Annotated in this window: 56 protein-coding genes (1 of these 56 cut by a window edge); 33 read left to right on the plus strand and 23 right to left on the minus strand. The window is 72.6% G+C overall.

All coding sequences use genetic code 11. The features are described 5' to 3' along the window. Positions 1 to 108: 108 nt before the first annotated feature. Entirely contained in the window at positions 109 to 1,206 is a 1,098-nt protein-coding gene (locus AB0O29_RS13935) for an alpha/beta hydrolase (RefSeq protein WP_365151042.1), read from the minus strand. Positions 1,207 to 1,405: 199 nt separating this feature from the next. Between AB0O29_RS13935 and AB0O29_RS13940 the strand changes: the two genes are divergently transcribed. Both AB0O29_RS13940 and AB0O29_RS13945 read left to right on the plus strand, forming a co-directional pair. Then, a complete protein-coding gene (locus AB0O29_RS13940) occupies positions 1,406 to 2,275 on the plus strand; it encodes a trypsin-like peptidase domain-containing protein (RefSeq protein ID WP_365151045.1) in 870 nt (289 codons plus the stop codon). A 36-nt stretch (positions 2,276 to 2,311) separates the two neighbouring features. Beyond that, positions 2,312 to 2,893: a DUF6434 domain-containing protein gene (locus tag AB0O29_RS13945; RefSeq protein WP_365151048.1), complete on the plus strand. Its 582-nt coding sequence runs from the start codon at positions 2,312 to 2,314 to the stop codon at positions 2,891 to 2,893. A gap of 30 nt (positions 2,894 to 2,923) precedes the next feature. Here AB0O29_RS13945 and AB0O29_RS13950 read toward each other — a convergent pair whose 3' ends face one another. Further along, positions 2,924 to 3,364: an NUDIX domain-containing protein gene (locus AB0O29_RS13950; RefSeq protein ID WP_365151051.1), complete on the minus strand. Its 441-nt coding sequence runs from the start codon at positions 3,362 to 3,364 to the stop codon at positions 2,924 to 2,926. Between the two features lie 390 nt (positions 3,365 to 3,754). Here AB0O29_RS13950 and AB0O29_RS13955 point away from each other — a divergent pair, with 390 nt between their 5' ends. Then, on the plus strand, positions 3,755 to 4,639 hold the full coding sequence (locus AB0O29_RS13955; RefSeq protein WP_365151054.1) for a L,D-transpeptidase family protein: 885 nt from the start codon (positions 3,755 to 3,757) through the stop codon (positions 4,637 to 4,639). A 9-nt stretch (positions 4,640 to 4,648) separates the two neighbouring features. Here the strand turns inward: AB0O29_RS13955 and AB0O29_RS13960 are convergent, their stop codons facing one another. Together AB0O29_RS13960 and AB0O29_RS13965 are read right to left on the minus strand one after the other, a co-directional pair. Continuing rightward, on the minus strand, positions 4,649 to 5,062 hold the full coding sequence (locus AB0O29_RS13960) for a DNA-binding protein (RefSeq protein WP_365151057.1): 414 nt from the start codon (positions 5,060 to 5,062) through the stop codon (positions 4,649 to 4,651). Between the two features lie 23 nt (positions 5,063 to 5,085). Further along, on the minus strand, positions 5,086 to 5,313 hold the full coding sequence (locus AB0O29_RS13965) for a hypothetical protein (RefSeq protein ID WP_365151060.1): 228 nt from the start codon (positions 5,311 to 5,313) through the stop codon (positions 5,086 to 5,088). A gap of 183 nt (positions 5,314 to 5,496) precedes the next feature. On the opposite strand from AB0O29_RS13965, the gene AB0O29_RS13970 reads away from it, so the two are divergent. The 6 genes from AB0O29_RS13970 to AB0O29_RS13995 all read left to right on the plus strand — a co-directional run bounded on the left by AB0O29_RS13970 (position 5,497) and on the right by AB0O29_RS13995 (position 13,651). Further along, positions 5,497 to 6,450, plus strand: coding sequence for an LLM class F420-dependent oxidoreductase (locus tag AB0O29_RS13970; protein ID WP_365151063.1), 954 nt, complete (start codon positions 5,497 to 5,499; stop codon positions 6,448 to 6,450). A 20-nt stretch (positions 6,451 to 6,470) separates the two neighbouring features. Continuing rightward, positions 6,471 to 7,268, plus strand: coding sequence for an SDR family NAD(P)-dependent oxidoreductase (locus AB0O29_RS13975; RefSeq protein ID WP_365151066.1), 798 nt, complete (start codon positions 6,471 to 6,473; stop codon positions 7,266 to 7,268). Positions 7,269 to 7,409: 141 nt separating this feature from the next. Further along, positions 7,410 to 8,531, plus strand: coding sequence for an LLM class flavin-dependent oxidoreductase (locus tag AB0O29_RS13980; RefSeq protein WP_365151193.1), 1,122 nt, complete (start codon positions 7,410 to 7,412; stop codon positions 8,529 to 8,531). Positions 8,532 to 8,622: 91 nt separating this feature from the next. Further along, positions 8,623 to 10,365: a D-aminoacylase gene (locus tag AB0O29_RS13985; protein WP_365151069.1), complete on the plus strand. Its 1,743-nt coding sequence runs from the start codon at positions 8,623 to 8,625 to the stop codon at positions 10,363 to 10,365. Continuing rightward, complete coding sequence (locus AB0O29_RS13990) at positions 10,362 to 11,846, plus strand: aldehyde dehydrogenase family protein (RefSeq protein WP_365151072.1); 1,485 nt, start codon at positions 10,362 to 10,364, stop codon at positions 11,844 to 11,846. Before AB0O29_RS13985 ends, AB0O29_RS13990 begins: the two co-directional genes overlap by 4 nt. A gap of 233 nt (positions 11,847 to 12,079) precedes the next feature. Further along, positions 12,080 to 13,651 carry an APC family permease gene (locus AB0O29_RS13995; protein ID WP_365151075.1) on the plus strand — a complete coding sequence of 524 codons (1,572 nt, stop codon included), beginning with the start codon at positions 12,080 to 12,082 and terminating at the stop codon, positions 13,649 to 13,651. 33 nt (positions 13,652 to 13,684) lie between these two features. Here AB0O29_RS13995 and AB0O29_RS14000 read toward each other — a convergent pair whose 3' ends face one another. Together AB0O29_RS14000 and AB0O29_RS14005 are read right to left on the minus strand one after the other, a co-directional pair. Then, positions 13,685 to 14,044, minus strand: coding sequence for an XRE family transcriptional regulator (locus AB0O29_RS14000; protein ID WP_365151078.1), 360 nt, complete (start codon positions 14,042 to 14,044; stop codon positions 13,685 to 13,687). Next, the gene (locus AB0O29_RS14005) at positions 14,041 to 14,412 is read right to left on the minus strand and encodes a type II toxin-antitoxin system RelE/ParE family toxin (RefSeq protein ID WP_365151081.1); all 372 of its coding nucleotides are present in this window, start codon (positions 14,410 to 14,412) and stop codon (positions 14,041 to 14,043) included. The genes AB0O29_RS14000 and AB0O29_RS14005 overlap by 4 nt, the downstream gene beginning before the upstream one ends. A 135-nt stretch (positions 14,413 to 14,547) precedes the next feature. Between AB0O29_RS14005 and AB0O29_RS14010 the strand changes: the two genes are divergently transcribed. Next, positions 14,548 to 14,838, plus strand: coding sequence for a hypothetical protein (locus AB0O29_RS14010; protein ID WP_365151084.1), 291 nt, complete (start codon positions 14,548 to 14,550; stop codon positions 14,836 to 14,838). Positions 14,839 to 14,881: 43 nt separating this feature from the next. On the opposite strand, the gene AB0O29_RS14015 is transcribed toward AB0O29_RS14010, so the two are convergent. After that, positions 14,882 to 15,280, minus strand: coding sequence for a VOC family protein (locus AB0O29_RS14015; RefSeq protein WP_365151087.1), 399 nt, complete (start codon positions 15,278 to 15,280; stop codon positions 14,882 to 14,884). Positions 15,281 to 15,561: 281 nt separating this feature from the next. Continuing rightward, on the minus strand, positions 15,562 to 15,933 hold the full coding sequence (locus AB0O29_RS14020; RefSeq protein ID WP_365151089.1) for a VOC family protein: 372 nt from the start codon (positions 15,931 to 15,933) through the stop codon (positions 15,562 to 15,564). Between the two features lie 243 nt (positions 15,934 to 16,176). Here AB0O29_RS14020 and AB0O29_RS14025 point away from each other — a divergent pair, with 243 nt between their 5' ends. Beyond that, positions 16,177 to 16,848 (plus strand): DUF4097 family beta strand repeat-containing protein, encoded by a 672-nt coding sequence (locus AB0O29_RS14025; RefSeq protein WP_365151092.1) that lies wholly within the window; start codon positions 16,177 to 16,179, stop codon positions 16,846 to 16,848. Positions 16,849 to 16,909: 61 nt separating this feature from the next. After that, the gene (locus tag AB0O29_RS14030) at positions 16,910 to 17,248 is read left to right on the plus strand and encodes a hypothetical protein (protein ID WP_365151095.1); all 339 of its coding nucleotides are present in this window, start codon (positions 16,910 to 16,912) and stop codon (positions 17,246 to 17,248) included. Here the strand turns inward: AB0O29_RS14030 and AB0O29_RS14035 are convergent. Together AB0O29_RS14035 and AB0O29_RS14040 are read right to left on the minus strand one after the other, a co-directional pair. Next, positions 17,245 to 17,427 (minus strand): DUF397 domain-containing protein, encoded by a 183-nt coding sequence (locus AB0O29_RS14035; protein ID WP_365151098.1) that lies wholly within the window; start codon positions 17,425 to 17,427, stop codon positions 17,245 to 17,247. The two genes, AB0O29_RS14030 and AB0O29_RS14035, sit on opposite strands and share 4 nt — an antisense overlap. Continuing rightward, entirely contained in the window at positions 17,424 to 18,287 is an 864-nt protein-coding gene (locus AB0O29_RS14040; RefSeq protein ID WP_365151196.1) for a helix-turn-helix transcriptional regulator, read from the minus strand. The genes AB0O29_RS14035 and AB0O29_RS14040 overlap by 4 nt, the downstream gene beginning before the upstream one ends. 105 nt (positions 18,288 to 18,392) lie before the next feature. Here AB0O29_RS14040 and AB0O29_RS14045 point away from each other — a divergent pair, with 105 nt between their 5' ends. After that, positions 18,393 to 18,848 (plus strand): ATP-binding protein, encoded by a 456-nt coding sequence (locus tag AB0O29_RS14045; protein ID WP_365151101.1) that lies wholly within the window; start codon positions 18,393 to 18,395, stop codon positions 18,846 to 18,848. Here the strand turns inward: AB0O29_RS14045 and AB0O29_RS14050 are convergent. After that, positions 18,823 to 19,065: a hypothetical protein gene (locus tag AB0O29_RS14050; protein WP_365151104.1), complete on the minus strand. Its 243-nt coding sequence runs from the start codon at positions 19,063 to 19,065 to the stop codon at positions 18,823 to 18,825. The genes AB0O29_RS14045 and AB0O29_RS14050 overlap by 26 nt on opposite strands. Positions 19,066 to 19,156: 91 nt before the next feature. On the opposite strand from AB0O29_RS14050, the gene AB0O29_RS14055 reads away from it, so the two are divergent. Continuing rightward, positions 19,157 to 20,728, plus strand: a complete 1,572-nt coding sequence (locus tag AB0O29_RS14055) for a helix-turn-helix domain-containing protein (protein WP_365151107.1) — start codon at positions 19,157 to 19,159, stop codon at positions 20,726 to 20,728. Between the two features lie 173 nt (positions 20,729 to 20,901). Here AB0O29_RS14055 and AB0O29_RS14060 read toward each other — a convergent pair whose 3' ends face one another. The 3 genes from AB0O29_RS14060 to AB0O29_RS14070 form a co-directional block, all read right to left on the minus strand. Then, positions 20,902 to 21,390, minus strand: coding sequence for a hypothetical protein (locus AB0O29_RS14060; RefSeq protein ID WP_365151110.1), 489 nt, complete (start codon positions 21,388 to 21,390; stop codon positions 20,902 to 20,904). Between the two features lie 157 nt (positions 21,391 to 21,547). Next, a complete protein-coding gene (locus AB0O29_RS14065; RefSeq protein WP_365151113.1) occupies positions 21,548 to 22,408 on the minus strand; it encodes a TIGR03619 family F420-dependent LLM class oxidoreductase in 861 nt (286 codons plus the stop codon). Between the two features lie 103 nt (positions 22,409 to 22,511). After that, the gene (locus tag AB0O29_RS14070; protein ID WP_365151199.1) at positions 22,512 to 23,597 is read right to left on the minus strand and encodes an ADP-ribosylglycohydrolase family protein; all 1,086 of its coding nucleotides are present in this window, start codon (positions 23,595 to 23,597) and stop codon (positions 22,512 to 22,514) included. A gap of 379 nt (positions 23,598 to 23,976) precedes the next feature. Here AB0O29_RS14070 and AB0O29_RS14075 point away from each other — a divergent pair, with 379 nt between their 5' ends. After that, positions 23,977 to 25,056 carry a tyrosine-protein phosphatase gene (locus AB0O29_RS14075; protein WP_365151116.1) on the plus strand — a complete coding sequence of 360 codons (1,080 nt, stop codon included), beginning with the start codon at positions 23,977 to 23,979 and terminating at the stop codon, positions 25,054 to 25,056. 24 nt (positions 25,057 to 25,080) lie between these two features. Here the strand turns inward: AB0O29_RS14075 and AB0O29_RS14080 are convergent, their stop codons facing one another. The 4 genes from AB0O29_RS14080 to AB0O29_RS14095 all read right to left on the minus strand — a co-directional run bounded on the left by AB0O29_RS14080 (position 25,081) and on the right by AB0O29_RS14095 (position 30,240). Beyond that, positions 25,081 to 27,672, minus strand: coding sequence for a bifunctional FO biosynthesis protein CofGH (locus AB0O29_RS14080; protein WP_365151119.1), 2,592 nt, complete (start codon positions 27,670 to 27,672; stop codon positions 25,081 to 25,083). A gap of 40 nt (positions 27,673 to 27,712) precedes the next feature. Continuing rightward, positions 27,713 to 28,498, minus strand: a complete 786-nt coding sequence (locus AB0O29_RS14085) for an SDR family oxidoreductase (RefSeq protein WP_365151122.1) — start codon at positions 28,496 to 28,498, stop codon at positions 27,713 to 27,715. 112 nt (positions 28,499 to 28,610) lie between these two features. Then, positions 28,611 to 29,279 (minus strand): hypothetical protein, encoded by a 669-nt coding sequence (locus AB0O29_RS14090; protein ID WP_365151125.1) that lies wholly within the window; start codon positions 29,277 to 29,279, stop codon positions 28,611 to 28,613. 154 nt (positions 29,280 to 29,433) lie between these two features. After that, complete coding sequence (locus tag AB0O29_RS14095) at positions 29,434 to 30,240, minus strand: thioredoxin domain-containing protein (protein WP_365151128.1); 807 nt, start codon at positions 30,238 to 30,240, stop codon at positions 29,434 to 29,436. A 269-nt stretch (positions 30,241 to 30,509) separates the two neighbouring features. Between AB0O29_RS14095 and AB0O29_RS14100 the strand changes: the two genes are divergently transcribed. Beyond that, on the plus strand, positions 30,510 to 32,207 hold the full coding sequence (locus AB0O29_RS14100) for a lytic transglycosylase domain-containing protein (protein WP_365151130.1): 1,698 nt from the start codon (positions 30,510 to 30,512) through the stop codon (positions 32,205 to 32,207). A 219-nt stretch (positions 32,208 to 32,426) separates the two neighbouring features. On the opposite strand, the gene AB0O29_RS14105 is transcribed toward AB0O29_RS14100, so the two are convergent. Further along, positions 32,427 to 32,630: a cold-shock protein gene (locus AB0O29_RS14105; RefSeq protein WP_007265804.1), complete on the minus strand. Its 204-nt coding sequence runs from the start codon at positions 32,628 to 32,630 to the stop codon at positions 32,427 to 32,429. Positions 32,631 to 32,866: 236 nt separating this feature from the next. Here AB0O29_RS14105 and AB0O29_RS14110 point away from each other — a divergent pair, with 236 nt between their 5' ends. The 5 genes from AB0O29_RS14110 to AB0O29_RS14130 all read left to right on the plus strand — a co-directional run bounded on the left by AB0O29_RS14110 (position 32,867) and on the right by AB0O29_RS14130 (position 38,606). Continuing rightward, positions 32,867 to 33,730 carry a menaquinone biosynthesis protein gene (locus tag AB0O29_RS14110; protein WP_365151133.1) on the plus strand — a complete coding sequence of 288 codons (864 nt, stop codon included), beginning with the start codon at positions 32,867 to 32,869 and terminating at the stop codon, positions 33,728 to 33,730. A 259-nt stretch (positions 33,731 to 33,989) separates the two neighbouring features. After that, complete coding sequence (locus tag AB0O29_RS14115; protein WP_365151136.1) at positions 33,990 to 34,607, plus strand: hypothetical protein; 618 nt, start codon at positions 33,990 to 33,992, stop codon at positions 34,605 to 34,607. A 91-nt stretch (positions 34,608 to 34,698) separates the two neighbouring features. Next, complete coding sequence (locus AB0O29_RS14120) at positions 34,699 to 36,651, plus strand: serine/threonine-protein kinase (protein ID WP_365151139.1); 1,953 nt, start codon at positions 34,699 to 34,701, stop codon at positions 36,649 to 36,651. Positions 36,652 to 36,745: 94 nt separating this feature from the next. After that, positions 36,746 to 37,945, plus strand: a complete 1,200-nt coding sequence (gene mqnC / locus AB0O29_RS14125) for a cyclic dehypoxanthinyl futalosine synthase (protein ID WP_365151142.1) — start codon at positions 36,746 to 36,748, stop codon at positions 37,943 to 37,945. A gap of 16 nt (positions 37,946 to 37,961) precedes the next feature. Continuing rightward, on the plus strand, positions 37,962 to 38,606 hold the full coding sequence (locus AB0O29_RS14130; protein WP_365151145.1) for a hypothetical protein: 645 nt from the start codon (positions 37,962 to 37,964) through the stop codon (positions 38,604 to 38,606). Positions 38,607 to 38,616: 10 nt separating this feature from the next. Here AB0O29_RS14130 and AB0O29_RS14135 read toward each other — a convergent pair whose 3' ends face one another. Further along, positions 38,617 to 39,444 (minus strand): DUF3152 domain-containing protein, encoded by an 828-nt coding sequence (locus tag AB0O29_RS14135; protein ID WP_365151148.1) that lies wholly within the window; start codon positions 39,442 to 39,444, stop codon positions 38,617 to 38,619. A gap of 177 nt (positions 39,445 to 39,621) precedes the next feature. On the opposite strand from AB0O29_RS14135, the gene AB0O29_RS14140 reads away from it, so the two are divergent. Both AB0O29_RS14140 and AB0O29_RS14145 read left to right on the plus strand, forming a co-directional pair. Then, a complete protein-coding gene (locus AB0O29_RS14140) occupies positions 39,622 to 40,317 on the plus strand; it encodes a demethylmenaquinone methyltransferase (protein WP_365151151.1) in 696 nt (231 codons plus the stop codon). 24 nt (positions 40,318 to 40,341) lie between these two features. Beyond that, positions 40,342 to 41,253: a glutaminase gene (locus tag AB0O29_RS14145; protein ID WP_365151202.1), complete on the plus strand. Its 912-nt coding sequence runs from the start codon at positions 40,342 to 40,344 to the stop codon at positions 41,251 to 41,253. Positions 41,254 to 41,283: 30 nt separating this feature from the next. On the opposite strand, the gene AB0O29_RS14150 is transcribed toward AB0O29_RS14145, so the two are convergent. Further along, positions 41,284 to 41,808 (minus strand): GNAT family N-acetyltransferase, encoded by a 525-nt coding sequence (locus AB0O29_RS14150; RefSeq protein ID WP_365151154.1) that lies wholly within the window; start codon positions 41,806 to 41,808, stop codon positions 41,284 to 41,286. Between the two features lie 98 nt (positions 41,809 to 41,906). Between AB0O29_RS14150 and AB0O29_RS14155 the strand changes: the two genes are divergently transcribed. After that, on the plus strand, positions 41,907 to 43,199 hold the full coding sequence (locus tag AB0O29_RS14155) for a geranylgeranyl reductase family protein (protein WP_365151157.1): 1,293 nt from the start codon (positions 41,907 to 41,909) through the stop codon (positions 43,197 to 43,199). 59 nt (positions 43,200 to 43,258) lie between these two features. On the opposite strand, the gene AB0O29_RS14160 is transcribed toward AB0O29_RS14155, so the two are convergent. After that, positions 43,259 to 43,516, minus strand: coding sequence for a hypothetical protein (locus AB0O29_RS14160; RefSeq protein WP_365151160.1), 258 nt, complete (start codon positions 43,514 to 43,516; stop codon positions 43,259 to 43,261). Between the two features lie 168 nt (positions 43,517 to 43,684). Continuing rightward, a complete protein-coding gene (locus AB0O29_RS14165; protein ID WP_365151163.1) occupies positions 43,685 to 44,545 on the minus strand; it encodes an NlpC/P60 family protein in 861 nt (286 codons plus the stop codon). A gap of 707 nt (positions 44,546 to 45,252) precedes the next feature. Between AB0O29_RS14165 and AB0O29_RS14170 the strand changes: the two genes are divergently transcribed. The 9 genes in view from AB0O29_RS14170 to nuoI are tightly spaced (at most 15 nt apart) and all read left to right on the plus strand, a layout consistent with a single transcriptional unit that may run on beyond the window. Continuing rightward, the gene (locus AB0O29_RS14170) at positions 45,253 to 45,612 is read left to right on the plus strand and encodes an NADH-quinone oxidoreductase subunit A (RefSeq protein WP_045946775.1); all 360 of its coding nucleotides are present in this window, start codon (positions 45,253 to 45,255) and stop codon (positions 45,610 to 45,612) included. Between the two features lie 15 nt (positions 45,613 to 45,627). Then, a complete protein-coding gene (locus AB0O29_RS14175; protein ID WP_365151166.1) occupies positions 45,628 to 46,182 on the plus strand; it encodes an NADH-quinone oxidoreductase subunit B family protein in 555 nt (184 codons plus the stop codon). Further along, positions 46,179 to 46,910: an NADH-quinone oxidoreductase subunit C gene (locus AB0O29_RS14180; RefSeq protein ID WP_365151169.1), complete on the plus strand. Its 732-nt coding sequence runs from the start codon at positions 46,179 to 46,181 to the stop codon at positions 46,908 to 46,910. The genes AB0O29_RS14175 and AB0O29_RS14180 overlap by 4 nt, the downstream gene beginning before the upstream one ends. Then, positions 46,910 to 48,247 (plus strand): NADH-quinone oxidoreductase subunit D, encoded by a 1,338-nt coding sequence (locus AB0O29_RS14185; protein WP_365151172.1) that lies wholly within the window; start codon positions 46,910 to 46,912, stop codon positions 48,245 to 48,247. The genes AB0O29_RS14180 and AB0O29_RS14185 overlap by 1 nt, the downstream gene beginning before the upstream one ends. After that, positions 48,244 to 48,999 carry an NADH-quinone oxidoreductase subunit NuoE gene (gene nuoE, locus AB0O29_RS14190; RefSeq protein WP_365151175.1) on the plus strand — a complete coding sequence of 252 codons (756 nt, stop codon included), beginning with the start codon at positions 48,244 to 48,246 and terminating at the stop codon, positions 48,997 to 48,999. Before AB0O29_RS14185 ends, nuoE begins: the two co-directional genes overlap by 4 nt. Further along, positions 48,999 to 50,363: an NADH-quinone oxidoreductase subunit NuoF gene (nuoF, locus tag AB0O29_RS14195; RefSeq protein ID WP_365151178.1), complete on the plus strand. Its 1,365-nt coding sequence runs from the start codon at positions 48,999 to 49,001 to the stop codon at positions 50,361 to 50,363. The genes nuoE and nuoF overlap by 1 nt, the downstream gene beginning before the upstream one ends. After that, positions 50,360 to 52,864 carry an NADH-quinone oxidoreductase subunit G gene (locus tag AB0O29_RS14200; RefSeq protein WP_365151181.1) on the plus strand — a complete coding sequence of 835 codons (2,505 nt, stop codon included), beginning with the start codon at positions 50,360 to 50,362 and terminating at the stop codon, positions 52,862 to 52,864. Before nuoF ends, AB0O29_RS14200 begins: the two co-directional genes overlap by 4 nt. Next, positions 52,861 to 54,246, plus strand: a complete 1,386-nt coding sequence (gene nuoH / locus AB0O29_RS14205) for an NADH-quinone oxidoreductase subunit NuoH (RefSeq protein WP_365151184.1) — start codon at positions 52,861 to 52,863, stop codon at positions 54,244 to 54,246. The genes AB0O29_RS14200 and nuoH overlap by 4 nt, the downstream gene beginning before the upstream one ends. Positions 54,247 to 54,249: 3 nt before the next feature. Continuing rightward, positions 54,250 to 54,358, plus strand: partial view of an NADH-quinone oxidoreductase subunit NuoI gene (nuoI, locus tag AB0O29_RS14210; protein WP_365151187.1) — the start only. It continues 512 nt past the right edge of the window; only the first 109 of its 621 coding nucleotides appear in the window; the start codon lies at positions 54,250 to 54,252; the stop codon falls past the right edge of the window.

Below are 54,358 nucleotides of genomic sequence, written 5' to 3' on the forward strand. Positions count from 1 at the left end.
ACCCGGGGCGCAGTCTCCACCGGCACCGCCGACCCGCTGCGCAGCCCCCGGCAGGGGGGGGGGGGGGGGCCCGGCCGGCCCCCGCCCCCTCCTCGTGCCCACCCCGGGTCAGACGGCGGCCGTCCGCCCGGCCGTCCGCCCTGCCGTCACCACGGGCCGGACGTGGGTCAGCAGCAGCTCCAGGAACCGGTCCGGGCGGCGCAGCGCCGCGAAGTGGCTCGCGTCCTCGATCAGCGCGAACGCCTTCACCGGCGCCTCCACCGCGTCGAAGTACGCCCGGGCGCGGGCCGCCGGGGTGATCACGTCCAGCGCGCCCTGGAAGACGAAGAACGGCACCTCGAAGCGGGTGCCCTCCGCCCAGTCGTCGAAGCCGTGCGTCCCCGTCGTGACCGGCTCCGAGAAGCCCTGTCCCTTGAAGTACGCGGCGATCCGCCCGGGGGAGTACAGCGGCGACAGCCACATCGAGCCCAGGACCACCTTCTTCACGGTGTCCAGCGTCAGCGGGTCGCTGCCCGCGCACAGCTTGTCGTACGCCGTGCGCTGCTCGGGGCTCCAGCGGCGCCAGTCGGACCCCATCGCCTCGACCCGCGCCGCGTCCTTCGCCTTCCCGGCCGCGCGCAGCCGCGCCAGGGTGGCGTCGTAGGCGGAGGTGTCCCGGCCGGCCTCCAGGACGTTCTGGTCGGTGCCGACGTACGCCGAGAAGAGCTCGGGGTGGCTGCGGGCCAGCCGCAGCCCGAACACCGTCCCGAAGGAGCTCGGCAGCAGCACCACCCGGTCGACGCCGAGGCGCTCCCGGAGGTGGTGGACGACCTCCAGCGCGTCCGCGTACAGCCGCTCGAAGGACGGCTCGCCGCCCTGGCCGACGGGCCCGCCGTGGGCGAAGGTCAGCCCGGCCCCGCGCATGTCCCAGCGGACCAGGGTGAAGTGCGCCTCCCAGGCCCGGGTGCGGGCCCCGTACGGGGAGTTCGCCGCGCCCGGGCCGCCGTGGAGCTCCAGCAGCACGGGGTTGGCCCGGTCCTCGCCCCGTACGGAGATCCACTGGTCGATCCCGCCGATCCGGACGAAGCCCTGCTCGTCGATGCCGTCCGGGGTGTCGATGCGCATCAGGCGGGCGTTCGCGGACCGGCGCACGGCGCGGTGGGCGAGGAGCCCGGCGACGGGCGCGGCGAGCGTGGCGGCGGTGATCGCGGCGATGATCCCGAGCATTACTGTTTCCCCCAGACGCTGTTTTGCTGACGAGTGGGAGGTTACGCCAAAGCGCCTGTTTGTAAAGGGGGTTGGGGGAGAGGTCGGCGGCCGCGCGGCCTGGCCGGAATCGCGTCGTCCCAGCGGCGCGCGAGGGCCGGGCCTTGCACCCCGGCCGCTCGCCGGGGCATGCTTCGCCAGGGCAAAGGCGGGAGGGATCATGGCGGTGGACAAGCGGTCCGTGGTGACGGCGGTGCTGTGCGGGGTCGCGGCACTCGGTGCGTCGGCGGCGGTCGCCGAGCTGGCACCGCCCCCCGAAGCGTCCGCCCCCGTACACGCCAAATCGGCCGCGCCCACCGGATCGCCCAGCGGGTCTTCGCGTCCGCAAGCGTCCAAGCCGCAGCTGGGTAAACCCCAGTCGGCCCCCGTCACCCCCAAGGCGGGCGACGCCACCACCTTCACCGGCGCCCTGTTCACGGGCAGCCTGGAGGGCGACCACTTCTGCACGGCGACCGTCGTCCGCAGCCCCGGCAAGAACATGCTCATCACCGCCGGCCACTGCCTCATGGAGGGCCAGCAGAGCCGCGACGGCGGCGCCGTCTTCGCACCCGCGTACGCGAACGGTGTCGCCCCGTACGGGGTCTGGAAGATAGAGCAGGTCTACGAGGACAAGCGCTGGGCCGACGACACGGACGACGACTACGACCTCGCCTTCGCCCGCGTCGCCCCCGACGACAAGGGCCGCAACATCGAGGACCTCACCGGCGGCGCCGTCCTGGACACCAGTGGCCGCGCGGGCGAGCAGGTCACGGTGACGGGCTATCCCGCCGACCGCAAGGTCCCCCGCACCTGCACGGCGGTGGCCGTCCGCACCAGTGACCGCGAGCAGCGCTTCGACTGCTCCGACTTCCCCGGCGGGACCAGCGGCAGCGCCTGGCTCGGCCGCGACGGGAAGATCATCGGAATCCTGACGGGCGGGGACACGGACGACGTCTCCACCAGCACCGTCCTCGGCGACTACGCCGCCCAGCTGTACGCGACGGCCACGACGCCGGGCGCGGCGGGCGGGGCGGGCACGCCGAAGCGCTGACGGTCCTGGGGGGGCGCCCGTGGGATCGTTGGGAACATGCATTCGAATGACGACGGGTCGGCTCCGGCCCCGGCTCCGGCTCCGGAGGAGCGTCCGCCCCTCACCCCCGCCCTCACCGGGGCCGAGCTGGCCCGCTGGTACTGGACCCTGGCGGAGCTGACCGAACTCGCCCGCCGTCTCGACGTACCGCGCGGCGGCGGGAAGGCGGCGCTCACGGAGCGCCTGCGGGCCGCGCTCGACGGCGAACCTCTCCCGGCGGCCCCGGCCCGCCGGCCGGCGGCGGCCCGCCAGCTGTCGGCGCCGGTGGACGCGTCGACCGTCATCCCCGAGGGGCAGCGGTGCAGCCAGGTGCTGCGGGAGTTCTTCCGGCGGGAGGCCGGCCCGGCGTTCCACTTCGACGGCCACATGCGCGCGTACGTCGCGCAGAACGCGGGCCGCACCCTGGGCGAGGCGGTCGCCCACTGGCACGCCACCCGGGAGGCGGCGGCCGAACCCCAGCAGATCGGCGACCAGTTCGAGTTCAACCGCTTCCTGCGCACCTGGCACACCGCCCACCCGACGGGTACGAGGGCCGAGGCCGTGACGGCCTGGCACGCGTACCGGTCGAAGCCGCGGTAGGGAGGCCTTGGCCGCCGGGCTCGCGGGGGCCTACGTGACGAGGCCGAGGTGGACGGGTTCGGACCGGGCGTCGGTGAGGAGGTCCGGCAGGCGCGGGGGCCAGAGGGGCTCGCCGAGGGTGGCGAGGCGTTCCGGTGAGACCCACTGCCAGTGGATGTCGGGGGCTTCGAGGACGGGCTCCCGGTGGGGGCCGGTGGTGACGTAGATGTGCTCGTGCTGCCGGACGGGGATGCCCTCGTGGGTGAAGTCGTGCTCCCAGGTGCAGAGGAGCCGCTGCGGTTCGAGGTCGGTCCACCCGGTCTCCTCGCGCAGCTCCCGCCGCACGCACTCCTCCGGGGTCTCGCCGGGATCCATACCGCCGCCCGGGGGCAGCCAGTGGATGCCGACTTCGATGTTGTTCTCCCGGAACAGGAACACCGACCCGCTGGGGGAGAGGACGACGATGCGCGCTGCCTGACGCGGAGTTCTCATCACCGCAGGGTAAATCGGCGGGTGGCCTGGGCGGGAGGGGTCGGCATGGGCTCGGGTGGCTGCGGGTGGGGGTGGGGCGGGGTGCCGCCGGGGCGGGGCCGGGAGAGTGCCGGGGGCTTCCCGTCAGTCCACTGGGCATGCGAAAGGCCCCGGTCTCCGTGAGGAGGCCGGGGCCTTTGATTGAGCGCTGGGCAGGCCTTGCACCTGCATCCCCCCACAGGAAGTGGGGTGCCTTTCCTTGGACCACCAACGCCGGTCCCACCGCCGGTTTCCCGGCCGCGAGCTCGAGATGAACTCTACAGGCAAGATCGGCTCCGGAACACCCCCCGCCACCCCGAAGCGGAAGGCGACTCGCCGGTAAATGTGATCAGCTGAGGTACCGTCGGGGGGATGAGCAAGCACCGTCGAGCCGGATCCGGCCCCGCCCCCAGCCCCCGTACGCCGGAACGCGGTGGTCGGCGTGGGGCGGCACGGCGGCGGCGGGGGCCTGCGGGCGGGCGGCCGTCCCGGGCGCTGGTGGTCGTCGCCACCGCCGGGCTGCTGCTCTTCGCCGCCGGATGGGTGCACGCCCTCTACGAGCAGCCCGGCGCCCCCGTGACCCCGGCCCGCTCCGACGCCCGTCCCAAGGCGCACGCCGCGGGCCCCGAGCACGCCGCCCGCGGTGGCGCGCGGCCCGACGTCCTCCAGGGGCTCCCGGCGGCGGCCCTCGGCGAGGCCACCCGGGCCCGTATCCCGGCCGAGGCGCGCCAGCTGGTCCTCGTCACCGGCAAGGCGAAGGACTCCTCGGAGTCCACCGCCGCCCTGTACACCCGCCCCGCGCCCGGCGCGGACTGGATCCGGGCGGCGCAGTGGCCGGCCCGCAACGGTGCCAAGGGCTGGTCCACCGCCCGCGAGTACGGGGACCTGACCTCCCCGCAGGGCGTCTTCTCGCTCAGCGACGCGGGCGGGCTGCTGTCCGCCCCGCCCGGCACGAAGCTCCCCTATGACCGGGACCCCGGCTTCGTCGCCACGGGGCGCGGGGTGAACGGCGAGTCCCTCGCCGGCTCCTTCGACTACGTGGTGGCGATCGACTACAACCGCCGCCAGGGCGTGTCCCCGCTGGACCCGGTCATGCCGGACGGTGAGGGCCGGGGCGGCAACATCTGGCTGCACGTGGACCACGACGGCCCCTCCCAGGGCTGCGTCGGCCTGCCCAAGGCGGCGATGAAGCAGCTGCTGGAGACCCTGGACCCGGCGGCCCACCCCGTCATCGCGATGGGCCCCGCCGGCTTCTGAGGCCCGGCCTCAGACCCGGACCCACTGCACGGGCGAGAGCCGCCCGACCGACGCGGCGGCGCAGAGCTTCGGTACGTGCGAACCGTCGGAAGAGGCGACCTTCGCCGGTCCGGTGGAGAGGGCGGCGGTGGCCACGACGAGGGCGTCCACCACGCACTCGTGCCCGTCGAGCCCCGCGGCCTCCAGCAGCTCGGCCGCCTTGTCGGCCACCTGCTCGGTCACGGGCACGACGGTGAGCCGGGATCTGACCCAGGCCAGCCGCTGGGCCGCCTGGCCGTGCCGACGCACCTCGGCGAGCGTGGCGGCGCTGATGAGGGGGGCGTAGCCGTCGCGGCGTGCCACCTCGATGAGGACCGTCGTGCGGGCGTCCTTCTCGGCGAGGAGGGACAGGGGCTGGGCGTCGAGGATGAGAGCGGCGCCCACGTGCTGGGGCTCCGCCCTCGGTGTCATTCGCCGTGCCACGTGCGACTGACCTCTTCCAGCAGCTCCTCGGGCAGGGGCCCGTTCGTCTCCTCGTAGTCCTCGACGATCTCCTGCGCCTTGAGCAGCGCCAGCCAGTGCTCGGCGGCCGCGTCGATGAAGCTGGAGAAGCCGCCCGCGCCCGCGCGCTCCTCGATCTGCTCGGCGATCGAGCGCCGTATGGTCACCGACTTCTTCACCGTGGTCTCGGACATGCGGGCCTCCGGGGATGCAAGCGCTACTGCCATGAATCCAGCGTCCCACCGTTAGTAGCATCCTGCAAATCCCCTTCACTCTTCCGTGGAACCCTTGTCTGACGGACCGTCAGCTACGACTATGGCCCAGCACCGAAACGGCGAACCGGCAGGCGAAGCGGACGAAGGCGAGGCGGGCGCGGTATGGCGGCAGTACGCGTGTTTCCGGAAGGCCGGCTGGCGTACGGGATGCAGCTCCCGATCCAGTCGCAGAGCACCATCTACGCCGAGCCCTGGGAGGCCTCGGCCGGAGCGGCCGATCTCGCCGAGGTGGCGCGGGCCGCCGACCGGGCCGGCTTCGGGTACCTGGCCACCTGCGACCACGTGGCCATCCCGCGCCGGCTCGCCGGGCCCATGGGCACCGTCTGGTACGACCCGGTGGCCACCCTGGCCTTCCTCGCCGGGGTCACCGAGCGGGTGCGGCTGCTGAGCCACGTCGCGATCGTCGGCCTGCGCCACCCGCTGGCCACGGCCAAGCAGTACGCGACCCTCGACCACCTCTCCGGGGGCCGACTGGTCCTCGGGGTCGGGGCCGGGCACGTGCGGGAGGAGTTCGAGGCGCTCGGGGCGGACTTCGAGGGGCGCGGCCCGGTCCTCGACGAGACCCTGGACGCGCTGCGCGCGGCCCTCGGCCCGGAGGAGTTCCCCGCGTTCGAGGGGGAACGGTTCTCCTTCCGCGACCTCGGCCAGCTGCCCCGCCCCGCCCAGGCGCGGATCCCCGTCTGGGTCGGCGGGTCCTCGCCCGCGGCCGTCCGCCGGGCCGCCGTGCGCGGTGACGGCTGGCTCCCGCAGGGCGATCCGCGCGACCGGATCCCGGCGCAGGTCGCCCGGATCCGCGGGCTGCGGGAGGAGGCCGGGGTGGAGGGGCCGTTCGAGGTCGGGGCGATCACCGAGCCCCTCTACGTCGGCGAGCCCGGCTGGGACACCGGGCGGCGCACCCTCACGGGCAAGGCGGAGGCGCTCGCGGAGTCCCTGCGGGAGTACCGGGCGCTGGGCGTGGACCAGATCCAGGTCCGCTTCCGCAGCCGTGACCGCGCCGAACTCGTCGCCCAGATCACCGCCTTCGGGGCCGAGGTGGCCCCGCTCCTCAACGACTAGACACCGACAAGGGAGTACCCGTGGGGAAGCTGGACGGGCGCGTCGTCATCATCACCGGTGCGGCGCGCGGGCAGGGCGAGCAGGAGGCGCGGCTGTTCGCCGCCGAGGGCGCGCGGGTGGTGCTCGGCGACGTGCTCGACGAGCAGGGTGCCGCCGTCGCCAAGGAGATCACCGGGGAGCACGGCGCGGACCGGGCCCGGTACGTACGGCTGGACGTGACCCGGGAGGAGGACTGGGCGGGTGCCGTGGCCTGCGCGAAGGAGGCCTTCGGCCGGGTCGACGGGCTGGTCAACAACGCGGGCATCCTGCGCTTCAACGAGTTGACGGCGACCCCGCTGGAGGAGTTCGAGCAGGTGGTGCGGGTCAACCAGGTCGGGGCCTTCCTGGGGATCAAGGCGGTCGCCCCCGAGATCGGGGAGGCGGGCGGCGGGACGATCGTCAACACCTCCTCGTACACGGGCCTGACGGGCATGGCGTACGTGGGCGCGTACGCGGCGACCAAGGCGGCGGTGCTCGGGCTGACGCGGGTGGCGGCGCTGGAGCTGGCCGCGCGGAACATCCGGGTCAACGCGGTGTGCCCGGGCGCGGTGGACACCCCCATGGCCAACCCGGGGCTGCTGGACCCGGACGGGGTGACGGAGGAGTCCCGGGAGGCGATGGCGGCCCTGTACCGGCGGGTGGTGCCGCTGGGGCGGGTGGGGCGGCCGGAGGAGGTGGCGAGGCTGGCGCTGTTCCTGACGTCCGAGGACTCCTCGTACATCACCGGGCAGCCGTTCGTCATCGACGGGGGCTGGATGGCGGGGGTCAGCCTCCTGTGAGGGGGTGGGCGGGGCGGTACGCGTAGATCTGACGAGTCGTCAGTTCATGCCATCCCCGCTCTTGACGCCCCCACTCCCCGGTGGAACAGTCGGACCCATCGAATCTGACGCAACGTCAGAAACCTAAGGACGGTGAACCCCTTGGAATTCGGGCTCTTCGTGCAGGGATACGTGCCTGAGGCGCGGTCCAAGGTCGACCCCGAGGCGGAGCACAAGTCGCTCATCGAGGAGACCGAGTACGTCATCCAGGCCGACAAGTCCGGCTTCAAGTACGCCTGGGCCTCCGAGCACCACTTCCTGGAGGAGTACTCCCACCTCTCGGCGAACGAGGTCTTCCTCGCCTACCTCGCCCACGCCACCGAGCGCATCCACCTGGGCTCCGGCATCTTCAACCCCCTCGCCCCGGTCAACCACCCGGTGAAGGTGGCCGAGAAGGTCGCCATGCTCGACCACCTCTCCAAGGGACGCTTCGAGTTCGGCACCGGGCGCGGCGCCGGCAGCCACGAGATCCTCGGCTTCCTGCCCGGCATCACGGACATGAACCACACCAAGGAGATCTGGGAGGAGACCATCGCGGAATTCCCCAAGATGTTCCTCCAGGAGGAGTACGAGGGGTTCAAGGGCAAGCACTGGTCGCTGCCGCCGCGCAAGATCTTCCCCAAGCCGTACGGCAAGGCCCACCCGGCCATGTGGTACGCCGCCGGCTCCCCGTCCTCGTACGCGATGGCGGCGAAGAAGGGCCTCGGGGTGCTGGGCTTCAGCGTCCAGAAGGTCTCGGACATGGAGTGGGTGCTGGAGCAGTACAAGACGGCCATCCAGGAGGCGAAGGCGATCGGGGCCTTCGTGAACGACAACGTGATGGTCACCTCGACGGCGATCTGCGCCGAGACGCACGAGAAGGCGGTCGAGATCGCGGTCAACGCGAACATGAACCGCTTCCAGTCGCTGGTCTTCCGCTACCACGACACCTTCCCGCGGCCGGAGGCGATCCCGCAGTGGCCCGAGACGCTGCCGGAGTACAACGCGGAGATCATCGAGCTGCTCATCGCGGAGGAGCTGCTGATCTGCGGTGACCCCGCGGAGGTGCGGGCGCAGTGCAAGCGGTGGGAGCAGGCGGGGGCGGACCAGCTGTCGTTCGGCCTGCCGACCGGTGTCTCGTACGAGGACACGATGACGACGATCAAGCTGATCGGCGAGCACGTCATCCCGCACATCGACACGGACCCGGTCCACCGCACGACCCGCTTCCGCCAGTCGGCGTAGCCGCCCGGGGCCCGGCCCCGGACCCCGTTCGCCTCACACGCCGGCGGGGCTGTCCACAGCCCCGCCGGTCCCAGGACCGGAAGGGAACCCCATGCTCGACCACCTCATCCGCGGAGCGACCGTCGTGGACGGCACCGGTGCCCCCGCCCGCGTCGCCGACGTCGGCATACGCGACGGCCGCATCGCCGTCATCGCGCCCCCCGGCACCGTCGACGAGGAGGCCCGTACCGCCGAGGACGCCACCGGGCTGGTCCTCACCCCGGGGTTCATCGACCCCCACACCCACTACGACGCCCAGCTCTTCTGGGACCCGTACGCCACCCCCTCCATGAACCACGGCGTCACCACCGTCGCCGGCGGGAACTGCGGGTTCACCCTGGCCCCCCTCAACCCCGACCGCCCCGAGGACGCCGACTACACCCGCCGCATGATGAGCCGGGTCGAGGGCATGGCCCTCGCCGCGCTCGAAGAGGGCGTCGACTGGTCCTGGTCGACCTTCCGCGAGTACCTCGACGCCCTCGAAGGGCGGATCGCCGTCAACGCCGGGTTCATGGTCGGCCACTGCGCCCTGCGCCGCCACGTGATGGGCGAGGCCGCCACGGGCCCGGCCGCCCCCACCCCCGAGCAGCTGGACCGGATGCTCGCCCTGCTCCACGAGGCCATGGACGCGGGCGCCTGGGGCCTGTCCACCACCCAGTCCTCCACCCACTCCGACGGCGACGGCGCCCCCGTCGCCTCCCGGCACGCCGAGCCCGCGGAGCTGCTCGCGCTCTCCCGGGCCGTCGGCGAGCACGAGGGCACCCAGCTGGAGGCGATCGTCGCCGGCTGCCTGGACCAGTTCGCCGACGAGGAGATCGACCTCTTCGTCGACATGAGCGCCGCCGCCGGCCGGCCCCTCAACTGGAACGTCCTCACCATCGACGCCGCCGTCCCCGAACGGGTCCCGCGCCAGCTGGTGCCCAGCGAGCGGGCCCGTAAGGCGGGCGGCCGGATCGTGGCGCTGACCATGCCGATCCTCACCCCCATGAACATGTCCCTCGGCACGTTCTGCGCCCTCAACCTCATCCCCGGCTGGGGCGAGGTCCTCGCGCTGCCCGTGCCCGAGCGGATCGACAGGCTCCGCGATCCGGACGTACGGGCCGAGATGCTGCGCCGCGCCGACAGCAAGGAGGCCGGGGTCTTCCGGCGGCTCGCGAACTTCGGGCGGTACGTCATCGGCGACACGTACAGCGAGGAGAACGAGGGGCTCAGCGGGCGGGTCGTGAACGACATCGCCGCCGAGCGCGGGCAGGACGCCTTCCACTGCCTCGTCGAGATCTGCGCCAACGACGACCTGCGCACCGTCCTGTGGCCGATGCCCACCGACAACGACCCGGCGACCTGGGCCCTGCGCGCCGAGACCTGGCAGCACGAGGACGTCATGCTCGGCGGCTCCGACGCGGGCGCGCACCTGGACCGGATGTGCGGGGCCCCGTACACGACCCGGTTCCTCGGCGACTGCCTGCGCGGCCGGCGGCTGGTGCCGCTGGAGCAGGCGGTGCGGATGCTGACGGACGACCCGGCGCGGCTGTTCGGGCTGCGCGAGCGCGGCCGGATCGCCGAGGGCTGGCACGCGGACCTGGTCCTCTTCGACCCGGAGCGCATCGAGGCCGGCCCGGCCACCCTGGTCCACGACCTGCCGGGGGACAGCCCGCGCCTGGACTCCCGGGCGATCGGGATCGTGTCGGTCCGGGTCAACGGGGTCGAGACCATCCGCGACGACGAGGTGACCGGAGCGATCCCGGGGATCGTCCTGCGGTCGGGCCGGGACACGAGGACGGTGAGCACCCGATGAGCGGGGAGCGGGCACAGCGGCTGTACATCGGCGGGGAGTGGACCGAGCCCGCCGGCGGGCACTACGAGGTGGTCAACCCGGCGGACGAGTCCGTGGTGGGGCTGGCCCCCGAGGCCTCGCGGGCGCAGGTCGAGGAGGCGGCCCGGGCGGCCGCCGAGGCCTTCGGCCCGTGGTCCCGTACGCGGCCCGAGGAGCGGGCGGCGATCCTGGACCGGGCCGCGGACGTGATCCAGCGGGAGTTCGAGCCCTGGGCGGAGCTGGCCCGGGCGGAGACGGGCGCCCCGACGGGGATCGCGCGCGGGATGCAGGTCGGGGTGGGGGTGTCGCGGTTCCGGCGGTACGCGAAGGGCGCCCTGGAGCCGGTGGAGCGGGGGCTGCCGCCGCAGGTCACCGAGGCGGGGCCGATGGGGGCGGCGAGCGTGCTGGGGGCGCTGGAGGTGCGCCAGCCGGTCGGGGTGGTCACCTGCATCACCTCGTACAACAACCCGTGGGCGAACCCGGCGGGCAAGGTGGCCCCGGCGCTGGCGATGGGGAACACGGTGGTGGTCAAGCCGGCCCCGCAGGACCCGCTGTCGGTGTTCCGGATGGCGGAGGCGCTGGCGGAGGCCGGGATCCCGCCGGGGGTGGTGAACGTGGTCTCGGGGCAGGCGGTGGAGGTCGGCGAGGCGGCGGTGGACTCCCCGCACGTGGACATGGTGTCCTTCACCGGCTCGACGGGGGTGGGGCAGCGGATCGCGGAGGTCTGCGGGCGGTCCATGAAGCGGCAGCTGATGGAGCTCGGCGGCAAGGGCGCGGCGGTGGTCTTCGAGGACGCCGACCTGGACGCGGCGGTCATGGGCATCGGCACGACCTTCTCCTTCTACAGCGGGCAGATCTGCACGGCCCCGACCCGGGTGATCGTCCACCGGTCGGTGTACGCGGAGCTGGTGGAGAAGCTGACGGGGTACCTGGCGTTCATGAAGGTCGGGGATCCGGCGGTGCGCGGGACGGTGGTCGGCCCGGTGATCTCGGCGGCGCACCGGGACCGGGTGGAGTCGTACGTGGAGCTGGGCCGCAAGGAGGGGGCGCGGATCGCGTTCGGCGGGGCGCGGCCGGTGGTGGGGGAGGGCGAGCGCAGGGGCAGGGGCTTCTACGTGGCGCCCACGCTGCTGGTCGACTGCACCAGCGACATGCGGGTGGTGCGGGAGGAGGTCTTCGGGCCGGTGGTCGTGGTCGTCCCGTTCGACGGGGGCGAGGACGAGGCGGTGGCCCTGGCCAACGACAGCGACTACGGGCTGATCAGCTACGTGTGGTCCGGGGACGCGGCGCGGGCCTTCCGGGTGGCGCGGCGGCTGCGGGCGGGCGGGGTGGGGGTGAACACGATCGGCCGGAACATGGAGGCGCCGTTCGGGGGCTTCAAGCGGTCGGGGGTGGGCCGGGACGTGGGCTCGTACGCGCTGCACGCATACAGCGAGGTGCAGTCGATCGTGTGGGCGGGGTAGGGAGAAAATTGCCTCGGGAAATTTTCTAAACGGACATTCCGGGCGCGGCTGCGGTTTCCGCATACCGGAACCCCGTGTCCGCTGCCTGCGAATCGGCCGCGGGGGTGTGAATCGATCTTGCAATCCCGCGTCGTAAACTGCCCGTGGATTGAAATTCCAAGGCGATTCATTGCGTCCACATCTGGACTTAACCCTCCCAGATGTGGAAATCGCACCCTCTACCGTCCTTTCACATGACACAGCTGGACGAGCGGCCTCGGGTCGGAGACACGGTAAGCGGCGTCGCCGCGGGCGACGGCGAGGTGCGCGGCAAGGGCCTCGGCAAAGGCTCCGTCGGCCTGGTGGGCAGCGCCGTCATCGGCATCTCCACCGTCGCCCCCGTCTACTGCCTGACCTCCACCCTCGGCTCCACCGCCGGGCAGGTCGGCCTCCAGATGCCCGCCGTCTTCCTGGCCGGCTTCCTGCCGATGCTGCTCGTCGCCTTCGCCTACCGCGAGCTCAACAAGGACATGCCGGACTGCGGCACCTCCTTCACCTGGACCGTCAAGGCCTTCGGCCCGCGGATCGGCTGGATGTGCGGCTGGGGCCTGGTGATCGCCACGATCATCGTCCTGTCCAACCTGGCCGGCGTCGCCACGTCCTACTTCTGGCTGCTGGCCGGCGAGATCACGTCCAACCCGGACGTCGCCGCCCTCGACCACAACAAGTTCGTCCACATCGCCACCTGCCTGACGCTGATCGCCACCGCGACCGCCATCAGCTACCGGGGCATGACCGCCACCAAGGGCGTCCAGTACACCCTCGTCGGCCTCCAGCTGCTGGTCCTCGCGGTCTTCGTGGCCATGGCCTTCCAGAAGGCCTCCGCCGGCGCCTTCGACACCGGCGTGCACTTCTCCTGGCAGTGGATGAACCCCTTCGCGGTCCAGTCCATGGGCGCCTTCACCGCCGGACTCTCGCTCTCGATCTTCATGTACTGGGGCTGGGACACCTGCCTCACCGCGAACGAGGAGACCATCGGCTCCGCCAAGACCCCCGGCCGCGCCTCGCTCATCGCGATGGTCGTCCTCGTCGGCTCCTACCTGGCCACCGGCGTCGCCGCCCAGATGGCCGTCGGCTCCGGCACCAAGGGGCTCGGCCTCGGCAACCCGGAGACCTCCGGGAACGTCTTCGCCGCCCTCGCCGGCCCGGTCATGGGCCCGGTCCTCGGCATCCTGCTCTTCGTGGCGGTCCTCGCCTCGGCGGCCGCCTCGCTCCAGACCACCTTCATCCCGGTCGCCCGCACGGTCCTCGCCATGTCCACGTACGAGGCCCTGCCGGCCTCCTACGCCAAGGTCCACCCCCGCTTCAAGACCCCGGGCCGCGCCACCGTCACGGCGGGCGTCGCGACCGGCGCGTTCTACACGGTCATGACCCTGGTCAGCGAGAACGTCCTCACCGACACGATCTTCGCGCTCGGTCTGATGATCTGCTTCTACTACTCCCTGACGGCCTTCGCCTGCGCCTGGTACTTCCGCGGCGACCTGCGCCGCTCGGCCCGCGACCTGTTCTTCAAGGGCGTCTTCCCGGTCCTGGGCGGCCTGCTCCTGGCGGCGGTCTTCGTCAAGACCCTGACGGACGCCTGGGACCCCTCGTACGGCTCCGGCTCCACCATCCCGGGCCTGGGCGTCGGCAGCGTCTTCGTCATCGGCGTCGGCCTGCTGGCCCTCGGCGTGGTCATCATGCTGATCACCGAACGCCGCAGCCCGGCCTTCTTCCGCGGCGAGATCCTCACGAGGTCGACCCCGTCGCTGGTGGTCGAGGACTGAGCCGGCGGGGCGGCCGCCCGGTCGGGGCCGCCGTCAGCCGAGGACGTACTGCTCGTCCCCGAACTCGGCCACGATCTTCAGCTTGCCGCCGAGCGCCCGGACGTACGCGGCGAGGGTCTCGACCTCGCTGCGTTCCAGCTGGCCGTTCTCGATCCGGGAGACCCGCGCCTGGGTGACGCCCATGGCCTCGGCCACCTGGACCTGTGTGGTGTGCTGACGCTTGCGGACCTCGGCCAGCCGGTGCGCCCGGACCACGGCGATCATCTCCGCCGCGCCCCGGTCGACCTCCTCCCGTTCGGCGGGGGAGAAGCCGAACTCCTCGACGAGGTCGTCCCAGCGGGCGGCCTTCGGGCTGCCTCCGGGCAGCGGGCTCTCACCCTGGCTGTGGTTCATGCAGTGTCCTCCTCCAACTCCGTCAGGTAATCCTCGTACGCCTTCTCGGCCCGGGGAACCGCCGACAGGTACCAGCCACGCCAGTCCCCGGCCTTGTCGCCGCCGACGAGGAACACCGCGCGCCGCAGCGGGTCGAACACGAACAACAGCCGCACCTCGCTTCCACCGGTGGATCCGGGACGGAGCTCCTTGAGGTTGGCCAGGCGGGATCCTTTGACGGTGTCCACGAGAGGACGGCCCATCGCGGGGCCTTCTTGTCGCAGTGCGGTGATGGCCTTGCTGATCTGGATGAGCGTCGGCCGATCGTTTTGGCGCAGGGTGTGCAGCCAGGAAAGGGCGGGCTCCACGACGATCACTTCCCAGTTCACGGACCTTCCCTCCGAGTATGCCAAGTGAGGCATATTATGCAAGTGTCATATCGGAGGTTCTCGCGCGCTGCTGAGCTTCACACCAACGAGGGGGTCGGCGGTGACCCCGGGTGCGGCGGGGTCGTTGGGACGGGCATGACTGCCATCAAGCGCACCCTGTCCGCCCTGGTCCTCACCGGTGGCGCCGCCCTCGCCCTCACCCCCGTCGCGCACGCCGCCGACGGGCCCACCATGGAGAACCAGCCCGTCGTCGAGCGCGTCGTCGACATCGCCGGCCACCCGGGCCAGGCGGTACAGGACACCAAGACCGCCCTCGCCGTCACCGGCGCGGCCGCGAACAGCGCGACCAAGTCCACCCAGGGCTCCCTCGCGGGCGCCGACACCGCCCTGGACGGCGGCCTGCCGCACGCGCCGACGGTGAAGTGACGGCCCGGGCCGGATCAGCCCTGGGGCCGGTCGCGGGGGTCGGTCAGCCCCAGGTGCGGGCGCAGAGGACCAGGCGGTAGCCGTCCGGGTCGGCGATCGTGACGCCGTGCTCGTCCCAGTACGGGTTGTTGGACGGGACCTGCTGCCCGCCGTGGGCGATCAGGCGGCGGACCAGGGCCGGGTCGGGGGTCCGCCCGAGGTAGACGACGAACAGGTCGTCCACGGTGGGGGCGGGGTCGACCGGGTTCTCCGGGTCGCGGGTGAGCTCGAAGTGCCACCCGCCGCCGGAGGGCCCGACCATGACGAGGTCGTGCTCCCCGGGGACGTGCCCCGAGGTCCGCCACAGGACGTCGAGCCCGAGCCCGTCGACGTAGAACCGCTCGGCGGCCGCGAGATCGCGGGAGGGGCGGGCGACGCGTACGTGGGTGTGTGCATCGATCATGCCGGGACCCTATGGGGGACCGGGACCGTCCGGGGCGCGGGAGCGCCCGGTCTGTCAGGTGGCCCCCGGGTTCCGCTTCTTGGCGGCCGGGGGTGTTCCGGGGCCGATCTTGGCTGTAGAGTTCATCTCGAGCTCGCGGCCGGGAAACCGGCGGTGGGACCGGCGTTGGTGGTCCAAGGAAAGGCACCCCACTTCCTGTGGGGGGATGCAGGTGCAAGGCCTGCCCAGCGCTCGATCAAAGGCCCCGGCCTCCTCACGGAGACCGGGGCCTTTCGCGTGGGCTAGCTCCGCTCCGCCTCGCTGCGTTCCACGCAGAACTCGTTCCCCTCGGGGTCGGCCAGGGTCGCCCAGCCGGTCCCGTCGGGATTGCGGTGGTCGCCGACGAGCGTGGCGCCGAGCCCGAGCAGCCGTTCCACTTCCTCGTCGCGGGAACGATCCTGCGGCTGGACGTCCAAGTGCACCCGGTTCTTCACGGACTTGGCGTCCGGCACCTGGATGAACAGGAGCGTCCCGCCCTCCGAGGTGAGCAGTACCTCGGGATCGCCGGGCCGGTCCTCCTTGGAGACGGTCCCGTTGAGGACCTCCGCCCAGAACAGGCCCAGGCCGTAGGCGTCGTGGCAGTCGAAGGTGATGTGTCGTACGAGAGAGGGCATGGACGCACACTAGCCGTCCTCAGGCCTTCGGGCATAGCGTTTACCCATGGTCCATTGCAATGTCCGGATCTGCTTCGTTGCGTTGAATTTCGAGCCGTTGCAACGATTATGTGCCGCTGAACTGCGGTGATGGTGAATCTGCGCAACGAACCTGTTGTCAGGTCTTGGAATGCAACGTAGCGTTTCTCATGTCAGAAAGCAGCGGGCCGCAAGGGGCGCGCGATACCGATGAAGGAGAGCACCATGCAGAAGTTCGCCACGGCCGCCCCGGTCTCCGCCGTCCTCGACATCCCGGCCGGCCGCGTCAACCTCATCGCCGGCGACCGGAAGGACGCCACGGTCGAGGTCCTCCCCGCCGACCCCTCGAAGAGCCGCGACGTGAAGGCCGCCGAGCTGATCGAGGTCGCGTACGCCGACGGGGTCCTCCGGGTGGTCGCCGCCCCGGCGAAGAACCCGATCACCGGGAACTCCGGCTTCGTGGACGTGACCGTCCAGCTGCCCGCCGGCTCCCGCGTCGAGGCCAAGGTGGCCGCCGCCGAGGTGCGGGGCGCGGGCCCGCTGGGCGACGTCGTCGTCGAGGCCGCCCAGGCCCAGGTCACGCTGGACGAGACCGCCACCGCCCGCGTCGCCGTCCAGTCCGGCGACGTCTCCCTCGGCCGCCTGGCCGGCCCGGCGGAGATCAGCACCCAGAAGGGCGCGATCACCATCGAGGAGGCGGCGGGCGGCGCGCTCACCCTGAAGACCCAGCACGGCGACATCACCGTCGGCGCCGCCCGCGGCGTCTCCGCCACCCTCAACGCGGGCACCGGCTACGGCCGCATCCACAACGCCCTCCAGAACGCCGAGGGCGCCGCGGCCCCGCTCACCATCGAGGCGACCACCGGCTACGGCAACATCACCGCCCGCAGCGTCTGAGGCGCCCGCCCGGCCGTAAAAGAAGGTGCGGGTGCGGGAGGCCGCGGCCTAGCGTGAAGCGGTGAGCAGCGACTATCCATTCGCCGACGGCCGCAACCTCGTCTGGGGCCTCACCGGCTTCGGTGACGCGGACGAGGAGACGGTCGAGTCCGTTTCGCTGGACCGGGACCAGTTCCTGAGGATCAGGCACCTGTTCGTGCTGGGTGACGACCCCTGGATGATGGCGGGCGAGTACCGCGTCGCGCCGAGCATCTGGCCGCACGTCCGCCGCGCGGTGCCGGGCGTCCGGTTCCAGCGCGATGCCGACTACTTCCTCGGCGCCCGTCAGGCCCTGCCTGACGGGCGCTTCTGGCGTCCGGCCCCGGGCGTGGCGGCGCCGGGACCGATACCGCCCTTCTAGCCGGTGACCCCGCCGAGGAAGGCGGTCCAGGTGGCGGGGGAGACCCGCAGCTCCGGGCTGGCCGTGAGCTTGGAGTCGCGGACGTGGACGGTGTCGGTGCAGGTGGCGACCTCGACGCAGTCGTCGCCCTCGCTGCCGCTGTAGCTGCTCTTGAACCACCGGAGCTGGGATCTGTTCACAGGGACCCTCGCAATCGCATCAACAGGCCCACGCTGTCCGCAGGGTTGAGGGCCTGGATGCGAAGTTTGGCATACCGCTGGTGGAAGGCGCTGATGGCTTTCGGGTCGAAGATGACCTGGCCCGTCTTCTGGCCTTCGCTGTAGCCCGCCCACTCGTGCTCCTGGGTTTCGAGGAGACGGAAGGAGCCATCGGTACCCGCGTGCTCCGGGCTGACGAGCGGCATGATCTGGATATCGACGTTGGGCAGCTTCCCGCACTCCAGGAGGTTGTCGATGAGCTCGCGCGTAACCTCCGGCCCACCCGTCTGCCGCTCGATCAGCGACTGCTCGATGATGAAGCTGAAGGTGATGTATGGCGTGCGGGTGAGGAGCTTCTGCCGCTCCAGGCGCTTGAAGATGCGCGCTTCTTCCACCTCGGGCGTCGGCAGGGGCGGGACGTTGTGGATCTGGGACCGCGCGTACGTCTCCGTCTGCAGCAGGCCCGGTATCACCCTGCACTCGTACGTATTGAGTGCAACGGCCTCCTTCTCCAGCTCAGCCCACCGCCGGAACCAGGACGCCAGCCCCCGCCGCCGTGTCATCTGCTTCGCCGCGATCTTGAGTACCCCGAAGGCGTCCAGCACCTCTTCCGACTTGTTCACGAACTTCGCGGACGGATGTCGGCGGCCCTGCTCCACGGACGCCACATACTGCTGCGAGTAGCCCACCTTCGGTGCCAACTGCTCCTGTGTCAGGCCGTTGCGTTTGCGGAACGCCTTCACCGTGTCCCCGAAGTTCTTCAGGTCGGGGTCGGGTTCCACCTGGTCGTCACCGTCGCTGCCCTTGCCAGCCGTCATCACGGTCACCTCCCGAATCATCATGCTCACGGTCGGTGACGGCTCCTGTCCAGAGCGTCAGCTACTACTCTTCATCAGTAGCAGTCGAGGCGCTGGGAACTCCCCAGCTCACGCGGGACGTTGGTCTCCATGACCGCACCCTCGCACCCCCTCGTACGCGTGTTCACCCAGCGTTTCAGCTGCACCCTCCGCGGCGCCCGCCTCGCCCGGCAGCTGGCGCTGGTCTCCCTCGACGACTGGGGGATCCCCGAAGGCAGCGAGCTGTCCGCCGACGCCGGGCTGCTCGTCGCGGAGCTGGCCTCCAACGCCGCCACCCACGGGCGGGTCGTCGGGCGGGACTTCGAGCTCCGGATGACCCTGCTGGGCGGCGACCCGCACTCCGCGGGGGTGCTGCGGCTGGAGGTCTCCGACCCCCGGCGGGAGCGGCGGCCGGCCGTCCAGCCGCACGTCTACCAGGCGGAGTCGGGGTACGGGCTGCGCATCGTGGACGCCGTCGCGGCCGACTGGGGGGTGGTGGACCGGGTCATCGGCAAGACCGTCTGGGCCGAGCTGGCCACCGTCAGGGCGCCGGCACCAGCACGCTGACGGTGTAACCGGTCGGGTTGACCAGGCGGCCGCACGCCATGTCGATCCGGATGTCCTCGGCCGCCACCCCGGACCGGGCCAGCTCCCTCAGGTAGGTCCGCAGTTCCGCCTCGTCCAGGGTCGAGAAGCGAGGCTCCCACCGGCCCGACGCCTCCCGGTCGCGCCGGGCGTCGGCCCTGCGGCGCTCCCGTTCCCTCCGCTTGCGCTGGCCCGGCATCCCGTGTCCCCTTCCCGGACGCCTCCACGGTCGCCCCATGTCCGGGGATTAGCATGCGCGCCGGGCCGTGAACAGGGAAGGCGGGATGGCGGTGACTGGCTTGGCCGGAGGCGGAGTTGAGGGGGAGTGGCGGTCCGGGGCGCTCGCCGGGCTGCTCAGGGCCGCCCGTGTCGGGACGGGCGGGCACCGGGCGGCCGTGCGCAGGGTGGCCGACTGGCTGGGCCGGGCCGTCGGGGGTTCCGCGCGGATCGAGGACCCGGTCCGTGCCGGCGTGCCGGACGGGGCGCTCCTGCGGGACGTCGCCGCCGGGAGCCCCCGGTCGGCCGTGGTCGCCGAGCCGGGGCGGCACCTGCGGGTGCTGGCGCTCGGGGCCGGGCGGCCGCACCCGGTGCTGGTGGTCACGCGGCCGGTCCCGTACGACGAGGCGGCCGCCGCCCTCGTCGGCCACGCGGCCACCGTCCTGGAACTGCTGGTGGCGGCCGGTGGGGCGGACGCGCAGCGGCGGCGGCTGGCCGAGGCGGGGGCGGGGGTGCGGCTGTCCGTGCTCCAACTGCTCATGGGCGGGGAAGTGGCCCTCGCCCAGCGGACGATGGCCGGGCTGCGGCCCGGGCTGCTGGACGCGGAACGCGTGGTGGTGTGCGTACTGGAGGCCGCGCGGGGCGAGCGGCGGGAGGTGGCGGGGGCCTGCGAGGAGCTGCTCGCCGGGCGGGCGCTGGTCGTGCGGTGTCCCGCGGACGACGGGCACGTCATCGTCGTCGCACCCGTCGGCGGGGGTGCGGAGGCGGCCCTGCGCGGGTTCGTCGCCGGGCGGGACGGGGTGTTCCTGGGGGTCGGGGCGCGGCATCCGCTCTCCCGGGTCGCGGCGGGCTACGACGACGCCGTGCGGAGCCTGGCCGCCGCACGGCTGATGCCGGGGCGGGTGGCCGGGCACGCCGCCCGGGTCCGGCCGGCGGACGTGCTGGACGCGGGGGCGGCGGCCGCCTGGGCGGCGCAGTACCTGCGGCCGCTGGAGGCCGTGCCGGCGCAGGACCGGTACCAGCTGACGGCGACCGTGCGGCTCGGGCTGGAGTTCACCGCGGTGAACGCGGCCCGGCTGCTGGGGATCAGCCGCAACACGGTGCGGGCTCGGATGGAGCGGGCGGCGGGGCTGCTCGGCGTAGACCTGGGCGACGTACGGGCCCGGGCGGCGCTCGACCTGGCGCTGAGGTTCCAGGACCGGGAGGAGGGGGAGCCCGGCCGTGCGGTTCCCGGCCTGCGGGGCCTGCTCGCCGCGGGCCCGGTCCTGGCATGGGCCGGTGAGCTGCTGGCGCCGCTGCGGGCCGACGAGCGGGACCTCGGGCGGACCCTGCGGGACTGGGCCGGGGAGAACTGCGCGGTCGAGCCCGCCGCCCGGCGCCGGGGCGTGCACGCGCAGACCGTGCGCGAGCACCTGCGCGGGGCGGAGGGGCTGCTGCGGCGGCAGCTCGTCGCGGGCGGGAGCGGGCTCTACGAGGTGGTGCTGGCGCTCATGGCGGTGGGGGAGCTGGAGCCGGGCGGGGCGGCCGGCGGGGCCGCTGCGGGCGAAGAGGAGCGCGGGGATCCGCCGCGGGGGCGTTCGGGCCGGTCAGGGCCGGGGGACCGTGCACCGGTGACAGGCACCTGTCCCGTGACCGTGCAGCCGTGAGATGGCGGCGGGTCGAGCGGGGCCCTAGTTTTCCCTTCAGCGGCGCCCCCAGGTAGGCGCCGTCAACGGGGGGATCGGAACCGTAGGTTCCGATCCGGCACGCGGGAGCGTGTGACGCCGAACCGGGCCCGGAGCCGCTGCTGCGCTCCGGGCCCGGTTCGTCGTGCCGGGGGCTACTTCTTCGTCGGCAGGGGCGGCAGCGACGGGAGCTTGCCGGCCTCGCTCTTCTGGAAGGTGTCCTGGCCCGCGCCCTCCCAGGTGACCTTCAGGGTGGTGGCGTCGACCGAGTCCACCTTGCCCTTGGAACGGGTCGCCCCCGGAGGGCACTTCAGGTCGATGGTCGCGCCCGAGGCGGTGCCCTCGCAGGTCAGGCCGGTGGCGGCCTCGACGACGAGCGCCTTCTGGCCCTTGACCGTGAGCACCACGCTCTTGCCCGGGCTCTGCATCGAGATCCAGCCGCCGTCCAGGGTGCCCGCGCCCGTGCCGCCCGTGCTCGCGCCGGTGCTCGGGGCCGCGCTCGGCGCGACGGTCGGGGTCAGGGCGGCCGCCGGGGTCTTGGAGGGCTTCGCGTCCGCCTTCGTGTCGCTGCCGCAGGCGGTCAGCGTCAGGGCGGCGGCCAGGCCGGCGGCGGCGAAGGCGGTGATGCGCAGGGTGCTGTGCACGGGAAGGTCCCCCAGGAAAGCGAGTCGGCGGCAACGAAGGGTGGAACGGAACGCGCCAACGTACCAGCCGTGCGGGCGGGCGGGCGCACCCCAGGACACGCCCCGCCGGGCGGTACGGTTCCGGCCACCGCGTCCCGGCGGGGTCCCGGTCCGCGCCTCAGAGGTACTGGGCGTAGTCGTCCAGGGTGCGCAGGACCTCCTCCTCGCGGGCGGAGGGGAGTTGCAGGACGACCTCCTCGATGCCGAGCTCGGCGTAGTGGGCGAGCTTGCCGGGGCTGGGCTGGACGGCGTACGGGACCACCTGGAGGGCCTTGGGATCGCGCCCGGCGTCCTCCCAGACCCGGCGCAGCACCGGCAGCGTCTCGGTGAGGCCGCCGCCGCCGATGGGGAGCCAGCCGTCGGCGTGGTCGGCGACGGCGGCGAACAGCTTCGGGCCGGCCGCCCCGCCGATGAGGGTGCGGGGGCCGTGCAGCCGTTGCCCGTCCGGGAGTTCGCGCGGGGGCGTGGCCGGCTTGGGGTGGGCGTGGCTGGCCTGGACGGAGCCGTACGGGCCCTCGTAGGCGGTCGGCTCCGGGGACCACAGGGCGCGCATCAGGGCCATGTGCCCGCGGACCCGCTCGCGCCGGGTGGGCCAGTCGACGCCGTGGTCGGCGGCCTCCTCGACGTTCCAGCCGTAGCCGATGCCGAGGGTGAGGCGGCCGCCGCTGAGGTGGTCGAGGGTGGCGGCCTGCTTGGCGAGGCCGATGGGGTCGTGCTGGGCGACGAGGGTGATGCCGGTGCCGAGGTGCAGGCGGCGGGTGACGGCGGCGGCCTGGCCGAGCGCGACGAAGGGGTCGAGGGTGCGGCCGTACTGCTCGGGGAGGTCGCCGCCCATGGGGGCGGAGGTGGCGCGGCTGACCGGGATGTGGGTGTGCTCGGGGAGGTAGAGGCCGGCGAAGCCGCGCTCTTCGAGGGTGTGGGCGAGACGGGTGGGGGAGATGGTGCGGTCGGTGAGGAAGATGGTCGCGGCGATCCGCATGGGTGGGCACCTCCGAGTCGTCGGGAGGGCCAAGGTACGGGGTTCCGGGTGCGGGTGGCAGGGGCGCGGGGCCGTGGCGGGGCTCCGCCCCGGACCCCGCGCCTCAGACCTGCGGGTAGCGGGTGAGCCAGGCCGGGGTGGGGTGGAGGGTGGGGCCCTGGGTCATCTCCAGGGCGAAGTCGTCGGCCAGTTCCAGGATCGTGGGGCGGCCCTCCACCTCGGCCAGCCAGGCCGCCGGGAGGGCGGTCTCGCCGAGGAGGGCGCCGAGGAGGGCCCCGGTCAGGGCGCCCGTGGCGGCGCAGTCGCCGCCGTGGTTGACGGCCAGGCGCAGCCCGTGCCGCATGTCCTCCGCGACGAGGGCGCAGTGGACGGCGAGGGCGAGGGTCTCCTCGGCGCCGCGGACGTCGCCGGAGGCGGGCGGGGCCTCGGGCGTGCCGTCGGCGGCGGTGAGGGCCCGCCGCAGGGCGTCGGTGACGGGCTGGTGGCCGGGGCGGGCGGCGAGGAGGGCGAGGGCGCGGCGGACTGCGGCGTCGAGGGCCTCGCCCCGGGTGAGGCCGTGGACGATGACGGCGAGGGCCCCTGCGGACAGGTACGCGGTGGGGTGGCCGTGGCTCTGGGTCGCGCACTCGACGGCGAGTTGGAGGACGAGGGCGCTCTCCCAGCCGACCAGGAGCCCGAACGGGGCCGAGCGCACGGTGGCGGCGGCGTCCCGGGCGGTGGGGTTCTTGGGCTGGTCCGGGGTGCCGCGGGTGTCGTCGGCGAAGCCCGTCAGGCAGGCGCGGGCGGGGTCGCGGCGGACGTAGAGCCACTCCTCGCGGGCGAGCCAGCCGTTGTCCGCGCGGCGCTCGTCCGGGCCCCAGTCGTGCTGGGTCGCCGCCCAGCGGAGGTAGGCGCGGTGCACGTCGGTCGGGGGGTGCCAGGCGCCGGTGTCCCGGCGCACGTGGGCCCGTATCAGGCCGTCGACGGTGAACAGGGTGAGCTGGGTGGCGGCCGTGACGGTGCCGCGCCGGCCGTGGGCGGGGACCGGGCCGGTGAGGCCGGCCGGGCCGTGGGCCTCGCGGATGCCGTCCGGGGTCAGGCCGGCGACGGGGGCGCCGAGGGCGTCTCCGACGGCCGAGCCGAGGAGGGCGCCGCGCACCCGGCTGCGGAAGTCCTGCTGTTCGGCGCGGCCCCACAGGGCGGTGGTCAGGTTGGTGGCCGGGGCCGTGGCGGGTCCCGGGGCGGCGGCGCGGGTGAGGAGGGACGCGGCCGTCCCGCCGGCGCCCGCCGCCCCGGCCGGTCTGGTGGCCCCGTCGGCCCCCGCCGTCGTGGGTGTGCTCGTGGACGTGCTCGTGGTCGTATCCATGCGGTTCCCCCCAGAGTCTGGCGCGCACTGTAGTGGACCGCTTCGGTCTATTTCGGAAGGAGTCCGTCAGGTCGCCCGTAAGTGAGCGGAGAACGGCCGGATCCCGAGTACTTCCAGCCAGGGGAATGATCAATGGCACGTTTTGCCACTTGCCTTCGGGGTGGCCGTTTCCAGCCATGTCCCGTTCACGTCCGGTTCGCCGGGGGCCCGGAGCCTCGACGGCATGAAGAAGGCTCTCCTCGCCGCGACCGCCGTCGCCGCCTCCGCTCTCACCGCCTCGCTGGTCGTGGCCCCCGCCGCCTCCGCCTCCGGCTGGGAATGGCCCGGCCGGCACCACGACCGCACCTCGATCCCCTTCACCGAGGCCACCGTCACCGCCGCCGCGGACGGTTCGTACGCCCTGAAGTGGAACGCCAAGGGCACCAAGCACGTCGAGATCAAGGCGAACGGCAAGGTCGTCGCCAAGGGCGGCTCCCAGGGCCGGGCCACCGTCAAGGGGCTGCCCGCCGCCGACCGCCAGTGGTTCGACTTCAAGGCCGACCACGGCCAGGGCCTGCACCTCGCAGACCGCCAGATCAAGCTGGAGGGCGCGGTCAACTTCCGCGACGTCGGCGGCTACCGCACCACCACCGGCCAGTGGGTCAAGATGGGCGAGGTCTACCGCTCCGACGCCCTCAACAAGCTGACCGCCGCCGACCAGGCCAAGCTCCAGCGGCTGCGCGTGAAGACGATATTCGACCTGCGCACCCAGGACGAGCGCACCAAGGACGCCGACCAGGTCCCGGCCGGCGCCCGCTACGTCGTCGCCGACGTCTTCGCCGGCTCCGGCTCCTTCCAGACCCTGCCCAAGTCCCCCGACGAGGCCGTCCAGGCCATGATCGGCGCCGAGCGGAGCATGGTCAGCGGCGAAGGCGGCAAGAAGGCCTACACGCAGGTCCTCGACGGGGTCCGCGACGACCGCGCCCACGCCGTCCTCTTCCACTGCACCGCCGGCAAGGACCGCACCGGCTGGGCCGACGCCACGCTGCTGACCGCCCTCGGCGTCCCGCAGGAGACGGTGATGGCCGACTACCTGGCCAGCAACGACTACCGCAAGGCCGCCAACGACGCGATCCTCTCGCACCTGCCGGCCCCGCAGGCCGCCGTCTACAAGCCGATGCTCGACGTCCGCCCCGAGTACCTGAACGCGGGCTACGACGAGGTCAAGGCCAAGTACGGCACCTTCGACCGCTACCTCAAGGACGGCCTCGGCATGGACGCCCGCGAGCTGCGCGACCTGAAGCGGGACCTCCTCGTCGGCTGACCCCGCCCCAGGCCGTCCGGCCGTTCAGTCCAGGAGCGGCAGCAGCTCCGGCAGGTGCCCGTCCGAGGCCCGCGCCGCGTCCTGCCGCTCCTGCGGCACCTCCCCGTACAGGGTTGTCCGGGCCCGCGCGGGCCGGCCCGCCGCCTCCGCGACCGCGACCAGGTCCCGTACCGACTTGTACGAGCCGTACGAGGACCCCGCCATCCGCGAGATGGTCTCCTCCATCAGCGTCCCGCCCAGGTCGTTCGCCCCGGACCGGAGCATCTCCGCCGCGCCCTCCGTGCCCAGCTTCACCCAGCTCGTCTGGATGTTCGGGATGTGCGGGTGCAGCAGCAGCCGGGCCATGGCCGTCACCGCCCGGTTGTCGCGGACGGTCGGCCCGGGCCGGGCGATGCCCGCCAGGTAGACGGGGGCGTTGGTGTGGATGAAGGGCAGCGTCACGAACTCCGTGAACCCCTCCACTCCGTTGGCCAGCGCCGTCTCCTGGATCCGGGCCAGGGTGCGGAAGTGGCCGAGCCAGTGCCGGGGCTGGTCCACGTGCCCGTACATCATCGTGGACGAGGAGCGGATGCCCAGCGCGTGCGCGGTGGTGATGACCTCGGTCCAGTCCGCCGTCGGCAGCTTGCCCTTGGTGAGCACCCAGCGGACCTCGTCGTCCAGGATCTCCGCCGCCGTGCCCGGGACGGAGTCCAACCCGGCCTCCTTGGCGGCCGTCAGCCAGTCCCGTACGGACATTCCGGTGCGGGTGGCTCCGTTGACGACCTCCATCGGGGAGAAGGCGTGCACGTGCATGCCCGGCACCCGCTCCTTCACCGCCCGCGCGATGTCGAAGTACGCCGTCCCGGGCAGGTCCGGGTGGATCCCGCCCTGCATGCACACCTCGACGGCGCCCACCTCCCAGGCCTGGGCCGCCCGGTCGGCGACCTGCTCCAGGGACAGGGTGTACGCGTCGGCGTCGGTGCGGCGCTGCGCGAAGGCGCAGAAACGGCAGCCGGTGTAGCAGACGTTGGTGAAGTTGATGTTCCGCGTGACGACGTAGGTGACGTCCTCGCCCACCACCGAGCGGCGCAGGTCGTCCGCGATCCGGCACAGGGCGTCCAGCGCCGGGCCGTCCGCGTGCAGCAGGGCCAGGGCCTGCTCGTCGGTGAGCCGCTCCGGGTCCTCGGCGGCCTGCGCGAGGGCGGCCCGTACGTCGGTGTCGATCCGCTCGGGCACCATGCCGGGCGCGGCGGCCTCGCGCAGGGCCTCCCAGTCGCCGTAGACGTGGTCGAAGTCCTCGCGGCGGTCGCCGGTGCGGCCCTCGGTGTCGATCGCGGTGTGCAGGTCGGTGCGCCCGGTGGCGGTGAAGGCCTCCTCGGGCTCCTGCCACGGGTGCCCCTCGACGACGGCGTCCGGGCGGGCCAGGCCCGTCTCCGGGTCGGCCAGCGCCCGGACGTGGGGCAGCAGCCGGGGGTCCAGCCAGGGCTCGCCCCGGGTCACGAACTCCGGGTAGACGCAGAGCCGTTCGCGCAGCTCGAACCCGGCCGCCGCCGAACGCTCGGCCAGCAGGTCGATCTGCGGCCAGGGCCGCTCGGGGTTGACGTGGTCCGGGGTGAGGGGGGAGACCCCGCCCCAGTCGTCGATGCCGGCGCCGATCAGGCGGGCGTACTCGCCGTCGACCAGGTTCGGCGGGGCCTGGAGGCAGGCGGAGGGGCCCATGATGTGCCGGGCGACGGCGATCGTGGCGACCAGGTCGTCCAGTTCGGCGTCCGGCATCCCGCGCATCGCCGTGTCCGGCTTGGCGCGGAAGTTCTGGATGATCAGCTCCTGGATCCCGTGGTAGGCCCGGGAGATCCGGCGCAGCGCGAACAGCGACTCGGCGCGCTCCTCGTACGTCTCGCCGATGCCGATGAGCAGTCCGGAGGTGAAGGGGACGGAGGAGCGCCCCGCGTCCTCCAGGACGCGCAGGCGGACGGCCGGCTCCTTGTCGGGGGAGCCGTGGTGCGGGCCGCCGGGCTCGGACCACAGCCGGGTGGCGGTGGTCTCCAGCATCATGCCCATGGACGGGGCGACGGGCTTGAGCCGCTGGAAGTCCGCCCAGGACATGACGCCCGGGTTGAGGTGGGGCAGCAGCCCGGTCTCCTCCAGGATGCGCACGGAGATGGCGCGGACGTAGGAGATCGTGTCGTCGTAGCCCTCCGCCTCCAGCCACTCGCGGGCCTCCGGCCAGCGGTCCTCGGGCTTGTCCCCGAGGGTGATCAGCGCTTCCTTGCAGCCCAGGGCGGCGCCCCGGCGGGCGATGTCGAGGACCTCGTCCGGGGACATGAACATCCCGTGTCCGGCCCGGCGCAGTTTGCCGGGGACGGTGGCGAAGGTGCAGTAGTGGCACTTGTCCCGGCACAGCCGGGTGAGCGGGATGAACACGCTCTTCGAGTACGTGATCACGCCCGCGCGGCCGGCGGCCGCCAGGCCCGCGTCGCGGACCCGGGCGGCGGAGGCGGTGAGGTCCTCCAGGGCCTCGCCACGGGCCTGGAGCAGCACGGCCGCCTCGGTCGCGTCGAGCGCGACGCCGTCGCGGGCCCGCCGCAGGGCACGGCGCATCGCGTTGTCGGTCGGAGCGTCACTCGGAGTGGTCATACGGGGAGCATACGATCAGGAGTTCCGGCGCCGGAGGGGGTCATCGCATCAGCTCACCGGCATTGACCAGCAGGGACTGGCCGGTTATCGCCCGTGCCCGGTCGGAGGCGAGGAAGACGGCGGCGTCCGCGACGTCCCCGTCGGTGGCGAGGTCGGGCAGGGCCATCCGGTCGGTGAGGCGGGCGTGCACCTCGGCCTCGGGGACGTTCTCGGTGTGCGCGGTGAAGGTCACGAAGGCCTGCACGGGCGGGCCCCACATCCAGCCGGGCAGCACGGTGTTGACGCGGATCCGGTGCGGGCCGAGCTCTCGGGCCAGGGAGTACATGGCGGAGGTCAGCGCCCCCTTGGAGGCGGCGTAGGCGGCCTGGCGGACCTCGCTGGGCGCGGCGACGGCGGACTGGGTGCCGATGAGGACGACGGAGCCGCCGCCCCCGCCCTTGAGGGCCGGCAGGCAGGCGCGGGTCATGCGCAGGGTGCCGAGGAGGTTGACGTCGATGATCTGCTGCCAGGTCCCGAAGTCGGCGTCCTCCAGGCCGCCGAAGTAGGAGTCCCAGGCGGCCACGTGCACGACGGCGTCGATGCCGCCGAACCGTTCGGCGGCGAGCGTGGCGAGGGCCTCGCACTGCCGCTCGTCGGTGATGTCGGTGGGCAGGTGGGCGGTGTGGGTGCCGTCGGGGTCGATCTCGGCGGCGGACTTGGCCAGGTTGGCCTCGGTGCGGGCGCCGAGGACGGCGTTCCCGCCGTCGCGCACCACGGCGGCGGCCACCTGGTGGCCGAGCCCGGCCCCCACGCCGGAGACGACGACGGTCTTCCCTCGCAGCAGCATGGCCCGCTCCCCTGTGACTCGTAAGATTTCTGACGGGGCGTCAGGGTAGGCGGGCGCGGCCGCGGTGGGAAGGGGCGCGGGGGAGCGGGCGGGGGAGCGGGCCGGGCCGTGCTCAGCGGCGGCCGGAGGCGTCCAGGTAGATGTTCACGGCGACCCAGGTGAACCAGAGCAGCGGGACGATCGCCACGTAGGCGAGCGGCCGGGCGTGCACCGGCGGTCCCTCGTCCAGCTGCTGGCGGCCGGGCGCCGGGTCGGAGTACGGGAGCTTGCCGAACTTCATCGCGGCGATCAGGTTCCAGATCAGCGTGAAGGGCGTGAAGATCACCAGGGAGAAGGGGCTCCACCAGCCCTGGCACAGGGTCTTGGTGGTCATGACCCGCACCAGCGCCCGGCCGCACCGGCGGCAGAAGGGGCCGTTGAGGGTGTGGAAGCGCATCATGACCAGCACGCCGACGTGGGCGCGGACCGCGAAGTTCGCCGTCTCCGGGGCCCCGCAGTTGCGGCAGCCCGGCGCGGGCGCGTGGGCGTACGGGGGCGCGTACGCGGGGTCGTGCGGCACGGCGCCCGGAGCGGCCGGGTAGCCGGCGGGGTGCGGGCCGGGGTGGCCCGTCGGGGGCTGGCCGGGGTGGCCCGCGTACGGCTGGGCGTACGGGTTCGGCTGCTGGGCGGCGGTGCCCGCGTACGGGTTCGGCGGGACGGGGGCGCCGGAGTACGGGTTCGGCGGGACCGGGGCGCCGGAGTAGGGGTTCGGTATGGGCTGCTGCGGCGGCGGGGTGGTCATGGCAGGCCTTCGGGATCGGCGGCGCGGGCTTCGAGAGCGGCGGCCGGCTTCCGGATGTCCCCACGGAAGGCGGCGGAGTCGCACACCAGTGCTCTCGTGTGGCCTGAAGCTACCAGGCGCCCAAGCGATTTCAGGCCATCCGCGCCCCGGTGCGTCACGGCTTCCGGTTCGAGGCGACCAGCTGCCCGAAGGCCTCCGGGGTGATCGTCTCCAGGCCCTTGCCCGTCAGCACGTCCACCTCCTTGCCGTTGACCTCCACCACCGGCGTGCCCTTCTTGCCGCTGCCGTAGAAGGCCTTCGAGACCCGGTCCACCCACGGCATGTACGTCAGCTCCTTGACCGCCTTGTCGAAGCCGGGGTTCCGCAGTCCCGGCACCTGGTCGGCGAGGTCCAGCAGGGTGGCCGTGGAGCCGAACCTGTCGTCCGACTCCTTCTGCGGGTGGTTCTCGTAGAGCACCTGGAGGTAGTCCATGAACTTCCCCGGGTCCTCGTTCACCGCCGCGCCCAGCGCGTTCAGCGCGCGCTTGGAGCCCTTGCCGCCGAGGGCCCCGTCCAGGAAGGTCGCGAAGTGGTACTCGACCCGGTAGTCCCCGGCGTCCGCGCGCTCCTTGAAGGCCGGCCCGAGGCCCGTCTCCACGCCCGCGCAGAACGGGCAGCGCGGATCCAGCCAGACCGACACGAGGTCCTTCGCGCCCTCCTTGCCGTACGGGACGACCACCCCGTCCTCGCCCGCGGTGTGCGCGGGCCGGACGAACGGCCGGTCGCCCGCCTCGCTGTCGCCCGAACCCGCCGATCCCGACGCGTAGATCCCGACCCCGACCGCGGCCGCGAGCACGGCGGCCAGCGCCCCGCCGACGAGCAGCCGCCCGCGCCGCCGGGCGCCGCGCGCCTGCGCCTCCCGCTGTGCCGCGAGCCGTTCACGGGCCTCGCGCCGCTGGTCCTTCTTGCCCCCACTAGCCATGAAACCAGAGTAAATTCCAACGAGCCGTGCCAGGATGGGCCTTTGGTGCTTTTCGGGCAGGGCCGTAAGTCCTCTTCGGGCCGGGACGGAGTGCCGCAGGAGGCGGGCTGGACGTCCTGGGCCACAGACGGGTGAAGCCGAGACGAATGGTGCGTCATATCTGCGGGGGCGACGGCGAGTCGCATCCGAATACCTGATAGACAGAAGAATCACGGCCCGACCGGCCGTGCGCCTGACTTCGCCGGCCGCCTTGGGGGGATCGCCGCACCGTGAAGCCGCTTCACCGTCACGTAGTCAACACCTCGCGCAAGGTGTTGTGCACGGCCGCCCTGGCGGCCAGCCTCACCACCGCCGCGGTCGTGACCAACACCCCGGGCGCCGCCGCGGGCGAGGCCGAACCCACTCCGGACAGCCCGCAGGCAGCCGAGCGCGGTGACGCCCGCCTCGACCTGCCCGGCCAGCTCGCGGACCCCGTCGTCCCGCCCGCCGCCGGCGCGGGGGGCACGGCCGCCGAAGGCGCCGCCGGCATCCCCGCGACCGCCCTCGACGCCTACAAGCGCGCCGAGGTGGCCGTCGCCGCCGCGCTCCCCAAGTGCAAGCTGCCCTGGCAGCTGATCGCGGGCATAGGCCGGATCGAGTCCGTGCACGCCTCCGGCTACGGGCTCAAGGAGGACGGCACCACCGAGCGCCCGATCCGCGGCCCCCGCCTCGACGGCAACGGCTTCGCGAAGATCCTCGACACCGACAAGGGCGAGTTCGACGGCGACACCGAGTACGACCGCGCCTTCGGCCCGCTCCAGTTCATCCCCTCCACCTGGGCCACCTGGAAGGCCGACGGCAACGGGGACGGCAAGCGCGACGCCAACAACATCTACGACGCGGCGCTGGGCGCGGGCCTCTACCTCTGCGCGGGCGGCAAGGACCTGTCGAACCCGGCCGACCTCGACAAGGCGATCCTCAGCTACAACCAGTCGCGCGAGTACGTGAACAGCGTGCTCGGCTACATGCGCCAGTACCAGCAGGACGGCACCGCCGGGATCCCGAACCCGCCCGTCGGCAACTACCCGACCCCGCCCGCGCCGACCGTGCCCACCCCGCCGCACGTTCCCACCCCGAACCCCCCGGCGACGAAGCCGACGCCCACGCCGGACCCCAAGCCGACGCCCAAGCCGGACCCGAAGCCCACCCCGACGCCGGACCCGTCGAAGCCGACCCCGGCGCCGGCGACGCTGGCCAAGCTGGAGCGGGTCGGCGACGCGAAGCTGGAGGCCGAGGCCGGCAGCACGTTCGCGGACGGCGCCAGCTTCAAGGCGGTCCTCAGCGACGGCAAGCCGGCCGCCGGCCAGGCCGTGGTCGTCGCGGTGGAGCAGGACACCACCGGCGGTACGGGCTTCGTCTTCGGCGACCAGTCGAGCGTGGTCGTCCGCACCGACGCCCAGGGCATCGCCACCGCCCCGCGGCTGAAGGCGGGCCCGAAGGCGGGCACCTTCACCCTGAGGGCCACGGCCTACGACGCCAAGAGCCAGTTCACCGTGGCCCTGGACGGCAAGGTCACCGCGAAGCCGGCCGAGAAGCCGGTGGCGCTCACCCGTACGGACGGCACCGCGGCGGTCGAGGTCGCCGCGGGCGCCCCGGTCGAGGGCCTGAGCTTCCTGGCCGCCCGCGGTGACGCGCCGCAGGCCGGTGTCCAGGTCACCGCCGAGCTGGTCACGGGCAAGCCCGGGGCCTGGGTCCCGGTGGACCCGAAGACGGCGAAGGGCCCGTTCTTCAAGGGCGCGGCGGAGGGCCGGAAGCTCTTCACGCTGGAGCTGCCCAAGACCGCGGCCGACGGCAGGATCGCCCTTCCGGACCTGCTGACGACGGACGCGCCCGCCGGCACCTACCACCTGCGGCTGACCACGGCGGACGGTGCGGAGCTCGTCCTGGACGTCACGGTCACCGCCCCCAAGGCGGCCCCGAAGGCCTGACCCGGCCCCGTACGCCCGCACCCGACGGCACGGCCGGTCGCCCCCACGGCGACCGGCCGTGCCGTCGTCGTACGGGCGCCTCGGCGGCCCTCCGGGCGGGCCGCTGGCGGGCCGGTGGCGGGGCGGAAAAGGCAGGAGCCCCGCCCCCTCCGTTCGCACGGGGGGAGCAGGGCTCCTTGGGTACTGCGTAATCCGACCGCGATCGGATCGGCCTGGCGACTAGGCCGGGGTGACGTTCTCCGCCTGCGGGCCCTTCGGACCCTGCGTGACGTCGAAGTTCACCTGCTGGTTCTCCTCGAGGGAGCGGAAGCCAGAGGCGTTGATCGCGGAGTAGTGGACGAAGACATCCGGGCCGCCGCCGTCCTGGGCGATGAAGCCGAAGCCCTTTTCAGCGTTGAACCACTTCACGGTTCCGGTAGCCATGAGCCCTCCTATGGGCCAAAGGGTCGCCCTGCTCCAGAACCTGCTAAGAAGTCTGAAAACTACAAAAGCCTGCGGGTTACATGCTCCGCAGGCCTCGTACTGCAAGGGAAACCAAACTGCAACTTGCGTCGAGCCTAGCACGCACCCTCGGGCCGAGACCAGAGGGAAAGATCACGTCACCCGGACGTTTGAGACCCGCTCGATCGCTGACGGAGAAGCGCCGCTAGTCTCGCGATGTGGACGTCTATCGCAGCCGGCCCAGGGTCGGCCACATCCAGTTCCTGAACTGCATGCCCCTCTACTGGGGTCTCGCGCGCACCGGCACGCTGCTGGACATGGAGCTGACCAAGGACACCCCCGAGAAGCTGAGCGAGCGGCTCGTCCAGGGGGAGCTCGACATCGCCCCGATCACCCTCGTGGAGTTCCTCCGCAACGCGGACCGGCTCGTCGCCCTCCAGGACATCGCCGTCGGCTGTGACGGCCCCGTCATGTCCTGCGTGATCGTCTCGCAGGTCCCGCTGGAGCGGCTGGACGGGGCCCGGGTGGCCCTCGGCTCGACCTCGCGGACCTCCGTGCGCCTCGCCCAGCTGCTGCTCGCCGAGCAGTACGGGGTACGGCCCGACTACTACACCTGCCCCCCTGACCTGGGGCTGATGATGCAGGAGGCCGACGCGGCGGTGCTCATCGGCGACGCCGCGCTGCGCGCCTCGCTGCACGACGCGCCCCGGCTGGGGCTGGCGGTGCACGACCTCGGCCAGATGTGGAAGGACTGGACGGGGCTCCCGTTCGTCTTCGCCGTCTGGGCCGCCCGCAAGGACTACCTGGCCCGCGAACCCGAGATCGTCCGGGAGGTCCACGAGGCCTTCCTCGCCTCCCGGGACCTGTCCCTGGAGGAGGTCGTGAAGGTCGCCGAGCAGGCGGCGCGCTGGGAGGCCTTCGACGCCGGCCTGCTCCAGCGGTACTTCACCACCCTCGACTTCCGCTTCGGTCCGGAACAACTCGCCGGGGTGAGGGAATTCGCGCGCCGTACGGGAGCGGACACGGGCTACGCGACGGATGTGGCGGTGGAGTTGCTGAAGGTCGGCGCCGCGGAACGTTGATCTTCAATACCCCGGAGATCTTCTCCGGGGTCTTCCGCTTCACCGAACGGGAATGTTCCGTTTGCCGGTAATTCGTTCGCCTTTCGTATTTCCGTCGCACACGTCCGGAGAAGCCGAAGCGGAAGCGCGGAGCGGAATACGAGCGGGGCGGGGTAAGCGCATGGCATTCGGCAGGAACACGGCAAGTCCGGAACCCTTTGAACCGGTTCCATGGAACGGGATCACCCGGTTCACGGTCGGCCGGACGCTGCGCGACGCGGTGCGCGCGTCGAAGCGGGGCGCGGGGGCCCACGCCCTGCGCGTTCCGCGGCTGCGCGGCGGGGTGGAGCTGATGGTCCCGGCGCTGTACATCGTGCCGGCCGGGCCCGAGGGGGCCTCCCTGCGGCAGGGGGGCTTCCGGCTGTACGAGGACGAGGGCCGCACCCGGCCCCTGTGCTCGGTGCTGCCGCGGGACCCCGGCGGCGAGCACCACCGGGTGGCGGACGCGGCCGGGCGCGAGGCCGGCTCCGTGCACCGCACCCCGGCGGCGCGGCGGCTGGTCCGGCACGGCTGGTCGCTGGAGCAGCCCGGGCACCCGGAGGCGGCCGCCCCGCGCGGCTGGGCCGAGGGGGGACCCGGCCGGAGCGTCGGGCGGGGCGTCGGGAAGGTCCTCGGGAGCGTCGTCGACGACATCCTGAGCCTGGGCGCCGAGGACACCGGCGCGGCCCCGCTGAAGCCGGTGCGCTGGCGGGCGGGGGAGGAGACCGTGCTGACCTTCCGGCCCTCCCAGGGGCCCCGCTGGTACGAGGTCGCGCCGGACGGCTGGCTGGACAAGCGGCTGGCCTTCGCCCTCGCGGTGCTCAGGGAGAGCGAGGTCTGGGGCGCGGACCGCCGCTGACGCCCGCTCTTCGCGGCCCCGATCCGGCGGACACCCCCTAAGGTGCTGCTGTCCGGGTGACGCGGGGAGCCCGGGGACAGGGGGGGACGCGATGCAGCCGCTCGAAGCCGGTGAGCCGCGGACGATCGGCGCGTACCGGCTGCTCGGCCGGCTCGGCGCGGGCGGCATGGGACGGGTCTACCTGGGGCGCAGCGCGGGCGGCCGGACCGTCGCCGTGAAGGTCGTGCACCCCCACTTCGCCTCCGACACGGAGTTCCGCACCCGCTTCCGCCGCGAGGTGGAGGCCGCGCGGCGGGTGGGCGGGGAGTGGACCGCACCCGTGCTGGACGCCGACCCGGAGGCGCCCGTGCCGTGGGTGGCGACCGGGTACGTGGCGGGCCCCTCGCTGGACCGGGCGGTCGCCGCGCACGGGCCGCTGCCCGAGGCCTCGGTGCGGGCCGTGGGCGGGGGGCTGGCCCGGGCCCTGGTGGCGGTGCACGGGCTGGGCCTCGTCCACCGGGACGTGAAGCCGTCGAACGTGATGCTGACCCTCGACGGGCCCCGGCTGATCGACTTCGGGATCGCCCGGGCCACGGACGGCACCGCCTCGCTGACCTCCACCGGGGTGTCCATCGGCTCCCCGGGCTACATGTCGCCGGAGCAGATCCTCGGCAAGGGGGTCACGGGCGCCTCGGACGTGTTCTCGCTGGGCGCGGTCCTGGCGTTCGCGGCGACCGGACGGCCGCCGTTCAGCGGGGACAACTCCGCGACCCTGCTCTACAAGGTGGTGCACGAGCCGCCGGAGCTCGACGCGGTCCCGGCCGGGCCGCTGCGCGAGCTGATCGCCTCCTGCCTGGCGAAGGCGGCCGCCGAACGGCCTTCGCCCGAGGCCCTGGCGGCGGCGCTGGGCGGTGCCCTGGGCGCTCCGGGGTGGCTGCCGGCGCCGCTGGTGGAGGAGGCGAGCCGGGCGGCGGTGGCGCTGCTCGACCTGGACGCCGAGGCCTCCGAGGGCGGGGGCGGGGCGGCGTTCCCCGGCGCGGGCGCGGGAAGCGGCTCGGGGCCCTGGTCCGGCGACGGGTCCGGGGCCGGGGCCTGGCCGGGGTCCGGTGACGGCTCCGGGTTCGGCCCGGGGACGGTGTCCGCGTCCGGGCCGGTGCCCTTCACCGAGGGCTCCTACGGAGGGCCCGTCGGGGTCGGCTTCGGGACGCCGGACCCCTCGTACGGGACCCCGCCCGGGTACGCCGGGAACGCGGGCCCCTACGGCTCCGGCGGGCCGGGCACGGCCGGCTCCGGCGGCGCCGCGTACGGCACGGGGCCCGGCGGGTCCACCGGCGGCGGCCCGTACGGCACGGGTCCCGGCGGCCCGTACGGCACGGGCCCGGGCGGGTCCGCCGGCGGCGGGGTGTACGGGGCGCCCACCGAGACGGCCGGGCGCGGCGCGGTCCCGCAGCCGCGGACCGGGCCGGCGGGCGGGCGGGGCGGGGTCACCCTCAGCGCGGCCGGCCGCCGCTTCAGCTGCACCCTGGTGCTCGGCGCGGCCGCCGCCCTGGTGGCGCTGTCGGGCGGGCTGTACGGGATGGGGCTGCTGCCCGGCCAGGGCGACGCCCGGGACGCGACGGCGGCCAGGCCCCCGACCGCCTCGACCCCGGAGCCGGCCGGCTCCGCCCCCGCCTCCTCAGGCTCCTCCGCGGCCCCGAAGGGGTCCCGCAAGGAGGTGCCCGAGGGGTTCATCGGCACCTGGAAGGGCAGCGTCACCACCAGCATCAAGGCCACCACCGAGTTCGAGATCACCATCAAGGCCGGCGGGATCGGCCAGGTCGTCGCCCGGGACAAGTCGGTCCTGCCGGTCCTCGGCACCGACTGCAGCGGGGACTGGCGGCTCACCTCCGCCACCGACGACTCCCTGGTCCTCGACAGCTCGGCCGGCACCAATCCGGCCCCGGGCATCTGCTCCGGCGGCTCCGCCGACGAACGGTTCACCCTCAACCCCGGCGGCACGCTCCACTACCGCTCGGGCGACCGGGGGGCCGGCAACCCGGAGGGCGACCTCGTCCGCAGCCCCTGAGCGGGGTCCCGCCCCCTGGCTGAGGCCGTCAAGGGCCCTGGCGTAGGCTGGATCGGTCCGGACCCTTGACACACCGCCGAAAGGTGACCCACCGGTGACCGACCTGGCCGCACTCCAGTCCGTCCTCGACCGCGCCGCCGAGGGGGGCCGGATCACCAAGGAAGAGGCCCTCGACCTCTACCGGCACGCCCCTCTGCACGCCCTCGGCCAGGCCGCCGACGCGGTGCGCCGACGCCGCTACGCGGGTACCGAGCACATCGCGACGTACATCATCGAGCGCAACATCAACTACACCAACGTGTGCGTCACGGCCTGCAAGTTCTGCGCCTTCTACGCGGCTCCGAAGGACACGAAGAAGGGCTGGTCCCGCGGCCTCGACGACATCCTGCGCCGCTGCGCGGAGACCGTCGAGCTCGGCGGCACGCAGGTGATGTTCCAGGGCGGGCACCACCCGGACTACGGCGTGGAGTACTACGAGGAGCACTTCTCCGCCATCAAGAAGGCCTTCCCGCAGCTGGTCATCCACTCCCTCGGCGCGTCCGAGGTCGAGCACATGGCCCGCATCTCGGGGGTCTCCGCCGAAGAGGCCATCCAGCGGATCCACGCGGCCGGCCTCGACTCCTTCGCGGGCGCCGGCGCCGAACTCCTGCCGGAGCGCCCGCGCAAGGCGATCGCCCCGCTGAAGGAGTCCGGCGAGCGCTGGCTGGAGATCATGGAGATCGCCCACAAGCTGGGCGTGGAGTCCACCTCCACCATGCTGATGGGCACCGGCGAGACCAACGCCGAGCGCATCGAGCACATCGCGATGATCCGGGACACGCAGGACCGCACCGGCGGCTTCCGCGCGTTCATCCCGTACACGTACCAGCCCGAGAACAACCACCTCAAGGGCCGGACCCAGGCGACGGTCTTCGAGTACCTGCGCATGATCGCGATCGCGCGGCTCTTCCTCGACAACGTCGCGCACATCCAGGGCTCCTGGCTGACCGTCGGCAAGGAGGCGGGCCAGCTCTCCCTGCACTACGGCGCCGACGACCTCGGTTCGATCATGCTGGAGGAGAACGTCGTCTCCTCCGCCGGTGCCAAGCACCGCTCGAACCGCCAGGAGATCATCGACCTGATCCGCAAGGCGGGCCGCGTCCCGGCGCAGCGCGCGACCACGTACGAGCACCTCGTCGTGCACGAGGACCCGGCGAACGACCCCGTCGACGACCGCGTCGTCTCGCACATCTCCTCGACCGCCATCGAGGGGGGCACCGCGCACCCCGAGCTGAAGCTCATCTCCGCGAACTGACGCGGACCGACCGCCGATGCTGACGCTGCACACCGCCGAGCTCCTCGTCACCGGGCCGGACGCCGCACCGCTGGAGGCCGGCGCCGTCCTGGTGGAGGGCGACCGGATCGTCCGGACGGGCCCGTACGCGGACCTCGCCGCGGCCGCGCCGCACGCCCGCGTGCGGCGCTGGCCCGGGGTGCTCACCCCGGGGCTGCTGGCGCGCGGGGCGGACGTGCTGCTGGAGGGGACGTACTACCCCGACGACCCGTACGAGGTCACCGAGCTGGGCGCCGACCCGATCACCGGCGCCGAGGCCCTCGAAGCCCTGAAGCTGACCGAGTCCCGCCGGGGCAACAGCGCCCGGCGCGGCACGCAGAAGCTGCTGGCGCGCGGGGTCGTCGCGGTCGCGGGGCGGTTCACCGTCCCGGCGGTGCGCACGGCGGTGGTCCGCTCGGGCCTGTCCGTGGTCCCGCCCGCCCCCTACGAGGGCGCGCCCTCGCTGGACCCGCTCACCGGCCGGGCGAACGCCGCGGAGGCCTTCCACGGGGCGCTGGAGGCGGGGGGCGCGGCCCGGTTCGCGGTGTTCGCGGTGGCGGACGCGGCCGAACTCCTGGAACGCGGGGCGACCACCTGCGTGGCGACGGTCATCGGCGGCCGCCTGCTGCACCGGCGGCGGTAGGACCGTCCCGCTAGGGCACCTGCGGGCCGGCCAGGTAGGTCCCGTCGGCGGTGTGCGGCCAGGCGTTGGACGTGCAGCCCTGGAGGCCCTTGATCTGCTGCATCATCGCCGGGGCGGGGGCGCCCGGCCGGGGGCAGGTCTCGTGGCCGCGGCCCAGTTCGTGGCCCACCTCGTGGTTGATGATCAGCGCCCGGTACTCGGCGGCCGAGCCCCGGAACTTCGGCGAACCCTCCTGCCAGCGCTTGAGGTTCACCACGATCGTGTGGTGGGCCTGGCAGTTGGTCTCCCCGATGAGCTCGGGGGTCACCACGTCGCACAGCCGGTCGGTGGTGGAGGGGGTGGCGATCTTCACGGTGAAGTCCACCGGTTCGCCGCGGCCGGCCAGCCGGAACCCGTACGCGGGGTCGCGTATCCACCCGCGGCGGTCCCCGAGTATCTCCTCGACGTTCCGGGCGGCCGAGTCCGGGTCGACGCCGCTGGCGTTCTCCGTCTCCACCCGCCAGCGCAGCGCCCGCCCCTGGCCCTGGGCCCGGCCGGCGGAGGAGGAGGCGGTGAACGCACCCGGCGCCGCGGTCGGGCTCGGGCTCGTGGCCGGGCCAGTGGCCGGGTTCGTGGCCGGGCTCGGGCTCGGGGGCGGTGACGCGTGTTCGGCCGGGGCGGCCGCCCGCCCGGCCGCCGGTGACGGGCCGCTCCGGGCGGCGGTGGCGGAGCCCCGCTCCAGCCCGAGCCAGTAGGCGGTGACGGAGAGCGCGGCCAACGCCGTCGAGCCCAGGACCGTGCGGCGCAGTCGCCTGCGCCGTTCGGCCCGTCGTGCTTTGACTGATCGGCGTGTAGCCATGGGTGGTCCCTTTGTTCGGATTGCCCGCCCAGTCTGCCCGTTTCCGGTCCTGATCTGCCGGAATTTCCGTCGGAGCGAGCCGGACCGGGCCGGGGCGGCCGACAAGGCGGCGGCCTGAGAGGATGGGCCCGTACGCGCCGACCGGCAGACACACCGAGCACCGAGGGGCCACCGCCAGTGACAAGGGCTTCCCTGGACAAGCAGCCGCACGAAGTCGCCTCCATGTTCGACGGCGTCGCGGAGAAGTACGACCTCACCAATGACGTCCTCTCCCTCGGGCAGGCGCGCCTGTGGCGCAAGGAGGCCGCCCGGGCGGTCGCCGCCCGCCCCGGGCAGAAGGTGCTCGACCTGGCCGCCGGCACCGCGACCTCGTCCCTCCCGTACGCCGCGACCGGCGCGTACGTCGTCCCCTGCGACTTCTCCCTCGGCATGCTGCGCGAGGGCAAGAAGCGCAACCCGTGGCTGCCGCTGACGGCGGGCGACGCGACCCGGCTGCCCTTCGCCGACGACGTCTTCGACACCGTGACGATCTCCTTCGGGCTGCGCAACGTCCAGGACACGGACGCCGCGCTGCGCGAGCTGTACCGGGTGACCAAGCCCGGCGGGCAGGTCGTCATCAGCGAGTTCTCCCAGCCGACCTGGGCGCCGTTCCGCACGGTCTACACCGAGTACCTGATGCGCGCCCTGCCGCCGGTGGCCCGCGCCGTCTCCTCGAACCCCGACGCGTACGTGTACCTCGCCGAGTCCATCCGCGAGTGGCCGGACCAGCCGGCGCTGGCCGAGCTGCTGCAGAAGGCCGGCTGGGGCAAGGTCGCGTGGCGCAACCTGAGCGGCGGCATCGTCGCGCTGCACCGCGGCGTCAAGGTCCAGTAGCGTCCGTTGGCACCTGTGGCACCCGTGGACTACCAGGACCTCCTCGAACGGATCGCGGCGGACGTCGCCCCGCTGATCGGCACCGGCACCCCCGCCGAGTACATCCCGGCGCTGGCGGGGGTCGACCCCCGCCGGTTCGGGATGGCGATCGCCGACCTCGACGGCAACGTCTTCGGCACCGGCGACTGGCGGGTCCCCTTCTCCACCCAGTCGATCACCAAGGTCTTCGCGCTGGCCCTCGCCCTCGCGGAGGGCGGCGACAGCCTGTGGGAGCGGGTGGGCCGGGAGCCGTCCGGCAACCCGTTCAACTCCCTGGTGCAGCTGGAGTACGAGAACGGCATCCCGCGGAATCCTTTCATCAACGCGGGCGCGCTCGTCGTCACCGACCGGCTCCAGACCCTGACGGGTGACGCGAGCAGCGAACTCCTGGACTTCCTGCGGCAGGAGAGCGGCAACCCGGACATCGGGTTCGACGCGGAGGTGGCCGCGTCCGAGCAGGAGCACGGCGACCGGAACGCGGCCGTGGCGCACTTCATGGCCTCGTACGGCAACATCGACAACCCCGTGCCGATGCTGCTGGACCACTACTTCTGGCAGTGCTCCATCGAGATGAGCTGCGCCGACCTGGCGCTGGCCGGACGCTTCCTGGCCCGGCACGGGCTGCGGGCGGACGGCTCGCGGCTGCTGACCCGCAGCGAGGCGAAGCAGATCAACGCGGTGATGATGACCTGCGGGACGTACGACGCCGCGGGGGAGTTCGCGTACCGGGTCGGGCTGCCGGGCAAGAGCGGGGTCGGCGGCGGCATCATCGCGGTGGTCCCGGGCCTGTGCACCCTCGCGGTCTGGAGCCCGGGCCTCGACGCCCGGGGCAACTCGGTCGCCGGCGCCGCCGCCCTGGACCGCTTCACGACCCTGACGGGCCTGAGCGTGTTCTGACCCCGGGGGAGGCCCCCGGGGCCTCCGGCGTCAGAGGGTGAGCTCGTAGCAGCGCGCGGTCCGGCCGGACGGGTTCGTGAACTCCTCGCCCGGCGTCATGCCGAGCCGCTCCGCGACCGCCGTCGAACGGACGTTGCCGGTGTCGATCACCGCGCACACCCGCTCCACCCCCACCTCCCGCAACCGCTCCACCGTCGCCAGCGCGGCGGCGTACGCGTAGCCCTTCCCCCAGGCGGCCCGCCCCAGCCGCCACCCGATCTCGATCCGCCCCACCGGCCCCCACGCGTGCTTCGCCGGCCACGGCTGGGCCCCGGTGAAGCCGACCACCTCGCCCCGCTCGTCCAGCAGCGTCCACAGGCAGTGCCCCAGCCGGGCGTCGTGCATCCGCTGGCGGGCCGTGAACTCCTCGTACGCGGACAGCTCGGCGGGCCCGCCGAGGAACTCCATCACGTCCGCGTCGTCGAACAGGCGGTGCCAGGCGTGCGCGTCCTCGTCGGTCGGTACGCGGAGCTGGATCACCGGCAGCGGTGGCCGGGTCGTCGGCGAGGTCGTCATCGGGGCAGCCCTTCGGATCGCGATCTCTCTCGCTGCATAGACTGCGTCATGTCCTGTGCCGTTGGGCACCCCTTATCGAGCCTTCGGGAGACCCCGCAGTGACCGAGCCCACCGTGCCCCTCTCCGAACACTCCGCGGACGTGATCGTCGTCGGGGCCGGGCCCGCCGGCTCGACCACCGCCTACTACCTGGCCAAGGCCGGACTCGACGTCCTGCTCCTGGAGAAGACGGCGTTCCCGCGCGAGAAGGTCTGCGGTGACGGCCTGACCCCGCGCGCCACCAAGCAGCTGGTGGCGATGGGCATCGACATCTCCGAAGAGGCCGGCTGGCTGCGCAACAAGGGCCTGCGCATCATCGGCGGCGGCCAGCGGCTCCAGCTGGACTGGCCGGAACTCGCGTCCTTCCCGGACTACGGACTCGTCCGCAAGCGCGACGACTTCGACGAGACCCTGGCCCGCCAGGCGCAGAAGGCCGGCGCCCGTCTGTACGAGCGCTGCAACGTCGGCGAGCCGATCCGCGACCCGCGCACCGGCCACATCACCGGTGTGCAGGCGAAGCTCGGCGAGGACAAGACCCCGGTCACCTTCCACGCCCCGCTCGTCGTCGCGGCCGACGGCAACTCCTCGCGCCTGTCCCTCGCCATGGGCCTGCACCGGCGCGAGGACCGCCCGATGGGCGTGGCGGTGCGGACGTACTTCACCTCGCCCCGGCACGACGACGACTACCTGGAGTCCTGGCTGGAGCTGTGGGACCGGCGCGGCCCGCAGGACCGGCTGCTGCCCGGCTACGGCTGGATCTTCGGCATGGGCGACGGCACGTCCAACGTCGGCCTGGGCATCCTCAACTCCTCCTCCGCGTTCAAGGAGCTGGACTGGCGCGAGGTCCTGAAGGCCTGGTGCGCGTCCATGCCCGAGGACTGGGGCTACACCCCCGAGAACATGACGCAGCCGATCCGCGGCGCGGCCCTGCCGATGGCCTTCAACCGGCAGCCGCACTACACGAAGGGCCTGCTGCTGGTCGGTGACGCGGGCGGGCTCGTCAACCCGTTCAACGGCGAGGGCATCGCCTACGCGATGGAGTCCGGCCAGATCGCGGCGGAGGTCATCGTCCAGGCCCACGCCCGCGCCACCCCGGCCCAGCGGGAGCTGGCGCTGCACAACTACCCGAAGGTGCTGAAGGAGACCTACGGCGGCTACTACACGCTGGGCCGCGCCTTCGTGAAGCTGATCGGCAACCCGGCGGTCATGAAGATCGCCGCCCAGCGCGGCCTGACGCACCCGGTGCTGATGCGCTTCACGCTGAAGATGCTGGCGAACCTGACGGACCCGACGGGCGGCGACGCGATGGACCGCATCATCAACGGCCTCTCGAAGGTGGCCCCGAAGGCCTGAACCGGACCGGAACGCCCCTGTACCGCCCCTGAGCCGCCCCCGGGTCCCCGGTGGGCGGTTCAGTCGTCCGTGGGCTCCCGCGCGGGCTCCGGGGCCCCGTGGACGGTGCGGACGCAGCGGGTCAGGAGGCCCAGGCCCGCGAGCAGGAGCGCGCCGGAGACGGTCCAGCCGAGGCCCAGGGTCAGCGGGGTGCCGGGCTTCTGCCAGGGGCGGGCGGTGGTCAGCAGCCATCCGCCGAACGCCAGCAGGCCCAGGCCGAGGGCGGCGGGGAGGGCGGTGCCGTCGTCGCCTTGTTCCTCGCACGGGGTTCCGCTCATGGGATCACCACCTCAGGGAATCGCTGCGGGGCCGGGGTACGCGCCCATCTTCGCAGGGCCGCCCCGGATTCCGCACCGGCCGTCCACGGGGCGGGAGTCCGGGCATGCCGAAGGTCCGGTACTCCGCCCCCGAGCGGGGGAGTACCGGACCTCGCGGAACCGGATGCGTCAGAGGATGCGGACGGCGCCCGTCGGCATGTCGTAGCTCAGCGAGCGCTCGACGATGCCGGTGCTGGGGTTCTGCGCGCCGACGAACTTGCCGCCGCCGACGTAGATGGCGACGTGGTAGGCGCTGCCGCGGGGGCCCCAGTAGAGGATGTCGCCCGGCTGGAGGTTGCTCAGCGAGACCGCGGTACCGGAGGCGGACTGGTCCTGCGAGACGCGGTCCAGGGAGATGTTCGCCTGGCGGTAGGCGGCCTGGACCAGGCTGGAGCAGTCCCACGCGTTGGGGCCGGTGGCGCCCAGCACGTACGCCTTGCCGATCTGGGCGTAGGCGAAGTTGATGATGGCCGCGGCGGAGCCGGTGGCGGAGGAGCGGCCGCTGCTGGAGCCGCCCTTGACGGTGGCACCGCTGCCGTCGTCGGAGGCGGAGGCGCTGGTCAGGGAGGAACGGCCGGAGCTGCGGTTGGCGCGCTCGGCGTCGGCCTTGCGGTCGGCCTCCTGCTTCGCCTTCTGCTCCGCGACCTTCGTGGCGTCTTCCTTCGCCTGCTTCGCCTCGGCGGCGGCACCCGTACGGGCGCTCTCCTCCTGGGCGTTCAGCTCGCCGGTGACGGCGGCCTCGACGGCGGCGACGCGGGTGTTCTCGGCGGCCGTGTTGACCGCGTTGGACACCTCGGTGCCGAGGTCCAGGCTGAGGACCGGCATCTCCAGCGTCGTCTCGGCCACGGGCTCGGTAGACGGGGACGCGCTCGCGGTGCCGGCCATGGCCAGGGTGCTGAGGACGCCACCGGCAACTCCGGCGCGGACCGCGAGCTTCGAGGCGCTACGGCGGGGCTTCCGGTGGCTGGGTATGTGAGCGGTGTGGGACATGGGAATACCGCTATCAGGGGTGCAGGGTCACCTTCAAGAAACGTGGTGTGCGCCACAGTTGCGGGGAAAGCCGTGCAACCGGGCGCGCCGCGCCTCTTATTGACGCCGTAACGGACGTATCGGACACCCCTTCACAAGGCTGTGATCATGGGCTTTCAGCAATAAGTCCGAATTGATCCACGCCTACCATCCCCCCGTACAGATGGCCAAGCCTCCTTTTTGCGGCCCATGATCCATGTGTCGCAGGTCACAGTTACCTGCCGCCGTGAGGGCGCTGTGGCCGGTCTGTGATCCGACCGTGAACTCGCCGTGCGGTTCGTGAACGGATGCACATCCCTCCGTCGCGGAGCGTGGCGTCCACTTCGGTACCACCGGACCCCCCGGGCGGGGGAGGCGGATTCCCTTATCACCCGGACCACCCCGTAGCCAATTTGCCTGTAGCGCCCACAGTTTGATAGTGCAAGCCCGCCTTCACCTGCGGTGACGGGGTCGGATGTCACCTTTGGTGATCATGTGGATGCCTTGCGTACGAAGATCGGCACTCATCAGCCTTCATGATCGTTCGTCAGGTGGTGGAGATCACAAACTCGGTGTTGTTACCCGTGTCGCAGATCACAGACCGGCAGGCATAAGATGCGCACCAGTCTGGCTTGTGAACTGCCTCACATGCGACCAACGGTCAAGGACGACTGGAAGGAGCGAGGAGCGTGAATGCCTACGCACCCATCCTCGTGCTCGGCGCCATCGGCGCAGGGTTTGCGATCTTCTCCGTGGTCATGGCCACGCTGATCGGCCCAAAACGGTACAACCGGGCGAAGCTTGAAGCGTACGAGTGCGGCATCGAGCCCACCCCCATGCCCGCGGGCGGCGGTCGCTTCCCCATCAAGTACTACCTCACGGCGATGCTCTTCATCGTCTTCGACATCGAGATCGTCTTCCTCTACCCCTGGGCCGTCACCTTCGACTCCCTGGGGATCTTCGGGCTCGTCGAGATGCTGCTCTTCGTGCTCACCGTCTTCGTCGCCTACGCATACGTCTGGCGCCGCGGCGGCCTGGAATGGGACTGAGGGGCTGAATTTTCCATGGGACTGGAAGAGAAGCTGCCGAGCGGCTTCCTGCTGACCACCGTCGAACAGGCCGCGGGCTGGGTGCGCAAGGCATCCGTCTTCCCGGCCACCTTCGGCCTCGCCTGCTGCGCCATCGAGATGATGACCACCGGCGCCGGCCGCTACGACCTCGCCCGCTTCGGCATGGAGGTCTTCCGCGGCTCCCCGCGGCAGGCCGACCTGATGATCGTCGCGGGCCGGGTCAGCCAGAAGATGGCGCCGGTGCTGCGGCAGGTGTACGACCAGATGCCCGCCCCCAAGTGGGTCATCTCCATGGGGGTCTGCGCCTCCTCGGGCGGCATGTTCAACAACTACGCGATCGTCCAGGGCGTCGACCACATCGTCCCGGTGGACATCTACCTCCCCGGCTGCCCGCCCCGTCCCGAGATGCTCATGGACGCGATCCTCAAGCTCCACCAGAAGATCCAGGGCTCCAAGCTCGGCGTGAACCGGGAAGAGGCGGCGCGCGAGGCGGAGGAGGCTGCCCTCAAGGCCCTCCCCATCATCGAGATGAAGGGGCTGCTGCGGTGAGCGACGAACCGGCCGTGGAGAACGGCAACGGCAACCACGTCCCCGCCCCCCGGACGGCCGCCGCCGGACCCGAGGTGATCGGCGTCCGCAAGGGCATGTTCGGCGCCCGGAACGGCGGCGACACCAGCGGCTACGGCGGCCTGGTCCGCACCGTGGCCCTGCCCGGCGCGAGCTCCCGCCCCTACGGCTCCTACTTCGACGAGGTCGCCGACGAGCTCGAAGGCGCCCTGGAGGAGCAGGACCTGCTCCCGGAGAACGCGATCGAGAAGGTCGTCGTCGACCGCGGCGAGATGACCCTCCACATCGCCCGCGAGCACCTCCCGCGGGTCGCCTCCACCCTCCGCGACGACCCGGCACTGCGCTTCGAACTGTGCACCGGGGTCTCGGGGGTGCACTTCCCCGACGACAAGGGCCGCGAGCTGCACGCCGTCTACCACCTGCGCTCCCTCACCCACGGCCGGATCATCCGGCTGGAGGTGTCGGTGCCCGACGGCGACCCGCACCTGCCCTCGCTCGTCACCGTCTACCCGACGAACGACTGGCACGAGCGCGAGGCCTACGACTTCTTCGGCCTGGTCTTCGACGGCCACCCGGCGCTCACGCGGATCATGATGCCGGACGACTGGCAGGGCTTCCCGCAGCGCAAGGACTACCCGCTCGGCGGCATCCCCATCGAGTACAAGGGCGCCCAGATCCCGGCTCCCGACCAGCGGAGGTCGTACAGCTGATGTCGAACACCCCCAACACCGCTGACCACGCGTCCTCCCGCGAGACCACCGAAGGCACCGTCTACACCGTCACCGGCGGCGACTGGGACGAGATCGTCCGGTCGGCCGCCAAGGCCGACGACGAGCGCATCGTCGTCAACATGGGACCGCAGCACCCCTCCACCCACGGGGTGCTGCGCCTGATCCTGGAGATCGACGGAGAGACGGTCACCGAGGCCCGCTGCGGCATCGGCTACCTGCACACCGGCATCGAGAAGAACCTCGAATTCCGCAACTGGACGCAGGGCACCACCTTCGTCACGCGCATGGACTACCTGACGCCGTTCTTCAACGAGACGGCCTACTGCCTCGGCGTCGAGAAGCTCCTCGGCATCACCGACCAGATCCCGGACCGGGCCACCGTCATCCGCGTCCTGCTGATGGAGCTCAACCGGCTCTCCTCCCACCTGGTGTGCATCGCCACCGGCGGCATGGAACTCGGCGCGACCACGATCATGATCTACGGCTTCCGGGACCGCGAGCTGATCCTCGACGTCTTCGAGCTGATCACCGGCCTGCGCATGAACCACGCCTTCATCCGCCCCGGCGGCCTCGCCCAGGACCTCCCCCCGGGCGCGGTCGACCAGCTGCGCGAGTTCGTCAAGACGATGAAGAAGAACCTGCCGGAGTACGACAAGCTCGCCACCGGCAACCCCATCTTCAAGGCCCGCATGCAGGACGTCGGCTACCTCGACCTCGCCGGCTGCATGGCCCTCGGCGCCACCGGACCGATCCTGCGCTCGGCCGGCCTGCCGCACGACCTGCGCAAGACCGACCCGTACTGCGGCTACGAAGGCTACGAGTTCGACGTCCCCACCACCGAGAGCTGCGACTCCTACGGGCGGTTCCTGATCCGCCTGGAGGAGATGCGCCAGTCGCTGCGGATCGTCGAGCAGTGCCTGGACCGGCTGGAGCCGGGACCGGTCATGGTCGCCGACAAGAAGATCGCCTGGCCGGCGCAGCTCGCCCTGGGCCCCGACGGCCTCGGCAACTCCCTCGACCACATCAAGAACATCATGGGCACCTCCATGGAGGCCCTCATCCACCACTTCAAGCTGGTGACCGAGGGCTTCAGGGTCCCCGCCGGCCAGGCGTACGCGGCCGTCGAGTCCCCCAAGGGCGAACTCGGCGTCCACGTGGTCTCCGACGGAGGCACCCGCCCCTACCGGGTCCACTTCCGCGACCCGTCCTTCACCAACCTGCAGGCCATGGCGGCGATGTGCGAGGGCGGCCAGGTCGCCGACGTCATCGTCGCCGTCGCCTCCATCGACCCCGTGATGGGAGGCGTCGACCGATGACGGCCGATGCAGTGAATACGGGCGTCAGCCTCGGGATGCCGCAGCTCCCCGCCCCCGACTTCCCCGCCGAGGTGCGCGCCCGGCTGGAAGCGGACGCACAGGAGGTCATCGCCCGCTACCCCGACAGCCGCTCCGCGCTGCTGCCGCTGCTGCACCTGACGCAGTCCGAGGAGGGCTACGTCTCGCGCACCGGCATCCGCTTCTGCGCCGAGGTCCTCGGCCTGACCACCGCCGAGGTCACCGCGGTCGCCACCTTCTACACGATGTACCGGCGCGGGCCGAGCGGCGACTACCAGGTGGGCGTCTGCACCAACACCCTGTGCGCGGTGATGGGCGGCGACGCCATCTTCGACGAGCTCAAGCAGCACCTCGGGGTCGGCAACAACGAGACCACCCCCGACGGCAAGGTGACGCTGGAGCACATCGAGTGCAACGCGGCCTGCGACTACGCCCCCGTGGTGATGGTCAACTGGGAGTTCTTCGACAACCAGACCCCCGAGTCCGCCAAGGCCCTCGTGGACGACCTGCGCGCCGGCCGCCCGGTCGAGCCGACCCGGGGCGCGCCGCTGTGCACGTACAAGGACACCGCCCGGATCCTGGCGGGCTTCCCCGACGAGCGCGAGGGCGCGGTGGAGGCGAGCGGCGGCGCGGGCCCCGCCTCCCTGATCGGCCTGCGCATCGCCCGGGGCGAGTCCCCGCACGCCCCGGTCGTCCGCCCGCGCGCCGAGACCGGTACCGAGGGAGGGGAGTGATGTCGGTGTCCACCGAACTCAGCAAGAACGGCACGAGCCCGGAGAAGCTGCTCGCGCCCGTCCTGTCGGCCTTCTGGGACGAGCCGGAGTCCTGGACCCTGGAGACCTACCGGCGCCACGAGGGCTACGAGGGCCTGCGCAAGGCCCTCGCGATGACCCCGGACGAGGTGATCGCCTACGTCAAGGACTCGGGACTGCGCGGACGCGGCGGAGCCGGCTTCCCCACCGGGATGAAGTGGCAGTTCATCCCGCAGGGCGACGGCAAGCCGCACTACCTCGTCGTGAACGCCGACGAGTCGGAGCCGGGAACCTGCAAGGACATCCCCCTCCTCTTCGCCAACCCGCACTCCCTCGTCGAGGGAATGATCATCGCCTGCTACGCGATCCGCTCGGAGCACGCCTTCATCTACCTGCGCGGTGAGACCGTCCCCGTGCTGCGGCGGCTGCACGAGGCCGTGCGCGAGGCGTACGCGGCCGGATACCTCGGCAAGGACATCGACGGCAGCGGACGCAACCTCGACATCACCGTGCACGCGGGAGCGGGCGCGTACATCTGCGGCGAGGAGACGGCGCTGCTCGACTCCCTCGAAGGCCGGCGCGGCCAGCCCCGGCTGCGTCCCCCCTTCCCCGCGGTCGAGGGCCTCTACGCGTGCCCCACCGTCGTGAACAACGTCGAGTCCATCGCCTCGGTTCCCGCGATCCTCAACAAGGGCAAGGACTGGTTCAAGGCGATGGGGACGGAGAAGTCTCCCGGCTTCACCCTCTACTCCCTCTCCGGGCACGTCGCCGGACCCGGCCAGTACGAGGCCCCCCTCGGCATCACCCTGCGCCAGCTCCTCGACATGAGCGGAGGCATGCGCCCCGGGCACCGGCTCAAGTTCTGGACCCCCGGCGGCTCCTCCACGCCCATGTTCACCGACGAGCACCTCGACGTCCCGCTCGACTACGAGGGCGTCGGCGCGGCCGGCTCCATGCTCGGCACCAAGGCCCTGCAGTGCTTCGACGAGACCACCTGCGTGGTGCGCGCCGTCACCCGCTGGACCGAGTTCTACGCCCACGAGTCCTGCGGCAAGTGCACCCCCTGCCGCGAGGGCACCTACTGGCTGGTCCAGCTGCTGCGCGACATCGAGGCCGGCAAGGGCGTCATGTCCGACCTCGACAAGCTGAACGACATCGCCGACAACATCAACGGCAAGTCCTTCTGCGCGCTCGGCGACGGCGCGGCCAGCCCGATCTTCTCCTCGCTCAAGTACTTCCGCGAGGAGTACGAGCGGCACATCACCGGAAAGGGCTGTCCCTTCGACCCGCGGAAGTCGACCCTCTGGGCCGACGGTCCGGCCAAGAACTCCGAGGTGAACGCATGACCGTCGCCACCAGTGCCCCCGCAGGCGGCGGGGAGGCCTCCAAGCCGCCGCAGGACGACCTGGTCACGCTGACCATCGACGGCGCCGAACTGTCCGTGCCCAAGGGGACCCTCGTCATCCGGGCCGCCGAACAGCTCGGCATCGAGATCCCCCGGTTCTGCGACCACCCCCTCCTCTCCCCGGCCGGCGCCTGCCGCCAGTGCATCGTCGAGGTCGAGGGCCAGCGCAAGCCGATGGCCTCCTGCACCATCACCTGCACCGACGGCATGGTCGTCAAGACGCAGCTCACCTCCGAGGCCGCAGACAAGGCCCAGCGCGGGGTGATGGAGCTGCTGCTCATCAACCACCCGCTGGACTGCCCCGTCTGCGACAAGGGCGGCGAGTGCCCCCTGCAGAACCAGGCGATGTCGCACGGCAACGCCGAGTCCCGCTTCGAGGGGCACAAGCGGACGTACGAGAAGCCCGTCGCCATCTCCACCCAGGTGCTCCTGGACCGGGAGCGGTGCGTGCTGTGCGCGCGCTGCACCCGCTTCTCCAACGAGATCGCCGGCGACCCGATGATCGAACTGCTCGAGCGCGGCGCGCTCCAGCAGGTCGGCACCGGCGAGGGCGACCCGTTCGAGTCGTACTTCTCCGGCAACACCATCCAGATCTGCCCCGTCGGCGCCCTCACCTCGGCCGCCTACCGGTTCCGCTCCCGCCCCTTCGACCTCGTCTCCTCCCCGAGCGTGTGCGAGCACTGCGCGGGCGGCTGCGCGACCCGGACGGACCACCGGCGCGGCAAGGTGATGCGCCGCCTCGCCGCCGAGGACCCCGAGGTCAACGAGGAGTGGATCTGCGACAAGGGCCGCTTCGGGTTCCGCTACGCGCAGCGCCCCGACCGGCTGACCACCCCGCTGGTGCGCGGGTCCGACGGGGTCCTCGCCCCGGCGAGCTGGCCCGAGGCCCTGGAGGCCGCGGCCGCCGGGCTGAACGCCGCGCGCGGCCGGGCCGGCGTCCTGACCGGCGGCCGGCTGACCGTCGAGGACGCCTACGCGTACGCCAAGTTCGCCCGGGTGGTGCTCGACACCAACGACATCGACTTCCGGGCCCGCGTGCACAGCGCGGAGGAGACCGAGTTCCTGGCCGCCTCCGTCGCCGGCACCGGCAAGGACCTCGACGGCACGGGCGTCACCTACGCCTCCCTGGAGGCCGCCCCGGCGGTGCTCCTCGTCGGCATCGAGGCCGAGGAGGAGGCCCCCGGGGTCTTCCTGCGGCTGCGCAAGGCCCACCGCAAGCGGGGCCAGAAGACCTACGCGCTCGCGCCGTTCGCCACCCGGGGCCTGGCCAAGGCGGGCGGCACCCTGCTGGCCGCCGCCCCCGGCACCGAGCCCGAGTGGCTGGACGCCCTCGCCTCCCGCACCGGCCTGGAGGCCGGCGGCGACGAGGCGGCCGAGGCCCTGCGCAGGCCCGGGGCGGTCCTCGTCGTCGGTGAGCGGCTCGCCGGGGTGCCCGGTGCGCTGACCGCCGCCGTACGGGCGGCCACCGCGACCGGCGCCCGGCTGGTGTGGATCCCGCGCCGCGCCGGGGAGCGGGCCGCCGTCGAGGCGGGCGCGCTGCCGTCCCTGCTGCCCGGCGGCCGCCCGGCCACCGACCCGCGGGCCCGCGACGAGGTCGCCACCGCCTGGGGGCTGGAGGCGCTGCCGCACCGCTACGGGCGGGACACCGGCCAGATCGTCGAGGCCGCCGCGGCCCGTGAGCTGGGCGCGCTGCTCGTCGCCGGCGTCGAGGTCGGCGACCTGCCCGACCCGCAGCGGGCCCGCACCGCGCTGAAGGAGGCCTTCGTGGTCTCCCTGGAGCTGCGGCCCGGCGAGGTCACCGACCACGCGGACGTGGTCCTGCCGGTCGCGGCCGTCGCCGAGAAGGCGGGCACGTTCATCAACTGGGAGGGCCGCGTCCGGCCGTTCGAGGCCGCGCTCAAGCCCGACCAGATGACCCGCCGGCTCGCCCCGGCCGACGCCCGCGTGCTGCACATGCTGGCCGACGCCGCCGACCGGCCGATCGCCCTGCCCGACGTGCACGCCGTACGGCGGGAGCTGGAGCGGCTCGGCCCCTGGGAGGGTGACCTCGCCCCCGAGCGGTCCACCGACCCGGTGGCGCTGCCCCGGCCCGGCGCGGGCGAGGCCGTACTCGCCGGCCACCGCCTGCTGCTGGACCTGGGCCGGCTCCAGGAGGGCGACGAGGCCCTGGCCGGGACCCGGCACGAGGCCGCGGCCCGGCTCTCGGCCCCCACGGCCGCCGAGACCGGCGTCAAGGACGGCGACCTCCTCGCCGTCACCGGCCCGGCCGGCTCGGTGGAACTCCCGCTGCGGATCACCGAGATGCCCGACCGGGTCGTGTGGCTCCCCCTGAACTCCACCGGCTCCGGCGTCCTCGCCGACACCGGCGCACTGCCCGGCGCCCTCGTCCGCATCGGACCGGCGCCGGCCCCGGACGCCCCCGCCAAGGAGGTGCGAGCGTGAGCAGCCTCGCCCACATCGCGGCGCAGCAGCCGCACGTCCTCGCCGCCGAGGACCTGTCCCTGTTCGGCAGGGATGTCTGGTGGCTCGTCCTCATCAAGGCGGTGTTCTGCTTCGCCTTCCTGATGGTGACCGTGCTGTTCTCCATCGTGTGGGAGCGCAAGGTCGTCGCCTGGATGCAGCTGCGCATCGGTCCCAACCGGCACGGGCCCTGGGGCATGCTCCAGTCGCTCGCCGACGGCGTGAAGCTGATGCTGAAGGAAGACGTCATCGTCAAGCGGGCCGACAAGGTGGTGTACGTCCTGGCGCCGATCATCGCGGCGATCCCGGCGTTCATGGCCATCGCGGTGATCCCGTTCGGCCCGTCCGGCAACGAGGTCTCGATCTTCGGGCAGCGCACCACGATGCAGCTGACCGACCTGCCGATCGCGATGCTGTACGTCCTGGCCGTGGCCTCGGTCGGCATCTACGGCATCGTCCTCGCCGGCTGGTCCTCCGGTTCGACCTATCCGCTGCTCGGCGGGCTGCGCTCCTGCGCGCAGATGATCTCGTACGAGATCGCGATGGGCGCGGCCTTCGCCTCGGTCTTCCTCTACTCCGGGTCGATGTCGACCTCGGCGATCGTGGAGGCGCAGGCGGACCGCTGGTACATCGTGCTGCTGCCGGTGTCGTTCATCATCTACGTGATCACGATGGTGGGCGAGACGAACCGCGCCCCCTTCGACATGCCGGAGTCCGAGGGCGACCTCGTCGGCGGCTTCAACACCGAGTACTCCTCCATCAAGTTCGCGCTGTTCATGCTGGCCGAGTACGTCAACATGGTCACCGTCTCGGCGGTCTCGGTCACCCTCTTCCTGGGCGGCTGGCGGGCCCCGGCGCCGATCTCCACGTACTGGGCGGGCGCGAACCACGGCTGGTGGCCGATGCTCTGGTTCGTCATCAAGGTGCAGCTGCTGCTGTTCTTCTTCATCTGGCTGCGCGGCACCCTGCCCCGCGTGCGCTACGACCAGCTGATGAAGCTCGGCTGGAAGGTGCTGATCCCGGTCTCGGTGGTCTGGCTGATGCTGGTCGCCACCGTCCGGGCGCTGCGCAACGAGCGCTACGACTTCTCGGAGATCGTGCTCTACGTCGGCGGGGCCGTCGTGGCGATCCTGCTGCTGACCTCCATCGCCGACCACTTCCGCGACAAGCGCGAGAAGACGGCCTCCGAGCAGGCGGGGAAGGCCGCGGCCGGCGAGCCCTTCGACCCGATGGCGGGCGGGTTCCCCGTACCGCCCAAGCCCGGCCAGCACCTGGCACCCGTACCGCGCAGGCGGCCCCGCGCCGAGCGCGAGCTGATCGTCAGCGGCGGGACGAACGCCGACAGTGACCGAGAGGAGGGTTGAGACGTGTCCGACGAAAACTCCGAAAAGTGGCAGAACCCGGTGGCCGGCTTCGGCGTGACCTTCAAGGCCATGTTCAAGAAGCGCCTCACCGAGCAGTACCCGGAGCAGGAGA

Origin of the sequence: Streptomyces sp. NPDC089915 (genome assembly GCF_040684675.1) — a bacterium.
Lineage (GTDB): Bacteria > Actinomycetota > Actinomycetes > Streptomycetales > Streptomycetaceae > Streptomyces.

What these genes read in the sequence shown, in the direction of transcription:
- AB0O29_RS14015 (WP_365151087.1), bottom strand. Translation starts at nt 15,280, where the DNA reads ATGATCGATGCACACACCCACGTACGCGTCGCCCGCCCCTCCCGCGAT.
- AB0O29_RS14120 (WP_365151139.1), top strand. Translation starts at nt 34,699, where the DNA reads ATGCAGCCGCTCGAAGCCGGTGAGCCGCGGACGATCGGCGCGTACCGG.
- nuoE (WP_365151175.1), top strand. Translation starts at nt 48,244, where the DNA reads ATGACGGCCGATGCAGTGAATACGGGCGTCAGCCTCGGGATGCCGCAG.
- AB0O29_RS14040 (WP_365151196.1), bottom strand. Translation starts at nt 18,287, where the DNA reads ATGATGATTCGGGAGGTGACCGTGATGACGGCTGGCAAGGGCAGCGAC.
- nuoF (WP_365151178.1), top strand. Translation starts at nt 48,999, where the DNA reads ATGTCGGTGTCCACCGAACTCAGCAAGAACGGCACGAGCCCGGAGAAG.
- AB0O29_RS14000 (WP_365151078.1), bottom strand. Translation starts at nt 14,044, where the DNA reads ATGAACCACAGCCAGGGTGAGAGCCCGCTGCCCGGAGGCAGCCCGAAG.
- AB0O29_RS14025 (WP_365151092.1), top strand. Translation starts at nt 16,177, where the DNA reads ATGCAGAAGTTCGCCACGGCCGCCCCGGTCTCCGCCGTCCTCGACATC.
- AB0O29_RS14075 (WP_365151116.1), top strand. Translation starts at nt 23,977, where the DNA reads ATGAAGAAGGCTCTCCTCGCCGCGACCGCCGTCGCCGCCTCCGCTCTC.
- AB0O29_RS14200 (WP_365151181.1), top strand. Translation starts at nt 50,360, where the DNA reads ATGACCGTCGCCACCAGTGCCCCCGCAGGCGGCGGGGAGGCCTCCAAG.
- AB0O29_RS14045 (WP_365151101.1), top strand. Translation starts at nt 18,393, where the DNA reads ATGACCGCACCCTCGCACCCCCTCGTACGCGTGTTCACCCAGCGTTTC.
- AB0O29_RS13965 (WP_365151060.1), bottom strand. Translation starts at nt 5,313, where the DNA reads ATGTCCGAGACCACGGTGAAGAAGTCGGTGACCATACGGCGCTCGATC.
- AB0O29_RS13955 (WP_365151054.1), top strand. Translation starts at nt 3,755, where the DNA reads ATGAGCAAGCACCGTCGAGCCGGATCCGGCCCCGCCCCCAGCCCCCGT.
- AB0O29_RS13950 (WP_365151051.1), bottom strand. Translation starts at nt 3,364, where the DNA reads ATGAGAACTCCGCGTCAGGCAGCGCGCATCGTCGTCCTCTCCCCCAGC.
- AB0O29_RS13995 (WP_365151075.1), top strand. Translation starts at nt 12,080, where the DNA reads ATGACACAGCTGGACGAGCGGCCTCGGGTCGGAGACACGGTAAGCGGC.
- AB0O29_RS14085 (WP_365151122.1), bottom strand. Translation starts at nt 28,498, where the DNA reads ATGCTGCTGCGAGGGAAGACCGTCGTCGTCTCCGGCGTGGGGGCCGGG.
- AB0O29_RS14090 (WP_365151125.1), bottom strand. Translation starts at nt 29,279, where the DNA reads ATGACCACCCCGCCGCCGCAGCAGCCCATACCGAACCCCTACTCCGGC.
- AB0O29_RS14065 (WP_365151113.1), bottom strand. Translation starts at nt 22,408, where the DNA reads ATGCGGATCGCCGCGACCATCTTCCTCACCGACCGCACCATCTCCCCC.
- AB0O29_RS13945 (WP_365151048.1), top strand. Translation starts at nt 2,312, where the DNA reads ATGCATTCGAATGACGACGGGTCGGCTCCGGCCCCGGCTCCGGCTCCG.
- AB0O29_RS14105 (WP_007265804.1), bottom strand. Translation starts at nt 32,630, where the DNA reads ATGGCTACCGGAACCGTGAAGTGGTTCAACGCTGAAAAGGGCTTCGGC.
- AB0O29_RS14165 (WP_365151163.1), bottom strand. Translation starts at nt 44,545, where the DNA reads ATGTCCCACACCGCTCACATACCCAGCCACCGGAAGCCCCGCCGTAGC.
- AB0O29_RS14010 (WP_365151084.1), top strand. Translation starts at nt 14,548, where the DNA reads ATGACTGCCATCAAGCGCACCCTGTCCGCCCTGGTCCTCACCGGTGGC.
- AB0O29_RS14020 (WP_365151089.1), bottom strand. Translation starts at nt 15,933, where the DNA reads ATGCCCTCTCTCGTACGACACATCACCTTCGACTGCCACGACGCCTAC.
- AB0O29_RS14150 (WP_365151154.1), bottom strand. Translation starts at nt 41,808, where the DNA reads ATGACGACCTCGCCGACGACCCGGCCACCGCTGCCGGTGATCCAGCTC.
- AB0O29_RS13985 (WP_365151069.1), top strand. Translation starts at nt 8,623, where the DNA reads ATGCTCGACCACCTCATCCGCGGAGCGACCGTCGTGGACGGCACCGGT.
- AB0O29_RS14175 (WP_365151166.1), top strand. Translation starts at nt 45,628, where the DNA reads ATGGGACTGGAAGAGAAGCTGCCGAGCGGCTTCCTGCTGACCACCGTC.
- AB0O29_RS13990 (WP_365151072.1), top strand. Translation starts at nt 10,362, where the DNA reads ATGAGCGGGGAGCGGGCACAGCGGCTGTACATCGGCGGGGAGTGGACC.
- AB0O29_RS14050 (WP_365151104.1), bottom strand. Translation starts at nt 19,065, where the DNA reads ATGCCGGGCCAGCGCAAGCGGAGGGAACGGGAGCGCCGCAGGGCCGAC.
- AB0O29_RS14160 (WP_365151160.1), bottom strand. Translation starts at nt 43,516, where the DNA reads ATGAGCGGAACCCCGTGCGAGGAACAAGGCGACGACGGCACCGCCCTC.
- AB0O29_RS14135 (WP_365151148.1), bottom strand. Translation starts at nt 39,444, where the DNA reads ATGGCTACACGCCGATCAGTCAAAGCACGACGGGCCGAACGGCGCAGG.
- AB0O29_RS14185 (WP_365151172.1), top strand. Translation starts at nt 46,910, where the DNA reads ATGTCGAACACCCCCAACACCGCTGACCACGCGTCCTCCCGCGAGACC.
- AB0O29_RS13935 (WP_365151042.1), bottom strand. Translation starts at nt 1,206, where the DNA reads ATGCTCGGGATCATCGCCGCGATCACCGCCGCCACGCTCGCCGCGCCC.
- AB0O29_RS14080 (WP_365151119.1), bottom strand. Translation starts at nt 27,672, where the DNA reads ATGACCACTCCGAGTGACGCTCCGACCGACAACGCGATGCGCCGTGCC.
- AB0O29_RS14130 (WP_365151145.1), top strand. Translation starts at nt 37,962, where the DNA reads ATGCTGACGCTGCACACCGCCGAGCTCCTCGTCACCGGGCCGGACGCC.
- AB0O29_RS13940 (WP_365151045.1), top strand. Translation starts at nt 1,406, where the DNA reads ATGGCGGTGGACAAGCGGTCCGTGGTGACGGCGGTGCTGTGCGGGGTC.
- AB0O29_RS14095 (WP_365151128.1), bottom strand. Translation starts at nt 30,240, where the DNA reads ATGGCTAGTGGGGGCAAGAAGGACCAGCGGCGCGAGGCCCGTGAACGG.
- AB0O29_RS13970 (WP_365151063.1), top strand. Translation starts at nt 5,497, where the DNA reads ATGGCGGCAGTACGCGTGTTTCCGGAAGGCCGGCTGGCGTACGGGATG.